Origin of the sequence: Sphingobacterium alkalisoli (genome assembly GCF_005049105.1) — a bacterium.
GTDB lineage: Bacteria > Bacteroidota > Bacteroidia > Sphingobacteriales > Sphingobacteriaceae > Sphingobacterium > Sphingobacterium alkalisoli.
This window is the reverse complement of record NZ_SUKA01000001.1, coordinates 288,357-346,027: the sequence shown is the minus strand read 5'-3', so window position 1 is coordinate 346,027 and position 57,671 is coordinate 288,357. Positions and strand designations below refer to the sequence as shown.

At 44.6% G+C, this 57,671-nt stretch carries 34 protein-coding genes and 1 pseudogene (2 of these 35 cut by a window edge); 8 read left to right on the top strand and 27 right to left on the bottom strand.

Features of this window, described 5'->3' with window-relative positions; genetic code table 11:
- The 15 genes from FAZ19_RS01320 to FAZ19_RS01250 form a co-directional block, all read right to left on the bottom strand.
- On the bottom strand, positions 1–746 hold the 5' portion of the coding sequence (locus FAZ19_RS01320; protein WP_136818799.1) for an iron-containing alcohol dehydrogenase. The gene continues 406 nt to the left of window position 1, outside the view; 746 of the gene's 1,152 nt are visible here — the first part of the coding sequence; it begins with the start codon at positions 744–746; its stop codon lies beyond the left edge, outside the window.
- A 23-nt stretch (positions 747–769) separates the two neighbouring features.
- Positions 770–1,915, bottom strand: a complete 1,146-nt coding sequence (locus FAZ19_RS01315; protein ID WP_136818798.1) for a sialidase family protein — start codon at positions 1,913–1,915, stop codon at positions 770–772.
- Positions 1,916–1,974: 59 nt separating this feature from the next.
- Entirely contained in the window at positions 1,975–4,707 is a 2,733-nt protein-coding gene (locus FAZ19_RS01310) for an alpha-L-rhamnosidase (protein ID WP_136818797.1), read from the bottom strand.
- Positions 4,708–4,717: 10 nt separating this feature from the next.
- Entirely contained in the window at positions 4,718–7,498 is a 2,781-nt protein-coding gene (locus FAZ19_RS01305; RefSeq protein WP_136818796.1) for a glycoside hydrolase family 2 protein, read from the bottom strand.
- A 120-nt stretch (positions 7,499–7,618) separates the two neighbouring features.
- Positions 7,619–9,448, bottom strand: coding sequence for an exo-alpha-sialidase (locus FAZ19_RS01300; protein ID WP_136818795.1), 1,830 nt, complete (start codon positions 9,446–9,448; stop codon positions 7,619–7,621).
- A gap of 71 nt (positions 9,449–9,519) precedes the next feature.
- Positions 9,520–10,431: a glycoside hydrolase family 43 protein gene (locus tag FAZ19_RS01295; RefSeq protein WP_136818794.1), complete on the bottom strand. Its 912-nt coding sequence runs from the start codon at positions 10,429–10,431 to the stop codon at positions 9,520–9,522.
- Entirely contained in the window at positions 10,432–11,841 is a 1,410-nt protein-coding gene (locus FAZ19_RS01290; RefSeq protein WP_136818793.1) for a glycoside hydrolase family 140 protein, read from the bottom strand.
- Between the two features lie 10 nt (positions 11,842–11,851).
- Entirely contained in the window at positions 11,852–14,977 is a 3,126-nt protein-coding gene (locus tag FAZ19_RS01285) for a DUF6298 domain-containing protein (protein WP_136818792.1), read from the bottom strand.
- Positions 14,978–15,269: 292 nt separating this feature from the next.
- Positions 15,270–16,907, bottom strand: coding sequence for a pectate lyase family protein (locus FAZ19_RS01280; RefSeq protein ID WP_229707321.1), 1,638 nt, complete (start codon positions 16,905–16,907; stop codon positions 15,270–15,272).
- A 146-nt stretch (positions 16,908–17,053) separates the two neighbouring features.
- Positions 17,054–19,573 (bottom strand): glycosyltransferase family protein, encoded by a 2,520-nt coding sequence (locus FAZ19_RS01275; RefSeq protein ID WP_136818791.1) that lies wholly within the window; start codon positions 19,571–19,573, stop codon positions 17,054–17,056.
- Positions 19,574–19,886: 313 nt separating this feature from the next.
- On the bottom strand, positions 19,887–20,846 hold the full coding sequence (locus tag FAZ19_RS01270) for a hypothetical protein (RefSeq protein WP_136818790.1): 960 nt from the start codon (positions 20,844–20,846) through the stop codon (positions 19,887–19,889).
- Positions 20,847–20,877: 31 nt separating this feature from the next.
- Complete coding sequence (locus tag FAZ19_RS01265) at positions 20,878–22,743, bottom strand: RagB/SusD family nutrient uptake outer membrane protein (protein WP_136818789.1); 1,866 nt, start codon at positions 22,741–22,743, stop codon at positions 20,878–20,880.
- Positions 22,744–22,754: 11 nt separating this feature from the next.
- Positions 22,755–25,967 carry a SusC/RagA family TonB-linked outer membrane protein gene (locus FAZ19_RS01260; protein WP_169305532.1) on the bottom strand — a complete coding sequence of 1,071 codons (3,213 nt, stop codon included), beginning with the start codon at positions 25,965–25,967 and terminating at the stop codon, positions 22,755–22,757.
- Positions 25,968–26,021: 54 nt separating this feature from the next.
- On the bottom strand, positions 26,022–27,656 hold the full coding sequence (locus FAZ19_RS01255) for a DUF4957 domain-containing protein (protein ID WP_136818787.1): 1,635 nt from the start codon (positions 27,654–27,656) through the stop codon (positions 26,022–26,024).
- 214 nt (positions 27,657–27,870) lie between these two features.
- On the bottom strand, positions 27,871–28,530 hold the full coding sequence (locus FAZ19_RS01250; protein ID WP_136818786.1) for a DUF3826 domain-containing protein: 660 nt from the start codon (positions 28,528–28,530) through the stop codon (positions 27,871–27,873).
- A gap of 935 nt (positions 28,531–29,465) precedes the next feature.
- Here FAZ19_RS01250 and FAZ19_RS01245 point away from each other — a divergent pair.
- The gene (locus FAZ19_RS01245; protein ID WP_136818785.1) at positions 29,466–29,651 is read left to right on the top strand and encodes a hypothetical protein; all 186 of its coding nucleotides are present in this window, start codon (positions 29,466–29,468) and stop codon (positions 29,649–29,651) included.
- 103 nt (positions 29,652–29,754) lie between these two features.
- Positions 29,755–29,988, top strand: a complete 234-nt coding sequence (locus FAZ19_RS01240; protein ID WP_136818784.1) for a hypothetical protein — start codon at positions 29,755–29,757, stop codon at positions 29,986–29,988.
- A 51-nt stretch (positions 29,989–30,039) separates the two neighbouring features.
- Here the strand turns inward: FAZ19_RS01240 and FAZ19_RS01235 are convergent, their stop codons facing one another.
- Genes FAZ19_RS01235 through FAZ19_RS01225 form a run of 3 tightly spaced genes read right to left on the bottom strand, consistent with a single transcriptional unit; the run spans position 30,040 to position 36,084 of the window.
- The gene (locus FAZ19_RS01235) at positions 30,040–31,317 is read right to left on the bottom strand and encodes a TlpA family protein disulfide reductase (protein WP_136818783.1); all 1,278 of its coding nucleotides are present in this window, start codon (positions 31,315–31,317) and stop codon (positions 30,040–30,042) included.
- Between the two features lie 5 nt (positions 31,318–31,322).
- Positions 31,323–32,681 carry a RagB/SusD family nutrient uptake outer membrane protein gene (locus tag FAZ19_RS01230; RefSeq protein ID WP_169305531.1) on the bottom strand — a complete coding sequence of 453 codons (1,359 nt, stop codon included), beginning with the start codon at positions 32,679–32,681 and terminating at the stop codon, positions 31,323–31,325.
- A gap of 10 nt (positions 32,682–32,691) precedes the next feature.
- Positions 32,692–36,084, bottom strand: coding sequence for a SusC/RagA family TonB-linked outer membrane protein (locus FAZ19_RS01225; RefSeq protein WP_136818781.1), 3,393 nt, complete (start codon positions 36,082–36,084; stop codon positions 32,692–32,694).
- A gap of 907 nt (positions 36,085–36,991) precedes the next feature.
- Here FAZ19_RS01225 and FAZ19_RS01220 point away from each other — a divergent pair.
- The 3 genes and pseudogenes from FAZ19_RS01220 to FAZ19_RS23755 all read left to right on the top strand — a co-directional run bounded on the left by FAZ19_RS01220 (position 36,992) and on the right by FAZ19_RS23755 (position 38,170).
- Complete coding sequence (locus tag FAZ19_RS01220) at positions 36,992–37,480, top strand: hypothetical protein (protein ID WP_136818780.1); 489 nt, start codon at positions 36,992–36,994, stop codon at positions 37,478–37,480.
- Between the two features lie 139 nt (positions 37,481–37,619).
- A pseudogene (locus tag FAZ19_RS24430) lies at positions 37,620–37,871 on the top strand (AlbA family DNA-binding domain-containing protein); the annotation flags it as partial.
- Positions 37,872–37,993: 122 nt separating this feature from the next.
- Positions 37,994–38,170 carry a hypothetical protein gene (locus tag FAZ19_RS23755; protein WP_169305530.1) on the top strand — a complete coding sequence of 59 codons (177 nt, stop codon included), beginning with the start codon at positions 37,994–37,996 and terminating at the stop codon, positions 38,168–38,170.
- 60 nt (positions 38,171–38,230) lie between these two features.
- On the opposite strand, the gene FAZ19_RS01210 is transcribed toward FAZ19_RS23755, so the two are convergent.
- From FAZ19_RS01210 to FAZ19_RS01170, 9 genes are all read right to left on the bottom strand, one after another.
- On the bottom strand, positions 38,231–38,668 hold the full coding sequence (locus FAZ19_RS01210) for a hypothetical protein (RefSeq protein WP_136818779.1): 438 nt from the start codon (positions 38,666–38,668) through the stop codon (positions 38,231–38,233).
- A 1-nt stretch (position 38,669) separates the two neighbouring features.
- Complete coding sequence (locus FAZ19_RS24185; protein WP_229707357.1) at positions 38,670–39,395, bottom strand: M23 family metallopeptidase; 726 nt, start codon at positions 39,393–39,395, stop codon at positions 38,670–38,672.
- Positions 39,396–39,448: 53 nt separating this feature from the next.
- A complete protein-coding gene (locus FAZ19_RS01200) occupies positions 39,449–39,913 on the bottom strand; it encodes a hypothetical protein (protein WP_136818778.1) in 465 nt (154 codons plus the stop codon).
- Positions 39,914–39,918: 5 nt separating this feature from the next.
- Positions 39,919–44,562: a DUF6443 domain-containing protein gene (locus FAZ19_RS01195; protein WP_136818777.1), complete on the bottom strand. Its 4,644-nt coding sequence runs from the start codon at positions 44,560–44,562 to the stop codon at positions 39,919–39,921.
- Positions 44,563–44,612: 50 nt separating this feature from the next.
- On the bottom strand, positions 44,613–45,323 hold the full coding sequence (locus FAZ19_RS01190; RefSeq protein ID WP_136818776.1) for a hypothetical protein: 711 nt from the start codon (positions 45,321–45,323) through the stop codon (positions 44,613–44,615).
- A 4-nt stretch (positions 45,324–45,327) separates the two neighbouring features.
- The gene (locus FAZ19_RS01185) at positions 45,328–48,264 is read right to left on the bottom strand and encodes a hypothetical protein (RefSeq protein WP_136818775.1); all 2,937 of its coding nucleotides are present in this window, start codon (positions 48,262–48,264) and stop codon (positions 45,328–45,330) included.
- Between the two features lie 523 nt (positions 48,265–48,787).
- Positions 48,788–49,150, bottom strand: coding sequence for a hypothetical protein (locus FAZ19_RS01180; RefSeq protein ID WP_136818774.1), 363 nt, complete (start codon positions 49,148–49,150; stop codon positions 48,788–48,790).
- Positions 49,147–49,734, bottom strand: coding sequence for a hypothetical protein (locus tag FAZ19_RS01175; RefSeq protein ID WP_136818773.1), 588 nt, complete (start codon positions 49,732–49,734; stop codon positions 49,147–49,149). The genes FAZ19_RS01180 and FAZ19_RS01175 overlap by 4 nt, the downstream gene beginning before the upstream one ends.
- A 4-nt stretch (positions 49,735–49,738) precedes the next feature.
- A complete protein-coding gene (locus FAZ19_RS01170; RefSeq protein WP_136818772.1) occupies positions 49,739–52,624 on the bottom strand; it encodes a hypothetical protein in 2,886 nt (961 codons plus the stop codon).
- 548 nt (positions 52,625–53,172) lie between these two features.
- On the opposite strand from FAZ19_RS01170, the gene FAZ19_RS01165 reads away from it, so the two are divergent.
- The 3 genes from FAZ19_RS01165 to FAZ19_RS01150 all read left to right on the top strand — a co-directional run.
- Positions 53,173–53,445: an HIRAN domain-containing protein gene (locus FAZ19_RS01165; RefSeq protein ID WP_169305529.1), complete on the top strand. Its 273-nt coding sequence runs from the start codon at positions 53,173–53,175 to the stop codon at positions 53,443–53,445.
- Between the two features lie 1,618 nt (positions 53,446–55,063).
- Positions 55,064–56,620: a pectate lyase family protein gene (locus tag FAZ19_RS01155; RefSeq protein ID WP_136818769.1), complete on the top strand. Its 1,557-nt coding sequence runs from the start codon at positions 55,064–55,066 to the stop codon at positions 56,618–56,620.
- A gap of 571 nt (positions 56,621–57,191) precedes the next feature.
- Positions 57,192–57,671, top strand: partial view of an AraC family transcriptional regulator gene (locus FAZ19_RS01150; protein ID WP_136818768.1) — the 5' portion only. The gene runs 390 nt beyond the window's last position; 480 of the gene's 870 nt are visible here — the first part of the coding sequence; its start codon is at positions 57,192–57,194; the stop codon falls past the right edge of the window.

The window sequence follows — 57,671 nt, the reverse complement described above, 5'->3', positions numbered from 1 at the left end:
AAAATACTCCCTAATGCAACTGCACTCCTCGCCTCCTGGTTCTGCCCATTTTTTACCGCTTCTTCAAGGTTTCCAGCAATTAATCGCATGCCTTCAAACGCATACATATCGATAAATGGCTGGGAAAACCTATTTGTAAATGCCTCCAAACAGTGAGTCAATGCATCTAATCCCGTTGCCGCAGTAATAGCAGCAGGCAGGCTTAACGTCAATAATGGATCTGCGTATACCATATCGGGAACTAAAAACGGGCTTATGATGCCTTTTTTCTGATGCGCATCATCCACCAAAATCGCGTTTGGAGAAACCTCACTCCCTGTTCCTGATGTAGCCGGCACACATATTAGCCGTTTATTTCTGCCTTTCAACAACCCATTACCTACAACATCCACTAAGGATTGTGGGCTGTCTAGTAATGCTGCAATTAGCTTCGCGACATCCAACACGCTACCACCGCCAATACCAATCACCGTATCAGCAGCACTATCTTTAACCTGATTTAGGATCCGCTGAAAATCAGAAAAGGAAGGCTCTTGCTCGATACTTGTGTCGATCAGTATCTTAATATTATGCTGTTCCAGTTGTTCGATAAAATGAGTCAACTGCTGTTGCAGCGGCTTGATCGTCATCAGCACGATTTCCTTACAATTCAGCTGGATGATATCATCCGCTAATTGCTGCAACACCCCATTTCCAAAAATAAGTTTACCGGGGAAGTTAACTGTTAATACGTTATTCGTTGACATATGTTTTATATGGTCTTTTGCTTCTATTCTTCTTCCGCTTTATATGTTTCCATTGTGGGTGTTTCGTACCCCTTTACCTTTGGCCATATGCCATTCTTAATTTTTCTCAATTTCAATTTAGTTGGATCTACCACCACATGTTTCATTTTCTCACGTCTCCAGGTATATGCAAAGTGCAGGAGGCCATCTTTTGTCTGTATAACCGCTGGATACGAGTACTGGCTAATAGGGGAGTCTTCCAGGATCAATGCGGCGTTCCAGTTTTTACCATCTTTGGAGATTGAAACATTCAAGGGTGTCCTTGCTCCTTTCGGACTCTCCGGTGGAGGCAGCACATGGTTATAAACCAGTACGTGCGTACCATTTTTCATCGTTACCGCATCCGTACCTGAATTATTGTTGGGCAAGCTTGTCTTCTGTAATGGAGTCCACGTTTCCCCATTGTCATTTGACCAAGATTCTACAATCGCCCAATTACGTGTCCTTGCCAAAATCTGTAATTTTCCATTCCCATGATCCAAAACACTCGGTTGGATGGCATTTACATCATCTACACCTCGGTCCAGCGGTCCTACTTTGCGCCAATTTTTACCAAAGTCAGCACTGATTTCGAAATGAATGTTCCAACCATTCCCTTCCGTACTGGTCGGGCTGATCAGATTGCCATTACTTAGCAAAACAGGTTTATTTTTAATAGGCCCTAGAAATCCATCCGGCAATTTTTCGGCGTCCGACCAGGTTTTACCAGCATCTTTTGATCGCTTGAGCATACCCCACCATTCGGAAGGTTTCGGTCCGACTTTATAAAAAAGCAACAATTCTCCATCAGGAATCTGGTACAGTACAGGATTCCATGTCGGTAAGCGGGAGCCATCCTGTTGCACGCCATCGGCAGCAGATTGCGGTGCCGTCCACTTTTCGTTTTCATAACGACAAACATAGATCTCCACATCCGGGTTACGCTCATGTGTACCCCCAAAAAAAGCATAGACCAAGCCCTGTGGCGTTTCGGCCATTGTCGCCGAATGACAGGATGGAAAAGGTGCAGCATCATAAACAAATTCGTCTTTCACGATCCCTTTTCTCCATTTGTATAGTGCGTTTTCCTGCGCAAACGACACCGACAGTCCTAAGCAAAAAACTATTGCTGCTATCACTTTATTTCTCATTCCTTTGTGTTTTTTATTCCTGTTACCAGCCTTTATTAATCCCTCACCTTTCATAATGATTACAATTTAGTTTTAAATTCATAGCTACCTGATCCGATTTCTACTGCGAAGCTCCCGTTCTCAGATCCCAAAACGTTGAATGTGCTATTGCCCTGAATCGTCTGACCACCTTCCCTAATAGATGGCAGATCTTTCGCGGGTATATGTAATATCGCTTTTGCATTCGGAGGAATACAAACCTTCCATTCAAAGCTTGATGTTGATTTGATCCAATGGGATTTAATTAACCCCCTCACACTTTCGTACGACGCGTTCACAAATGTCAAGTCTCCAACCAATTCTGGTTTCATCACAATGGTTTGAAAAGCGTTGTCTGCAGACTTGATGCCAGCAAGGTGTTCGAAGTACCATACCAATAAATCGCCCAGCATCATTACATGGTTTTGCGAATTCATTTTAGGATGTGCGGTATTTCCATTCCACAGCTCCCAGATTGTCGTCGCCCCGTTTTCAACCATATATCCCCAGGAGGGATAGGTCGTCTTGGTTGCCAATTTATAAGCAAGATCTGCACGTCCCATATTTGTCAACGAACGCATTAACCATTGCGTTCCGATAACGCCTGTACTTAAGTGACCGTTGTTTTCCTTTTCGATGATAGTTACTATCCGTTGGGCCAGGTCGGCTCGACTCTCAGGCTGTACCAATCCAAAATAGTACGCAAGCAGGTTGTCCGTTAATGTGTTATTACCATAAAATTCTTCTTGATGATAGAATGTTGCGTTAAACGATTTTTTCATTTTCAATGCTGCATCATCAAAATGAGCACGATCTTGGTTATTGCCAGTCAACACGCTAAAACGTGACATCATCGTTAGAAGGTGATAATAATACGCTGTCGAGATCAATGCACTGGGGTATTTCTTATCGGCAATAACGCCTCGCCCTTCTTCTATAGTTGCAGGAGGGAAGCACCAGTCACCATAGCTGTCTTTGGTAATGATTCCAGCCTCATTCATGTACCTCGCCTGCATATAGTGCATCCATTTCTTCATGGCGGGGTAATGCTGGTCCAAGATTCTGATATCCCCCGTTTGCTGGTAAAGCATATCTGCGATAAACAAATACGTGCCAGGCCAACTGATATTGTCACTATAATACCGCCAAAATGCCGGAGCCACGTCAGGGATAGCGCCATCGGCTTTTTGTGCTAAGCGGATATCTTCCAACCATTTGATATAAAAGTTGGCATTGTCAAACAGGAAATTTTCTCCGTAAGCGCTAATAGGACGGTCGCCCAACCAAGGTTGACGTTCATTTCGTTGCGGGCAGTCGACCGGCATCCCTTTGTAATTAGAAGCAATACCCCACCATGCATTTTTATAGATCTGATTAAGCAGTGTATTGGAGCTTTCGAACGTACCCACTGTTTCCAAATCGTCGTATACAAACCGTCCTATAAAATTATCCTTAGCTGCCTCCCCTGTGTAATCACTGACTTCAACATAGCGAAATCCATGATAGGTAAAGCGGGGCTCCCATTCTTCAACTCCTTCCCCACGAAGAATATACGTATCCGTCGCCTTCGCATCGCGTAGGTTGGTTACAAAAAGTTCTCCATTCTCATCGAGCGATTCCGCAAAACGAAGGGTGATTTTCTGACCGCTACGACCTTTCACCTTCATTTTTACCCAGCCTGAAAAATTCTGTCCGAAATCGAGAATATAACGTCCGTTTCCCTTCTTAGCAATATTTACTGGTAAAATATCTTGCATCACTTTCATCTGCCCGTTCAACTGGGCTTCAAACGTACCACCTGGCTCCTGCACATATTCCGCCTGCAGCCATGCACTATCGTCGAATCCAACATCAGCCCATCCGTGGAATTCTTTTCGCGCATCATAGTCCTCACCGTCGTATTCGTTATTTGCCAGAATAGGTCCATTTGCCGTTCCCTTCCAGCTATCATCTGTTTTAATAGTTTCGGATGTACCATCTTCATAGGTAATCATAAGTTGCAGCTGCATTTTAGGAAACCCAAAGGTTTTTACTTTATACGGTTTGGCCTGACGCATGGCATAAAAGCGTCCATTTCCAAGTATAACCCCTAAAGCGTGCTTACCCTGCTTAACGACGTCGGTTACATCAAATACATTATACTTCACATTCTGTGTATAATCCGTCGGAGAGGGTGCCAATACTTGATCACCGATCTTTTCACCATCTATATACAATTCGTATAGACCTAGCCCCATCACGTAAGCTGTGGCCTTTTTCACCCTTTTTGTTAAAGCAAGCTCTTTCCTAAAATAACGTGCCGAAAGACGTCCCTCAACCTGATTATCTGTTGGAAAATATTGGTCAAACCCGATCCAACGACCTGTCCAATCTTTGTATGACAAGAGACCCATGGTCCATCCTGCAACGTCTGACCATTCCGATTCTCCTTTATTCGTGTATACCTTAACCTTCCAGAAGCATTCATTTCTAGACTTCAACGGTTTTCCCGCATAGATCGCCTGAATAGAATTCGCAGACGGAACCTTGTCCGAGTCCCATAGGTCACCTATATCCTGCGCAAGTTTATCCTTGGACGATGCCACCAAGATATGGTAAGCAAGCTGTACTGTATTTCTCACCTTCGTATCGATCTTCCAACTAAGTCGGGGCTGTGCCACATCGATTCCGATGGGATTATGCAGCAATTCACATCGCAGTGCCACCACTCTTGTTTGTGCAAAAGCGAAAGAGCTCAAACTCAATAGTAAAATCAAACCTATTGTCTTTACCATACCTTTCATTTTACTGTTGAACCGAAAAATCAAAATACAACACCATATGTAGCGCCCTAATCGGTTCTTTCTCGAAATCATAATACACATGCTTCATTCCCATCGGACCGGTCGTTTCTGGCTTTTGGGTTTTCGTTCCAATAGCGGATATTCCATTCATAAACGAAACATCTCCGTTCGGGAATGTAGGCTCCATATTTTTCCAATCGGTGTCTTTCTGTTCCTTCGGTGTGTATAAGCGTAAGAAAACATCTTCCCTATCCGTAAAAACCTTAAATGTTTGCTCTTTGGTGAAAAAGGTTGTCCAGTACATCTTCGCATGATATCCTTTAAATTCCGGATACTGAAACGGCAGTTCCCCTGTAGCCACATCGTTATAATCCTTTTTCCATACGCCGAATTGATTCCCTTTCATTCGATTCTTCCATACCCGATAAGGCCCCATACCCATGTATTCCACGCCCTTTATTTGATCTTCTGGCAAGTCAAAATTAAGCCCTACAAACCGTGTGAAGTACGCTTCTGGAAAATACTGTACATGCATCTTTAATTGGCCGGACGGGTATATTTCCCATTTCAACGTATTGTAATGCTCTTTTTTATCGAAAGCAGAAGCAATTACAACGGTATCTCCCCGTTTCGTTAATGCAAACTGTCCATAATTATTTACCGCTTCCTGTAATACAGGACCATTCGAGAATGGAATTATACCTTTACTATTTTTCACCTGTTCCAAGAGTCCGGTTGTTCGGTTGATCTGGTAGGTAATACCATTGGCTGTTACCACGAAGGCCGTTGCGGTTTCATCGACTTCCAATGCAGCACCATCCTGCTTTGCAAATCGCTCCGCGATCTTTTCTGGTCTGCTTATTGGAAAGCTCCACGTAAAAATTTCTAGGCCATGCGCATCTTTGGCGGTAATGTACAATGCATCGTAATCGAACCAATCGGTTGGAAAATCAATCTTCAAGATGCCCTTATCATGTGGTTTGATATGTGGAGCTACGATGATTCCGGTTTTGTGCTCTTTCTGTTCGCCATAATGACCAAGCTTTTTGAGCGTGTAAGCGAAGCTGCATTGGTCCATATTGGTAAACGAATATCTGTTTTCGATGTTAAAAGCCCCATTAAAATCCATCGTCATCTCTCTTTTTTCGAAGAATATTGGGCTCCAAACCTCTTTTATGGTAAAGAAGCTACCCTCCTTCTCATAATACGGTCCGACAATGCCATCCGCCCCATGGTTGCCATCGGTATCTATACTATCTTGCTTATCCCTACGAACCAGTCCCTGGTCCTGAAAATCCCATAGAAAACCTCCTGCCGACAACGGATTTTGCCACATCGCGTGCCAATAATCTTCAATACCGGCGCCATGTCCACCATCAAACATCCCATGAAGAAACTCGGTAGGCATGAGGATGTTGTGTCCATGATCATAGGTACCAATACCATAGTTGTATTCGCGATAATGGGTCGTTTCGAAGCCACCGTATACTGCCCAGGGATAAATCAACGGACGCTTTTGGATATCTTCTTCGAAAAAAATAGCATCTAATTCAGAATTGTGTCCTCCCTCGTTTCCATTCGCCCAAAAAATAACCGAAGGATTGTTCTCAGACACCACCATCATTTCTTTCAGCAACTTTGACCCTACCTGCGTATCATAATGTCCGTGCCATCCTGCCAATTCGTTCATGACATAAAGACCTAAAGAATCACAGGCTTCCAAAAAATGATTATCTGGCGGATAGTGGGCCATACGAACGGCATTCATATTCATCTCTTTCATCAGCTTCACATCGTGAATACTGAGGTCTTTGCTTGTTGTTCTTCCGGATTCCGGATGAAAGGAGTGTCGGTTTACCCCTTTAAACTTTATTTTTACGCCGTTGATGTACACACCATCCCGTTCTTTAACCTCTACGGTACGAAACCCAAACTTTTGGTTGATCTGATGAAGGATTTTGCCCTTTTTAAGTAGTGCAATCTCAGCCCGATATACGTTTGGAAATTCAGCCGACCATAAACCGGGATGCTCGAAATTTGCATTAAGCCAAGTTTGGGAGGCTCCCACACGCTCGACAATAGGCGCACCAAAGGTATTGCCTTTACTATCGTAGAGTTGCACACGTATTTCATCCGCGCTCCCGTTATTTGCTACCTTGGCACGAAAGCTACCATCTGCTTTGGCGTCCACGGATACCCGCGCAATATGGTCTACAGGAAGCGCTTCTAGATACACCGGTCTAAAAATGCCTCCAAAAATCCAATAATCTGCCTCCCGTTCTGCAGCATTTACCGATTTATTTGCAGAGTGCTTGGAAACCTTTACCTCTAATGTATTCGATTTTCCATAATTCACTAACTCGGAAATATCATACTTAAAGACATAAAAAGAGCCTTGATGAACTTCGCCAGCCAACTTCCCGTTTACTTTCACTTCCGTATCGGTCATCGATCCCTCGAACACGATATTTATTTTTTTACCCTTCCACGATTTATCCAAGCTGAAAGTATGCTTGTATAGTCCCTCTTCCTTGCCCTTATTTTCTTCCTTATTAAATCCGTAGTTGTACTTCCCAAAACCATGCTGTTCCCAATTGGAGGGCACAGGTATCTTGGTCCACGCGCCGGATTGACTCCCTTCGGTGACATAAAAATCCCATAAAATCGCACTATCTTTCCCTTTCCCCGACAAATACTGGGTTTCGGTTTGCTGCGCAACGACATCTAGCCCTATGCAAGCAGACAAGAATACAGATAACACTATTTTTAAGTTTAACTTCATGCTATTTAAACTATTTTATTTAGTACATCACAAAAAACGCAGATCGCCACGTCGTGCCGCCTCGCGATGACGCGTTTTTTATTATTTTTATATCTAAACGGTTGCTCACACCAACCTCATTTACTTTAATCTTTCTGCTTTAAAAGACGGAATCCGATATATTGCTTCAACTGTTGCTTTGCCCGGATCAGTTACGTCATAATCCTGATCTGTCGGCGTATCGGCATCGGGAAACCGTCTAACATCCCCTGTTCGGAAAGAAACCTTACTGATCTCATCAACCGGTTGAAAAAATAGCCGCGTACCCTTATCCATTCCATTGATAGCAACTGTATAAGAGCGTGTGGCTACATCCAGTGTAAGCACAAAGTGGTAAGACTTACCCAATTCATAGGTTTGAATAGTAGAATTTCGATAGCCTGCCTTATTTTTTATGGTGCCATCTGCATCAAAGATAATCCGGGTTGCGGCCATGCCCTTTGCATCCGTAAACTCAATGTGGAGCACCCCGTTATCAGATTGCTCCGGAACGACGGTAAATTCTACTTTCGCTTTCTTCGCAGATGCGATAATCCGATCTGCTTTGGCATAATCATACGCATCCCTATCTCTTAATACCAGCGCATTCTTTTCAGTACTTACGCTAGCCCAAAGAGGACTGTATATGTTCCAGCTATGCAGTACTTCTGTCGGATTTTTTCCAAAATCATCGTCTACAGGACCTGCTATTTCAGATTTGATCGGTACGGAAACTTTAGCCACCCACATGTCTTCCTTATTCATGCTATAGGTAAGCCACATATTGCCATCTGGTGCACGACCATTTCCTTCTAAGATTCCACGAACGTACTGCGGTCCATAGGATTTATAGTTACCTCCGTAACGCATTGGAGGTATTTCACCATTTATTAAAAGCAAATCACGATAGGTTAACCCATCATCGCTTGTGGAAAGGGCCAACGGCCATCTAAATTCCGAGGGATTGTAGACCGTCGCAAACCGCCCATCCGACATACGCTGTCCCCATATCTTGGCATTGCTGTTTACGAATCCAGGCGCCCTAAGTGGTGTGTATGCCCAGTTTTTCCCGCCATCGCTGCTTACCGAAGTCAGGGCATGCTTCCATAAGCCTACAACCCGGCCATCGTTTAAGTGATAATAGTTGAACGCTTTAATTGGTCTAGGATACGGTACCAATGGGTCATTACGATCCGCCTCTTCCACCCACTGTTGCATCATTAATGGACTTGCCATTAGCTCATTACATGCTTCGACAAAAGCCTTGTCCTTACTCTTTGTATAAAATGGATACGTTGCCTGTTTCTGGTTAAAAGAGGAGTTAAAACGGATGAAATATATGGCTCCAAAGCTACCATCCTTTTTAATTTCCCGTACCACTCGTCCTATTCCATTCCCATCGTTGGGGTCATCCTTTGCATCCAGTGCAACACCATAATACCCGATGGTCAACAGTTTACCATTCTTGGCACTGTAAAAACCCATACGCTGGTGCATAATGGCATACAGGTCTTTCCCGGCCTTGTCGGTACGATCCGGTTTTGTAAAACCTTCGGGTACGAGATACGGCGGGAAAAGTTCAACCGGGTCCGACCAGTGGTAACCATCCTTCGAAGTTTGCAATAGCGACTTCCCTTCAGCGATATGCTCGCCGATCGGATTACTTAAATACTGTACATAGTAGGTGTCATTCCAGTACGCCAAAAATGGCTGATGGTTATACGTGAACCCGTGTCCACCAGCTAATTGCGGAAACTCCCGATTAGCCCTGAAAATCTGAATATTGTGCGTACCCACCGCCGGTGTCAGTTGACCATGGTGATAATCCACATTCGAAAGCGTCGATCCGATATATTTTACGGTATCCTGCGCAGATGCTTGCTGCACGAGTCCCAAAACAGCTATGCCTAATATCGTTGATTTTATCTTCATTCTTTTATTGCTTATTCGCAGATATGCAAATCTGCGAATCCGCGTATTTGCTAATCAGCTTATCTTTGTCTTTATCTATTTAATAACCTTTTCAAATCCCTTTTTGACGCTTTAAAGATAGTACCATGCTTGTGACCTTCGGGAACAGAAATCCGTGCGTTCGCCTTCTCAAAAGTCTTAAAATCTTTGGTGGCGACGGCTTCGTAGCGCTTACTTCCATACGAGTCAAAATAAATCAGCCATTCATCCTTGATCTTTACCACCGTTGGTCCTTCTGTCAAATAATCCGAAAAGGGATCAGACACATTGGTAAACGGTCCTAAGGGATTATCGGCAAAGGCAACTTTCAAATTTCGGTTGGGCCGGGTATTATCTTTCAACACCAACACATAATCTTCTTTATCCTTCTTGACAATCACCGCATCAATAATACTAAAACCCGGATCAGCAAAGAGCTTGGTTTCGGTGAATGTTTTAAAGTCTTTGGTACTTGTATAATACATTCGTTGGTTGTTGTCTTCGGGTTCTATACCTCGAGGAAAGCGACCTGGAATAGTCGACGCCCAAATGATGATAAAGCGATCTTCATCCTCCTCATAAAACAGTTCGGGAGCCCATACATTAACCGTTGTGGGTTCATGTTCCATAACAGGAATAATTTGTTTATTCTCCCAGTGCATGAGATCCTTCGAACTGGCGTAGCCAATCCCCCTGTCTCCCTTCCATGCAATTGTCCAGACCAAATGGTAGACTCCTTGTTTATCCCGTACCATAGAGGGATCGCGCATAATTTTCTGCGAACCGAGTTCAGGCTTCAAATAGATCCCATCGATCGCATTCCAATTATACCCGTCTTTGCTGTAAAGGTACCGCAGTCCTTCATTAGCAGGCTCATGGAAAGACGTAAACATATATACGTCCTTTTGACAAGACGTCAGCCAGGCCATGATGAAAAACAAAAGTATAGTACGGATTAATCCCATTTAATTTTTACTTTCTAAAATCAGCACCCAGTCGTTACCCTCTTTCTGTCCGCCTTCTGGCTGGAAGGTCCCTACACCTGTATTTGCAAACTCCCCTAAAGATGTCGTTTCGCCACTTCTCGGATTAAACCAAGAGGCTGTCACCTTATCCCCCTTTATCCTACCCATGTTGATCTTCATTTCTCTACCATTATAGTTATAGATGTAGGCATAATTATCTGTCCGGGTACCGACTAAGCGGTTATACTGCTCACCATTTTCGGCAATAAGCGATTGATCGGGTACACGCTCGAAATAATTTTCACGTGAAAGCATCAGCTTTTTCAAATAGTGCATCTGTTGGGCTCCGGGTGCGTCAATCGCCTCAGTCCACAATTCTGTTGAGCCATAAGCCGTTGTTGTATCCACCTTCGAATGCATCTGCATCACCGAATTCTGTCCATAGGTATACCCAAACGCCCCTGCAAATACCGACCAGTAACCATATCGACGTACATCGGCATCGTTCCAACGTGGCTCGTTAATATCGTGAAGTCCTTGCGGTATTCCCTCATAGGAAGGCTCTCCATCTATAGATGGTTTTACAGGCGATAGATTCCAGTCGACCGCCATGAATTTCCAATTGTCTTCTCCATAATGCTTTACTTCATTGCTGGAAGTATCCTGATCATATCTTCTATGTCCAGATTGCACCATGTTAAAATCTAACCAAGATTCGTTATGAAACCAATCCGAAGAAGCTGTTCTTCCCCTAGGATGGTAAGTCATCAGATGACGCTTGTCAATGGATTTAATGGTTTTTCCGATTTCCTGCCAAACTTCAACGGAATCTGAACCTTTGATATCCCCGCCATTCAACCAGATAATATTGGCTCTATCTTTCCATCGTTCCGCTAGAAAAGCAGCATACTTTCCAGCTTGTGCTGTAGACACTTTTCCATCCTTGACAGGAGATCCCCAAACTGGCACCAGTGCCATATAGATGCCTTTCTCAGCCGCTTTGTCGATAATAAAATCGATGTGATCCCAATAGTCGTATTCCAGTTCATTTTCGGGATCGTCACCTTCTGTCACCAAAGGTTGCGCAATATCTCCGTGAACCATGGAAGAGTCTCCATACACGTTTACAGAAGGGACGGTATGCAGCACCATCGCCTGAATCACATTAAACCCTTTTTGTTGCCTATCTTCCAAATAGTGCTCCGCTTCGGAGCGGTTAAGCTTATTGAACAGTAACCATCCGGTATCGCCCAACCAGAAAAATGGCTTTCCATCTTCCGTCGTGAGGTAGCGTCCGTTTTCAGAAACTTTCAAAAGTTGCACAGATTCAGCTTTTTGCTGTGATGTACAGGAAAACAATGCTCCTGCCAAAAGAAAAGGTAGTAATAATGTATTTCGAATAGCTTTCATAGGCATGATCTTATTTTTTACTTATCCAAAGGATATATCCGCTGGCGTTATATTTTTTCGAAAGAGCTTTCTTATCTATATTCAGACGTTCCTCTCCCACAATCTTTCCACTTTTTGGATCCACAAAACGTACGGTATACGTTCCACGAAAATCGGGTAGATAGGTTTTCAGTTGATCAACTTCAGGCTGATAAACGATCGCATCATCCTTCCCTTTCAGTATCCACGTATCTTGCACAGATTCTGCCTTCATCGTGGCCGCTGCGCGGTAAAATGCCCCATCACCTACTGCAGGCAAATTTGCCATCGAACCACCGGCCATAAACACAGCCCAGGCCATTTCGGGGTAATTATTGCCATGATACGTCACAGCTTTTTCCGGGTATTTGTTGCGGTATTCCGAAACGGCACGATAAACCTGTTGGGCAGAAGTTTTCTTACCAAAGCCATGCTGTCTTGGCGCTAGGTTTTTACCCCCTTCGGGCGCATGAGGCGAACCGTCGCCCTGATAGTGCCAATAGCGGATGTCAATAACCTGAACGACAGCTGCACGTTTCGGATCCGCCAAAATTGCATCTTGTACATCCTTTGTCGTGCTCAACGCAACAATCGGATTCTTACCCGTTTCCACCTTCCACTCGTTGATAACATCAATCCAAAACTGTGTAAAGTGAAGCGGCCCCGTATATTCTGCACTGATCAGCTGGATAACGCTGCTGTTGTCTTTAAAATTATCTAAACACTGGCGGATGTAAGCGCGATGCAATGCCCGACGTGTAGGATGGCTTATATCATAAAACTGCTCAGCCATAAAGAGCCGTTTGTCGCCCGCATAAGGCACGGGTTCAGGAAAGCCTACCTCATTGATATTATTGGCAGTTCGCCATGGGAAGTCGGTATAATGTGCGCCTGCTTCCAGAATATTGTGTTGGAAATAATTTTGGTGAAGTAATATCAAACCATGCTGATCGGCTAGATCGGCAAACTCTTTTAAGCGGTTCCAGTAGAATTTGTTATACTGGGTTAAATCGTATTTAGAGAGGCCATCGTACGCTAAGCCTTTACCTGTACGGGCAAAAGGAAGTTCATAAAACGGGGGCCATACCTCGCCATCCATACGGCGAACACGCTCGTGATCATCCCGGCGGCGATCGTACCAAAGACCATAATTGTGATCTATGCTTAATACCTGATCGGCTTTCATCGTTTCCGCCACTTCTTCTAAGTCGTCAGTTAAACCGAGACCTATTTCTCCGGGCACAAAACGAGTGATATGCGGTTTTGCCTTTTCTACACTATGCGGCTTTGCCGTGCTGCTCCACCACTGGATATCTGTCTTTTTTCCGACAAGCACCTGGCGGTTACGTTGCAACCAACCATTTTCTACTGTCATGAATCCAGGCGCGGCTTTCGTCATCGGTTCATTGTACCCGATCTGGTCTATCGTGCGCACGCCCCTAGACGCCGTTTGCAACGGCTTACGCGTATTGGCCTCCCGGATAAGATCGATCAATTGTGGATTAAGTTGGTAAGCTTGTTTTGTGAGTTCCATAGCCACACTGATAGACGGTCTACTAGAAGCTTCTGTCAATATTGGCAAAAGGATAGTTCTCTCTACAGCAGTTTGACCAATTCTATCTTTGAGCTGTGCATAATACAAACTTCTAGGTTTAACATGTTCGTTGGACTGTTCCCAGTGGCCATCGCCCTGAAATTGCGCCCATACGCCGAATGCCCAATTTTGCGCAGTTGGCGGCTGATAACATTCTACCAGAGCAGCAGAGATCTGCCAGAAAACCGAATTAGCGGCAGCCCATCCGGCACCTTGACCATCTTGTCCTCTGTTCTTATAGCTCAATGCCTGTGCATCGATATCCATTCCATCAAATAAAATCCCGGATGCCCAGCTATCGATCGCACCACTGAAACTATAGGGCGTTACGGCCTGACATTGCACGAAGGCATTTGGGCCTGCTGCTAAGAAGCCAACGGCAAAATCGTGGTATCCCTTTTCCGAATAAAGTCTTTGAAACAACGTCTGTTGCCCTTTTGTATAAAACGTATATCTTCGTTGGCCACCTATTTCCGAGATAGGATCCAGCGAAATACAATCTTCTACGGTAACCTGCTTTGCCGACGCCAGCACGTAGACTGCTGAACCGGCAAAATGCTTAAACTGCATGCGTCGTACCCAAGCATTGGCGGCATTTTCTATCGTGATGGCCATCCAACGGTGGTCTTCATCCTTTACATTTGCTGTATTATAGGTCGATTGCAGCAGCATATTCTCTATGCCAACATGTTCGATCCGTCCAGCCCAGCTATATTTTTCTACTGTAGCACCGCCATATTGCTGATCCAAAGCGGTCGTGATCGGTACATCGAATTCAACGGTGTTACCCTGTACCGATACCACATTTCTATCCCAGGTAATATCCAGTCTGCCCGGCTTCCAGCCCAAGGAGGTAATTCCACCACCGAAATGATCTGTACCTAAAGCCTTAATCCACTCCTCCGTCGATGGTCTCGTGATGCGTACTTTATCTCCGGCTTTAAAAAGCGCCGCTTGATCTACCGTCATTTTACGGGCATTTACGGGCACATAAGAGGATGTCACATTTGCTTTGGCTTCAATCTTTTGATCGTCATTTCCTACGATACGGATTAAGGTTGCTCTACTTTCGCCAGTTCCTAGTAATATCGTACCCGTTTTATCGAAACCGGAGCCTCGTACTACTACGCCCGAAGCATATAATTTGAGCGAGCCCGCAACTCGGTATTCACCGGGTTCTAACAGAACTGCCCCCCGCAATCCGTTCTCCTCAAGCGGTAAAGCAGACACATAATCAATAGCCGCCTGGATACGACGGGTTGCATCACCAGATTGTACTGGGACGACAATTTTAACCTCCGCCTCAGGAATACCCGTATTTCCACTTTGATACCCCGCATAGGAAAAATCAGGAATCTGATTGCCTAAGGAATCCGCAAGGTAAGTAAGCCTATTATCGGCCGACAGGGTAAGTGGGCTTGTTGACTGTTGGCTATATCCTACAAAAGAATAGCCTACCACAAAAGCAAGCGACAACACTAATCTCCTACAGAGAACCGGACTATATTTAAAAACAATATCCAAAATAATATACGTTTACAACAAGGCTTATAAATCTATAAATAAAGGCATTACAATTAGCATTATGTTACTCTTCTATAAACAGAAAAACTAATCTCTGTGCCACTTCCTCTATTACAAACATAACGAAATACGCGCTTATTAGTTTATAGCATTTTCTCCAGCTATTATACCATTTTATCTTTTGGATTGAGGTATAGCTATACATGACACAGGCCCTCACATAGTATGGAGAGCCTGTTTTCACTATTAACCAAACAACAAGTACGAGAGATGTCCCTCTTCCTATTTATTCTTATTTAGGGGTCAATCCATTCAGATAGATCTCAATATTGGCATAACCCGAATTCGTAATTTTAGCTGAATCTGAAGGATCATTTGGATTTAATCCCATTTTCTGTTCCACCTCATCCGGAATACCATCCTTATCCGAATCTTTATACGGCTTGCCTTTATAAGCTGGATAGCCTCCCACTTGGGATATATCTGTTATAATACCGATCTTATAAGAGTCTTTAGCCAATCTTCTGTGTTCAAAATCCTTCTCAGGTAAGGTAACATTTTTTAACGGTGTCGGTTTACCATCGCGTACTTCCTTCACGATCCGCGTATCTACAGGGTCACGCTTTGGTAACGTAGCACCCGCGTTTTCCAACACATAACCATAAGCGTCTTGAGCACTCATCACATTAAATTCTGCATGAGGGAAAGGCTTATTGACTTTCATCGCGGCAAAGTATGGCGTAGCTTCTTCAAAGCTCATTTCATTGCCCGCTTTGTTTTCAATTTGAACCCCACCGTTCCAGTTGTCTGCCGTTACTTTTTCGTTTCCGTCGATTATATTGCCGCTTACATAAGCACGGCCAAATACAACATACGGTAATTTACTTCTTCCCGATTCAGGCTTCAGGATACGATAGCTGATTGGCTTTCCTTCCGGTGTTGCTGGTCCGGGTTTAAAGTAGTTATTGAAAATATTGTAATTTGCCGTATAATCTCCGCCATCTATAGCTCGGTGCACCCAGTTATAGATTACATTGTTTGAAAAATTAAAAATACCATTCCAACCAATAGAGGGATTTCTAGCGGCATTATTTGCCCATAGATTCCGCATGAATGTACAGTTCTCGCCACCTAATGTACTTCCAAAGGCGTGGTTCCAGGTGTCTAGCGCTTCCGAGAATATCGAGTTTTGTATCGTGATATTGACCGTACCTAACTTCACTTCTTGCTTCCCTGTACTATCATTATACATGTGGCGGTACATTGACATGTTTTCGTCCAAACCCCAACTTGCAGACACATGGTCGATCATGATATTTCCGACAGGATTTCCACCTATGGCATCATCTCTTCTCCCGACAAACGTTTCACCTCTTCTGAATCGCATGTGACGAATAAGCACATCATGGGTGTCGATCCAAACGGATTCGCCGGCTACGCAAACACCATCTCCAGGAGCAGATTGTCCTGCAATGGTAATGTAAGGTGCACGTATGATAAGGGGTGTTTTCAGACGAATAATTCCCGCCACATTGAAAACAATAATTCGTGGACCACCTTGTTCACAAGCATCACGTAATGTACCCGGGCCATTATCGTCTAGACTAGTGACGACATATACCTTTCCTCCGCGGCCTCCAAACGTAAATTTACCTCCCCCTTCTGCGCCAGGAAAAGCAGCTATTTCCGCCTGGGGAAGATCTGTTGGTCGCCCAGCCCAGGGAATATAGGGTTTGCCCTGTTTTGCATATTCTTCAATAATGGGTAAAGCTTTTGCCCAAGCTTCGTCCGACTGTTGTCTTGCCCTCGTCATCATCTCTTCAGATGCTTTTTTTACATCTTCAGGAATTTTGGGATATTGCGCATGCGCTTCATGCTGTGCGCATATTCCACAGATCATGAGCATTAATGGAAATATTGTCCTTCTCATCTTTTTATCACTTAATCTAAATCAAAATTATTACTTGCGCTTTTCTTGCGCTATCCTCACTTTATAATTGCGATTCAAATTAACGTACTTTTAGCACGTTAATCGTAGCTATTGTTATCATTTTATTCTATGATATTAGCAGTCATCTACTCATTCGCGAGAATATGCACTTGTCTACTCATACGGTGACCATCACTGTCGGACACGGTAAATTCAAAAGAACACAGACCTTCCTTGTTAGGCGTGAACGTAACGATGCTGTCCTTCACGGTAGCTGTACCATTTACGCTTTTAGCGACTGTATAAACCGGTTTCGACTCAAAACCACTCGAAAGTTCTTCCACATCAATTATTACATGCTTGCCGTTTACCGCGTTATAGTGCGGCTGCGCCATCCATTGCAGGTAATGATCTAGATTGGTAAAACCGTCTCTGTCGAAGTCGGCATTGGCATCGGAAAAATCACCCGATGGCGAATGGATGTTGAGACCATGAATCTTTTCCCACCAATCCGGGAGCCCATCGCGATCGCTATCCCATTTTTCGTCCCGCTCTGTCGTAGGGTAATCTTCGTACCCCCCAGCATCCTTCTCGTGATCCGGAAAGCCTGGTTTCCCGGTCACGCTTCCTTTCACCGAAAATGTACCGGCCAATGTTTCGTCGATCATGCGCTGATCATGGGTATCAAAGTAAGGTTGTGTCGCTCCGACATCGGATAAGACCATTTTGTAGGCGTGCTTAGCAGATTGTGTGGTAACGGGCGCATCAAAGAATGGTGTATCCACAAACGTTTCGTATGTTTTGGTGGCGCCATTGCTGTAGGTTGCCTTCCTGCCCTTTTCTTGCGACTTCTCGTCGAATACGCCCGGGACTACATTTCCCGCAAAATAAACCCTTTGGGTACCTAGCCCGATGTTTTCGTGTTGTTGGTTGTATATTTCAGGCAAGCGTTTGGTACCTGCGCCGGGCTTATAGTAGTTATTGATAAAATTTACTTCATGCGCGCCTCCATCTGTTGCTCTACTACCCCAGTTGTATACCACATTATTACGGATATCCAATAAGCCCGTCATATAGTTATTGCCGTCGAGCCCACCCCCTAAACTCCAGTTACGCCCGTAACAATGTGCCAGCAGGTTGTGATGAAAGCTTCCTTTACTACCGCTGATAGTAGCCGCATAACCATGCTCTTTGCCAGCTGGATAGTTTTTATGTCCGGCAGCATTCAGTGCTTCGGATATCAATGTACGCTGTAAGGTTATGTTTTTTGCACCGCGTGAGCTAAATGATTCATCTATTGTCCAGCTAATCGAGCAGTGGTCCATGATGGAATAGTTTCCATTCATCCCCATACCGTCGGCCGTAGGGCCAGCACCTAAGCGCAATCGTATAAACCTCACTACCGCATCGCTCGCCCCGATACCAAATGGAGCCGAACGGATAAGGATGCCTTTACCCGGAGCCGTCTGCCCGGCAACCGTCACATAGCGGTCGCTCAGCACTAACCTTGACTTCAGCTCGATCACCCCACCGACGTTAAATACAATGGTACGCGGACCGATGTCGTTGGTAACCGCCTCTCGCAAACTTCCGGGACCACTATCATTGAGGTTGTCGACGTAGACGACCTGGCCTCCACGGCCGCCACGGGCCCAGCGGCCAAAACCTTCTGCTCCTTCAAAAGCCAACTGTGCCGTTCTAAATCGCCACACCTCGCCTTTATGCATCTCACCTTCGTTAACCACCTCATCTATCCGCCAGTAGTAGGTATCCATACTGTAGAGATTGTTGATTGCATAGGTTGTATCGGCCTTAGGCTGGTTTCCTTTAAACAAGGGCGAATTCCGGTCAGCCGATGCTACAGCCAGGGAATCCTTACCAAAATAAATATCATGCGATTGCGCGCCTTTGGCGGATTCCCATCTCAGCGTATGTCCGCCGCCAACAGGTACATCCACATGTTCGTTTCCATTTACCGGTTCGATGGCTCTGGCTAAATCGGCGACATCCGCTGCATTCAGATAGAAGCCGTTAATGATCACATTTTTTATCGGTTGTGCGCCAGATTCTACTGCCCGAAAGGATATTACCACATCTTCATTCTTCTTTACATCCAATACCAGTCTTGCAGAAGCAATGTCCTCGATCCGTTCCAAGCGAACCGTTGGAAGTAGCCCGGATACTTTTTGAACATTATTCACATAGATATCAATGGGACAGGCCTCTTCTGCTTCTAGGTTATCGGTCATATTATGAAAAGTCTGCAAGCTGTGCTGTCCTTTTGGCAATCCCTTAATAATAAGATCTATTACCGCACCTTCGGCGAAATTGCCTCCACCTACCATAACGCCATCGTTTGTAAATCTCGCATCAAACAGTCCTTTCTGTACAGAGGCTTTATAATAGGTTGGACTAAGCTGCTCTCCTCGCTTTCCCTTTTTCACGCTAAAGTTCAGTCCGTTTACGGTAACTTCATCAGCGAGCGGTTTGCTGACCGTCCAATGGATATGGCTTGAATTACCATGGTCGTATTCGACCTCTTGAGGCGAGCGGCCATTCATATTAAAATCTATCCTTACAGAAGGGGCTTTACCTTGCCCTCGCGCAGTTTCCATCAGGCAGGCTTGTATCAGAATTGCAACGGCTACATAAAAAATCTTCTTCATTTTCATCTCTATACTAATTCAAAATAACGGAACTCACTCCTAAATCTTCGACAATATGTAAATTGGATAGACCCTCGATACGTATTGCTTAAAATTTTCCACATCAACAGTAAACGAAAGTTGAGTATGCTAAAAGTCGTGAGCAATCCAGATTTATAACTGGGGTAAGTTAGCAAGAATCAGTATACCAATACTAGCTTCAATTAGCATATTGTTGTAGGATATTAAATGCCTTAGAAATCGCCTATATAAAAAAGCATCCCGCTAGCGAACTAGCAGGATGCAATACAAACTATGATAAACCCAGATTATTTTAATTTTGAATTTTTGTCGTAATACTTAGATATTCGTTACCAGCTGCATCCTGCGTATTCTGCTTAATAAACAACACGCCGTATTTACCTTCAGGTGTTAAGAAATAGAACATACAATCAGCTTTTATGGCCTGATCATATTGCTTAAAGCTTGTTTGCCTTTTATCTATCGAATATTTTTTAGCCTCTTCCTCTATTCTACTAGCCGAAATTAACGTATTATTAAAAGCTGCAGAAGTACCGCTTACTAACATATCGCTAAATAAGGTTTGGCGCTTTTCCCAACCGGAGATATCAAACTCCGGATGAGGATTTGGTTCTGTACTTATAGAATAAATATTATATACCGTTCGTCCGAAATTACCTGTAGTAGAATCGATTTCGGTACGAATTCCAAAATCAATATCTGCAGAATTTGCTAATCCTTCGGCATAGGTATATGCCTTTCCCTGTCGAATAGAATAGAAAGTAGGTAATTCCAGTTTATCTAAATCGGGACTATATACCTTTCTATCCGGTAGTATGGTATAACTAGGTGCACCTTCCACTGTTACTGACTTGTAGCCATCTCCCATATATACATTCAGTTCATCCAGTGCATAGATTCGGAAGGTAGCTTTACCGTCTCTATTTATCTTGTAGCGAATTCTGCCGCTGTAGGACCTTCTCTCACTGTCTTTCAGATCAAATGTTCGCAGTCCTTTTGCTCCTGTACCAAGTGTGCTATCTACCACCAATTTCATCATATCCTTGTTGGCCGAAGTAATGGTAAAACTGATATGTACACTATCGCCATCATTGTACCGCTTATAATCGGTAACCGCATACGGACTATCGTCGTGAAAAGTGATATTTACATCCTCAAACATGTTAAAAATATTTTCCGACTTCTTACTACAGGATCCCAACGTGGCAATCGTGAGTACAATAAGCAAAGTCAATAATTTTCGTGTTATCATCTCTATTGATTTAATTTTCTTGACCATCGTATTAATTATCTAAAGGATCAAATGTTCCGCCGGCCCAACCAATAGTCGGGTAAATATCTACCCCTCTCCACACATAGTCATTATGAAAAGTATAGAAATTATGGTACTCCGGAATATTCATTGCACCAAATCCAGTTTTCTGTTGTTGAATCGACATTCTAAAATACTTTTCATAATCTTCTTTATCCTCCACATTAATTTCATCCCGATCGCCGCCATTCAAATCATCAGCTTTCACACCATCCTTCAATTCAATCCGTATGGTCTCCAAAGATTCGCCAGACAGCAGGTGCCATCTGCGCGTCCGACGTAGATCGGAATTACGTTTATTTTCAAATGCAAACTCTATCATACGCTCATTTAAAATAAGATCACGCATTTCTGCTATACTAGCTACTGAACCTAAACCATAGTCATTGGCTCCGGCTTCTATACCGGCACGCTGTCTAATGGTGCGCACCATGTTTTTCGCCGTTCCCATATCGCCAGTCTCGTTCGCACAGTCCGCATAGTTTAACATGACCTCCGCCAAACGCATCTCAATCCAATCCATACCGCTCCCTCCCACGTCATTAGTTACAGCCACATTTCCTGCAGGCAAGCTAGGTGTAGTAAACTTTTTGGTATACACCCCCCAATTAGCGTCCTCGGCTATTCCATCGACTGTAGCGCCGACATAGGTCCATTGTATCCTACTTTCACCTTTACCGCTTAGCGGGTAAGAACTCCCGTTGTAAGCAAAAGTAGCCGTAAAGCGCGGGTCGCGATTTTGCCAGAACATAACCGCATCGTAATCATAATTGCCCGCTTGATTGATACGATTGCCATCCTTCATCGGATAGGCCTGCAGTAACTTCCACGTAGCTCTATAAGCCCGATTTGGCGATCCACGTTCTGACACCGGACGGTTACTACGTTCCTCGTTATGTCCTCTCTTTGGTAATGAAGAAGAATAAGACCTCGAAATAATGGTCTCGCTATTAGCTCGACCTTTTGTTTGCCAGATTTTTCCATATTCAGGCATCAAACTACGTCCTTTTGCAATACACAGATCATATGCAGCCTTATTTGCTTCTAGCGCTTCATCCCATCTTGATGCGTCATACGGATGCTTTGGATCATTAACGGGGTTAAACTGTGGACTTGCCCAGTATAACAATGCTTTTGCTTTCAATGATGCAGCAGCCTCTTGGGTGATCCGTCCCCAGTCATCGCCTGAGTAGGTCACGCCTTCGAGATAGTCGACTGCTTTAGTCAAATCATCGATGATCACCTCGAAACACGCCCGTGCACTAGCCCGTCCTTTTGCTTCTAAATTTTGTGGATCCTGCGGTTCCAAAACCAAAGTTGTTCCACCATATACTTTAACTAACTCCAGGTAGACCATAGCACGCATTGCGTGGTATTGACCTAAAAATCGACGTTTTGCCTCATCGCTAATCGTACTTTCCGGAATAAATTTAATCGCATTGTTACAACGTGCAATATCAAAGTAACGATTGCTACCATAATTCAATGTGTATAAATTTCCGACATAAAATACATCGTGATTGTGCAGCGCTTCCCCGTTGATTCCCAATGCCCTAGCAGCGTGTCCTTCCTCGGACGCAAAATAGTTTTCGTCACTCGCTAGATGTATATCCCAGCGATTGGGAATAACTTGATGCGGCCATTTCGGAATGATCAATTCATATGTTTTATTCAAATGAAAGTCTATTGAACCTTCTGAACCCCAGACCACTTCGGAGCCTAACCCATTACGGTCCTCCAGTAGGAAAAATTTATCGTCGTTACAGGCCGTGAGCATACCTGAAAATAACAAGATGCCGAACCCTCTTTTTAATATTGCCTTTATATTCGCTTTCATCACTATTTCATTTATAAATTAGCACTTAAACCTACGGATATCGTCCGAACCGTTGGATAATTATATGCGTTATTCGTATACGGATCTTTGTATGTAAATGGATTTACCAAGGTCCATAGGTTGTTACCCGTCAATAGTATACTTGTATTTGATAAACCTACCCGCTTTGAAACTGCTGCCGGAAGGGCATACTTCAGGGTCATGTTATTGATCCGTATCGTTGTTGCATTCAATGCCCAAAAATCGGAGTTTGTACCTATAAGAGGATCATCCGAGCGCGGAAAAGTTCCTTCCATTGGATTTTCCGGTGTCCAACGGTCTTTCCAAAAAGCCATCACATTGCGTGTCGTTGTCGGAGCAGATCTAGAATTACCATCAATAAATACCTTACCTCCAAATCTACCGTAAATATTGGTACTCAAACTCAAGGCTTTGTAGCCCAAGTTAAGTGTAATACCGGTAGAAAAAAACGAATTCGTCCGATCAAACAAGTATGTCTGATCCAATGTGTTGACCACACCGTCGCCATTGGTATCCTCATACATCAACCATCCCGGCTGAGGTATTTCTCCACCGATACGGTAGTTTGGATTTTCAGCCAGAAAAGCATCTACCTGATCTTGGGTACGGAACATCCCCAACACCTTATAGCCCACATTGCCGCTGTTGTAGGTACGTGGATCTGTACCGAATTGATTCCCTAACCATTTGCTGTCCGAAAGGTCGGTTTCCAGAAAATTAGCTGTCGGATAAATCATCTGTGTCACAATAGAATTTCCCCAGCCAAAGTTCATACTTGCACCAATTTTAAAATCAGTACCGATCCGGGTATTGTAACCTATAGAAAACTCCGAGCCCCAATTGTACGCCTCTCTATAATTGACAGGAGGCGCAATTATGCCTGAGTACAATGGGTTGGCATTGTTTGTTCCCTGATCAAATCCGTCAAAAATTTTATTCTGGAAAAACTCTGCGCTAACGTTTAGTTTATTATTTAACATCGTAGACTCAATACCAACGTTTATGGTACGCTTCTTTTCCCAGGTTATGGATGGGTTTGGATATGCTGTTGGATTAAGTCCAACACCATATTTGTCACCATCAAAAAGATAGCCATTGTCACTATCGATTTGGTATCGATCTTGCCATAACCTCTCATCTACACGATCATCTCCCGCGATACCAACATTTGCTTTTAGCTTCAAAAAATTAATAAAAGGTACGTTATCCTTAAAGAAGTCTTCCTGACTCACAACCCAACCCAAACCTATACTTGGAGACAGTCCCCATCGCTCGCCTGTCGCAAAATTGGAAGAAGCATCCAAACGAGAAACAATTTGTAACAAATACTTTTTATCAAAATCATATCCAAACCGACCGAAAAAAGACCGCTTTGTAGTTTCCGTAATTGTCCGAACCGTACGTTGGGTATTGATATCAAACGCCCAATGCTCATCAGATCCAGCTATAAGCTGATTGATATAGCGAGATGACAATGCTTCACCATATGCCATGGTTTGTTCTCCACCTACGACTGCATCAACACTATGTTTCCCAAAGGTATTAGCGTAAGACAAGGTCAGAAAACCCTGAGAACTGTTCAACCGGGATATTGACGTCAGTAAGCTAGCGCTTTCTGCTGGCACCACGTCATCAGAGGGATTCGAGGCGACTAATTGTGTAGCATAAAACTGTTTATTATTGCCCATGGATACAAAATTATAAAGCATATAGGGTGCTGTATATTGTGTATTGTTATTACTATTTCCTCCTGTCGACACTTGCAGTTTGGCTGTAAATCCCTTCAGAAATTTAGGCTCATAAGATAAACTCGCATTCACACGGTATCCCTGTAAATTTCGCTCGTCGTAATAGCCCGAGTTTATCAAACCTAACGGATTACGTGTTCCTGTACGTACGAAGTTGACCGGTAAACCATTAATCTCCATAGGTATCCAATCCGGTGTGGAAAGCAGGGTTTCAAAAAAAGTCTGATCGGTATCGTTACCTAATCCATTTTTACTATTCCGTATGCGGTTATCGATATTGAAATTAACATCCGCCTTTAAACCGTCGATGATCGTCGCCTGTAAGCCGCTACGCAGGGTATACTTATCCTGTTTAGTACCCGCATAGTTGCCATTTTCATTTTGGTAACCCCCGCCTACAAAAAACGTCACTTTTTCTGATCCTCCAGAGATGCTTAAATTATGTCTCTGTGTCAAGGAAGCCTGCCACAATTGATCGTACCAACTGTCAACATTCAATCCTTTGAGGTAATCCAAGTCTTGATTACTAAAATACTTTTCTGCAGGTTCATTATTCATCCTGTACCCTTCATTCAACATTACACCCAGCTCATAGGCTGACAGCATATCAGGTTTCCTAGCAGCATCCGTAATCCCTGCATAGCCGTTGTACGAAATACTCGGCTTCCCAGCCTTACCACGTTTAGTAGTGACCAAAATAACGCCTTTTGCACCAGCGGCACCATATATGGCCGCGGACGCATCTTTTAACACGGTGATATTTTCTACCATGGAAGCATCCAAGTTGTCAAAGACCTCACTCTCTACAGTTATACCATCGATTATATAAAGTGGTTCGCTTGTAGAACCAATGGACTGACCTGCTGCACTAGTCGTCGAATTACGCACATTTAACGTAACTCTTGCACCCGGACGGCCTGAAGCTTCCGATACACCAAGACCAGCGATGCGGTTACGTAATGCTGCCGCAATATTTGGAGCCGGGATATCCATCAACTCTTCACCTTTAATGGTAGCAACAGAACCAACAATTTCTGAGCGTCGTTGTGTACCATAACCGGTAACCACAATTTCATCCATTGCGTTGTCGGATTCTTCCAATGTAATCGTGACATTCTGCTGTCCGGCCATGTCTACTTCTTTGACATTATAGCCTACATAGCTTACGACGACAATAGAGTTTCCCTGAGGTAAATTAATTCGAAAAACTCCATCCTGGTCGGTTTTTACACCAGTTTTCGTTCCTTTTACAAGTACCGTCGCGCCAACGACAGGTTGGCCCTTTTCATCGACCACCTTACCCGTCACATTAACTAATTTCTCCATGTTTATCGGCGCCGGGACTCGGCCTTCTACGGCACTCACCTCTACCAATGGAGCGGCGAGTAGACAGGCCAGCAGCACATTTCGTGTTCCCCGTAAGAAAGCCAGGGGCATATCAGCACGACTCTTCATATCTCTTATTTTAAGTTTATTCATTCTAAAAATAGGTTTCATTTTCCTCTCGGTTTAGGGTCTCCAACGCGGATCACCCACGGTAAATAAAGTTTCCTCGATAATTGTCAGATTACTATTTGTGAAATTGGTCTTGTCTGGTGCTGCAAAAACTTGTTCCGAAGACAACGAAGAACGTATAATACCTGCTGCTGGCAACCCCTGAGTCGCCGACGTGCCCCAAGTTGCATCAGAAGTAGCGAAGCTACTCGTTCCGGAAACCGAAGCCGGAGTCCGACTATTAAACGAACGCCCACCTCCCGTATAGCCAAATAATGTATTGTTGGCGGTAAAGCTGCCAATCGTACTTCCTGTTCGTGCCATATCGAGAACATATCTATTATCGTTTGGTGCCTGAAAGAAGGTCGAACTCTCTATCGTCATAGCATTCAAATGATTAACTACAGAACTATTGTATCTAACAATCCACTGCGCATTAATAAATGTAGAGTTTGTCAACTCGACATTGTCAACACGGGCATCCACATGGTCGACCGCTAACACACCATACCCCCCGATATTCTGCACAATACTATTATTAACGACATATTTACTTATAGTTTTTACGCCAGGATCTTTCATGCGCAATACACCTCGCTGATCGGAGATAATGCAAGCCTCAAATTCAATTCGGTTTATCGAGGAAGCAGCAGAAAGGTTAAAGACATAGGAACCTCCAATATTTCCAGTAATTTTCACATCCTCAAATTTGATAAGTTCCACCGGACTTGGCGCATCCACATCAAACGAGGAAGACATGATAATTTGTGCTTGTTCTCCAAATCCTGGCTCAGACGTTATAGTTACACCCCGGTTCAGTTTGAATGTTTCCGTAATTGTATACGCCATTCCGCGCTTCAGTGCAATGGTACTACCGTCAGGCACTGTATTCAAGGTGTTTTGCAGAATTTGCGGATCGGAGCTCCCTCTTAGGTCAATATATCCCGCCTCCTCTACGGTTGGCTTGGTAGTGAACGTCAGTTCTCCCAAGGAGCGATCATCATGGCGGAAAAGCCGGGCGACATAACCTGTGTTCGAGGTAAGCCCATCCAATTGCATGGTAATCAATTCGTCATTGGACACGTTGAATTCTCGGGAATCGGTTCCGTCTTCTTTTTCCACCACCATTTTTGTCAGTTCGCCATGTCTTCCAAAGTTCAGCACTACCGCTTCATGCGATAATTTCCAAACCTTAATTGGCGTAAACAGGTCGATAGGTTTCAGTTGAAAACTTGGTGTGCGTCTCCACTCCGAAAAGCCTGTACCTGTGTTGGAGACAGTCCTTACGCGAGCAAAATACTTCTGCAATGGTGTGATCTCCTCATCACCAAGGAATAAAGAAGTAGAATCAGTTTCAAAATCGAAAACATTCTGACTTACATCACTAAAGGTAGAATCCGTGGAGACTTGAACCGCATACGACACCATTGCTTGACGACTATTACCTTCCCAAGCTGCTACACCATGATCCCATGTTAGCGTCAGCGACGTATCCGCATGCGCGATGGCAATACCGCTTGTCATCTGCGTCAAACTTACTGGCGGATATACCGTTTCCTTGTTACAAGCGTTAATGGCAGCGATAACGAAAACGAATAACAACGTTCGATAAAATAGCCTCAATGGATTAATCTTTTGAAATTTCATCATGATTAGGTTATTTAATTAATTTACTACTTATAGATTTTTATTTATTATCGTCTAGTCATAGGGCATACGAATATGCCTTTAAAAAAGACAAGCTCTTATTTTGAACGTGATAATAAATAGGTTTATAAACATGTTCTATTTACGCCCGATAGGTTAGCCTTAGAGCGTAAGATTACTAAAATTGATGCTTAATTTAATAAGCGAGATTCTTTGTCTAGAGTGTACTCTCTTTATTGCGAATCCTTTCCTGCCATTTCTTTCCTTCCTCGTTCAAATCGTACCCCTCCTTAGATAGGTAATTATTAATTCTTCCCTTGTATTTACCAAACACGGCATGCTTCTCTTTGGATCCCGGCTCGGCCATCGCCAAATCGCGTGCCTCAGTCAAGTTCGTTAGTACAAATTTCTTTTGTTCAACCGTTAAACTCGGAATCATCTCCTGAAAAGCCACATAGGTCTTCGGCAATACACCGTAGGTCATTCCATCTTTGATCGCCTCCACTTGCTCGTCTGTCAATAGCTTAGACAAGCTCGACACATACTTCGCATTCAATTTTTGAAGTTTCTTGGCTTCAGTCTTCTCGATCCGCGCAATTTTATTTTTTTGCGTCTCCTTATCAGCCTTAAATTTCTCTTTCAGCGCCTGTGTTTTCTTTTGCTCTGCTTCGTGATGGGTATTGATCATATCGTATTGATTTACCACAAGGGTGCGTACCTTATAGTACTGCACACTATCTTGGATACCCAATGTCGCCACGATCTTATCCGCACGTTCCGTAATTACTTTTAGATACTCCTGCCGGTTATCCTGAGCCGATGCCGTATTAAAAGCTATGACAAAAAAAAGAAAATAAAATGTCTGTAATCCCCTCATCTTTCTATTAATTAACTTTCTTCCTAAACTTGATCTTAGTAAAACTGTTTATCTGATTTATAACCATAGCACAACTTATCGCAGTGCTTACTTATAATTGATTAATTCAAAGTAACGTATTCTTTACGTTAGAATACTATGCTTGATTATCCATTTACTATACAATCTTATCACATCAAATAAAACCCTATATTTCGGTACAGCCTACCTAACAACGATTTAGCTAATCCGAAAACTTTTCCTTTTTAAAATATTGCATTGATTCGGTATTTTTATTGCATTTATTTTCACAAAATAAGGGCATAAATAGTAAGATTGTATGGATCGCATCTATATCCTGCTGCGATTATTTCGCGAGCACTGAACGCATTTTCTCCTAAGGTGACGAAGAGAGGCCTTCTGTAATATTTGGAAGATAGTATAATTTATAAACAATCATTTCCCCGTACAGGTCGTTGGTTTCCCCGTACAGAATGTTCAGAAAGACAATGGACTTTTTCATTATTCTGTACTGAATGTACAGCAACCTGTACAGCTTGTTAAACATTCTGTACAGATCTATGAACATTCTGTACAAAACAGGCCCGTCGTCGAACAGGTCGTTAACGGCCCGAGAGTAGTTTTCGCACCTTCTGTAAAGATTTTTAAATGTTCTGTACAACTTTTTTAAAGTTCCGTACATCTTTATCAAAATTCCGTACAGAATAGTCAACTTTTTGTACGGCTGATCGCTAGATCTGTACCGGGAAATGACAGATCTGTACGGGGAAATGGCAAATTTACATGAAAAAATACAATACCTATAAAAATGTGTATCAATGATACAAGCCTCTCTAAATCACACCTTCTAAATTTGCTGTATAAATAAAGTGTTTGAAAAATGAACGCAAAAACTACAACTTCAAAATTACTACCGCAGCAGCTACCAACACCAGATGATAGTTCCAACATCGGCCTCTTGCCGATGGGCTACTTCCCTATGGGGGACAAGGCGAGCGCTAGGGGATAGCGGTTTTGAGGAGTTCGCTTTTTGCACAGGCCCTGCCCTATGGCGCTGGCGTAAGTTTGCGCTCTTCCCCCCGGTACGGGGAGGGAGAAACAATCAAGACCGCTTGCTGTAAAATACAATGCCCCCGGAAGCCGGAGGCACAGCGGCCAACATGCGAGTAACATGTTGTAACCTTATAAATCTAAGTAAAGATAGTTAAAAAATCGGAAATAGAAATGGCCTGGTTTCAATTGAATCCTAGCGGTGATCCGACAAATCCTTCAGACTATACAATACAAGGTAGCCAACCATCATGCCCCGGCACAGAAGAAGTCTGTGCCATACAGGCAAACAATGATGGCAGTGACCATCCGGTCATCAATGAAGCACTGCTTACAGAGATGACTCAAGCGTTGCAAAATGAGGCTCCTACTACGAATGTAAAGCTGAAAGATCGGCCCGCTAGATAGATAGTTTACATAAAATTTCGGAAAGGGTATGGCGAAAACCATACCCTTATGTTATTGGCAGCCATCCTCTTCCACAACAAACACCTCGAATTCAGCCTCTCCTTGTATCACTTCGATCCCGTACGCCTGTAGCTGTATGTTAAGCTCTTCTATACCTGAAAACGACCCCACCAAAATATCCTCTGGGATCTTGGCCTGATCCATAACAAGGGGGAATCTGCCTGTTATTCCAATAAAACGTGCAAGCGCATTACTTCCTTCAAACTTCATGGTGTTTTCGAGTGCTTTTGCCTCCCCAGATTTGGGCGTACAGGGCCTAAAAATCCAGCAGTCCATAACTTTGTTCTTCCAATATGATTTTAGTCCCAGAAAACGGTGTAAGTCGCTCAGTACGACCTTAGCCTGTGAGACGTTGTCACGGTTCACAAAATCAGTACGTTGATAACAGATAGCAAATTTACTATCCCATCCTTCTCCATTTTGCTCGAAATCCTTGTAAACTGAACTATCTTTTACCTTCCATTCTACCCGTTGGTTCGTCACAAAATATTCCCGTGGTTCAATTTGTGCCCATGTATTCACTAAGGAACGGTAGATGGAGCGGTTAGTTATTGTGCTCTTCAGCAACCCGTTCACAGTGTCGCGCTCAAACGTCAAAGATCGGGTAGGGACGCCATTTTGATAGCCCGTTATCCACGCACCGGCTTTGATATTACCTATCGCATTCCCAGCAGAGGACGAAAGTGCAAGCGCTTCACCAAAATCATTTTTTGATGGAAGATCAATCGTTCCCGCATGGTATAACGCGAGTACGTTTTCTTCCGTGAGCAGACGGTTGAATGTCACCGCCTGCACCCTGCCCTTATAGATCATGACAATATGTGGGGCGGCACGATATGGAAAAAGCGATTTTAGGGCAGCATCGGAATATAGAACTGGGAGATTTACCTTGTGCTCTTTTATAAAAGCGTTGGTAGCAAAAAATTTCGCTAAAGTTTTTTTATCCTGCCATGTCACATTAAAAATCTGCAGCTTGTCCGAGTGCTTGTCCTGTAGCTCCTGCAAATGCGGCATCGATGCGATGCAGGTCCCGCAGTAGGTATCGAAAAAATCAAGAATGATGACTTTATTTTCCAGCAATTCCCAATCGATCGCTTCCATTTCCCCGCGCATTACCTGCGTACCAGCCGGAGGCACAAAAGTATCTCCGATTTTTAGCGCCCGGCTAAGATCAGGAGTCCCCTGCGACTGTGCCATGGCCATATGGAACAATAAAACATGGGCAACCATGCCCCAGACGAGATGTTTAATTTTGATTATCCTTTTCATGTGGTTTAACGTTTATTCTGTTGTAGGTTGCCGATTCGAACAACCGATTCGGGTAGCCGAACGGCATATTTAGGGCTGTTCGGCTCCAATGTATATTGCTGATCTCCTATCTTCCGCACCAGCGTCTTTTGAAAAGCCCCTTCGGTATTTAATCGCTTGAGGTCAGCCCAACGACGGCCACGAAATAAAAGCTCCTTCCGCCGCTCCTGCAATATTATTGCTAGCAGGCGGCCCGCATCGGCTTCCTCTATATCGACAAAGGAATTTAGTTCCCAACGTTTCTTCAGTAGCGTGTTAAGTGCTAAAAGTGCTTCCGCCGACTTCCCGACACGCACCGCAGCTTCTGCTTTGATGAGGTATATTTCACTGGTGGTCAGTCCCACAAAAAGTTGGGCCGACGTTCTGTCGTAATTGCCGCGATACAGGTAACTGCCTGTTGGCGCCGCGTTGGATCTAAAAAAGATTGTCCTGCGTAGGTCACTCTCGGCATAACTTGCATACAATGTTGAATCTACCAGTGCAATAGTGAAGCCCATTGGCCCCGCGTTGGTGCTCATCGCCGGGAAGAGGACTTCGCCATTGAACCGCGGCACCGGAAAATTATCTGTTTCCTTCAGCTTATTATAATCCATCAGTTCGGGGCTTAGCTGTATCGCCGAATCTGCATGTAGATAAGCTTCCGCGAACATCCCCATATACAGATAGGCCCTTGCCAGGCCGGCATGTGCAGCTGCTTTATGCGGTTGTCCTTTTCGGCCTTCATTGCCCGGTAAATTGGAAATAGCGATTCTATAGTCACTGAGTACCTGTCCGTAGCTGTCGCTTAGGTTTGCTCTTCCAACAGACCCGTCGATATCGGGACTTAGCCGCAGGGGGATCCCCAATTCTACGCCGGCAGTCGAGGAGTCGTAGGCTGGCGCATACACCTCTAGTAACTGATGAAAAGCGAAAGCGCGAAAGAAGTGGGCAGCACCGTACACCCGCTGATAGGTTGGCGGATCACCCGTTTTCGGTAAGCCCGACAATATCTCCAGTACCTGATTGGCGATGTAAACCGTTTTATAGGGGCGTTGCCATTGCACCGCATCTTCGTAGGGCTCGTCTTTCCAGATGTACGCATTACGCTGGTCCTGGTTTGCGATCGCCTCCCAGCTCTGTTTGGTTAGGTAGTAGTCATCCGTCGCCCACTCGCCCAGGAGTGGGTACCCCATATTCATGGCCGCGTAATCGTTTAGGAGCAGCTCGACATCGGTAAGTGATTTTGGTACGACCATTTTTATATCCGGCTTTTCGTCCAGAAATTCTGAACAGGAAAAGTTGAGGGAGCTCGATACGAGGCCTATAATTGCATATATATTTTTCATGGAGCACATATTAAAAGTTAAAACTTAAGCCCAGCGATGCCATAAATGCATCGGGAGCCGAACTGCCGTATTCCGGATCGATACCCAGATCGTTGGCAAACCAGACTGTACCCAGATTTTGTAGGTAAGCATAGAGGCGACAATTTTTGATCCTTAACCGTTCGGCAGCGGGAACCTGTACCGAAAGTTGCACATCGCGTAACTTGATATGCCCCGCGTTCTCGACCAGCGCCGATGATCGTTCATATACCCGGCTTGCATTGGCGCTGGCCGGGTAAGCGAAGGCGGGCACATCGGTTATATTTTCATCGCCCGGCTTCTGCCAGCGTATGGCGTAGTCGCTGTGTCCTACCCCGCCGTTCACAAAGCGGTCGTTGCTGAAGGAGCGTCGAAGAAATACGTGTCCTAACTGGTACGCGATGTTACATGACAACTCTACCGACCTGTACCGTAAGCTGTTTCGGAATGCGCCGTAATAAAGCGGCACCAGCGAACCGTGATTTTCAAGGTCTTCGACCCTACTGCTTACGATAGCGGCATAATCTTTCGAGATCTCACCGTCCAGGTAAGCGCGCGGTTCACCGGTCTGCGGGTCCAGGCCCGCCCATCGATAGGTCAGCTGGCTAAACAGATCCATACCTTCAATGGGTGTCATCAATCTGGAGTGCGCCGCGCCGATATACTGCGGACTCGTTGCACCCGGGCTTATATATGCTTTCTTCACCTTTGTCCGTGCATAGGAGAAGATAACATGGGTTGTCCATCGCATATTTGTGCTACGTAGCGGAACACCGTTCAGCGCAATGTCCCAACCCTTGGTGTCCAGGTTGGCGGAATTAACCATCAGCGTAGTAAAGCCGGTAGAAGGGTCAACGGGCGCATTTGCAATCAAGTCTTTGGGCTGCTTACGGTAATATTCGATACTTCCCGACAGCCTGTTATCCAGCAGCGCAACGTCAAGGCCCAGATTGAGGTTGGATACTTTTTCCCAGCGAAGACGGGGGTTTGGCGGCAGACTGATCATCGCGTAGTTTTCTCCCGTGATGTAGTGCGCCTCACTCTGTACTGCCATGATGGGAAATGCAGCTACAGCATTATTCACGTTGCCGTTGTATCCGTACGTCGCCCGCAATTTAAGTAGGTTGACATCATCCCTAAAGAACCTTTCGTGCGAAAGCAGCCATGCTGCTCCCACAGACCAGAACGGTTGTCCCCGATCATTACTCTTTACCCCGAAGAGATTGGATGCATCCTTACGAAAACTGGCGCTCACGATATATCGGTCGGCATAGGTATAAGCACCATTGGCATAATAGGAAATGAACCTATTGCGAAATTCTTCATAACGGTTACGGTCTATTATATTATTAACTCCACCCTTTCCGTTCAGGACAGGCACCTCTGCGCCGTACCATACCGACTTATGGCTTCCGGTCTCGGGATCGAAACCGTAATATTGTGCAACGTTGAGTGTTCTTCCCAGTTCGCGCACATCAGCACCCGCCAAAAGTGTAAGATCATGCCTGTTTTTCCAGCGTCTTCTGAATTCCACGTTCAGGCGACCGTGATGTGTATGGCTGTTCCAGTTGTTCTGTAGCACATAATCACCTAAGGGTAAACTCCAGGTAACCCGTTCGGGATTCCAGCTCGCGTAGTAGTTGAGGAGGTCGCGGTGGTAGTAAGACTCCATGCCCCTCCAACTTTTTATGGGATTGGAATTTCTGAGGTAGGAGTAGATTCCATGCAGTTTCATCCCAAAGTCGAACGTATAGTTTGCTGAAAAATTCAACAGCGTCTCCCGTAAAACCTGTGTTTCGCGCGAAGCCTGTAGCTCTTTGAGTGGTGTATAAGACCAATTGAGAAGCCGCCCACCCGCGACCGTATCGCGGTATGCGGGATTACGTGAACTGAGATCTATTGCCAGTGGCATGCCGCTGGCATCTGCCAACCGGAGATAGGGAAAATTAGCTTCGCCGGAAGCCATCTGATTATAAGCCACCGGATCCAGACTTTCCTGAGCGTCGGACTCCGTATACGTAATGCCGAGATCCAGCAACAAATTCCTGATCGGTTTCATCTGCGTTACGGATTTCAGAACGGTTCTTTTGTAGGAAGAGGTGACCAGTTCATTTAAATTCTTGTCATAGCCAAGTGAAAACAGTGAATTGACCTTTTCGCCTCCCACCTGCAACTGCATATTGTATTGCTGGTTGACCGCTTTTCGATATACGTATTTTAAAAAATCATCCCGCATATCTAGCCCGCGAAGGCCATCCATCTCCGTATCCAGCTGTTCTCGGGATATCACCCCGTCCCTCTGCGCTTTCATACGCCATAGGATAGGTTGCACATTTGCATTCCACCGGCTAAACGACGCATCATACCGTCCTTTATCAAAAAGCGTATGAACCGCATCGATGTAGTCGGATGTATTCATCTGCGGCATGTAGTAGAGATCGGGTTTGTCCCGTACACTTATATTCGCGTTCACGGATAATTGGGCCTGTTCCTTAAACTTACCCCTTTTTGTGGTGATCACGATCACACCATTTCCCGACTGTGCCCCCCAGATGGAAGCCGCCGCAGCATCCTTCAGTACCGTTACATTTTCGATATCGTTCGGATTGATGTTGTTAAAATTACCGAGACCATAATCGGCCAGCTTACCTTCATAGGGGATACCGTCGATAACAATCAGGGGCCAGCGGTCTGCCGAGAGTGTACTCACACCACGTATATTCGTATTGAGCAGATTGCCCCTATTCGACGCGCTTGTCTTATTGGTGGATATCCCGGGCACTACGTCCTCTAGCCTACTTACAAAGTCTGTAGAAACTTTCCGGTTGAACAATGCGGAGTCAACAAACTCAAAAGATCCCGTGGCTCTTTCTTTTGGGATACGCTGGTAACCCGTGCTGACCACTTCAACTTCTTCGATCCGGTTTTCGGCGGGCTGCAGCGTGATGTCTACGGATGTTGTCTTTTCATCGTAGGCGACAGTCTGTGCCGCATAGCTAATGTGGTAGATCTTTAGTGTTCCTTTGGGTTGGGTTACAGTCATACTGAACCTCCCCTCTTTGTCCGTTAAGGTGTATTTAGTACCCGCCTGTACGGATACCCCTTCGATAGTCTGCCCGTCGGCAGCCGAGCGTACTTCCCCTCCGAGAATACGACCCGACTGCGCCTGGGCATCACTAAACAACACACATATATAAAAAATTAATAACGTCACCAACTTTGTGTGGTATACTATCGGCGGTATGCACCGCTTACTTTGCACTACTCCTGTTGTATCTCCGTCATCGCGATGAGCGCAGCGAAGTGGCGATCTTCTAGTTCTAAATGGGGCAATATCTATCGCTCGCCATAGTGCATAGCTTTCCCCTTTGCGTAATTTTCGCATTCTTTTAATGATTAGTGTAAAGGCTTCGCCTTCACTATTTTAATAAATTAATTCATAAAAAAGATCCTATTGGGCGCTGCTCACGGGGGTCATCAAGTGGTCAATAATACGGTATCCAGGCGCAGGATCGGGCGGGACTGTCCCTACTCGGGGGACTTAATAATGTTTTTGAATAACTGTTTTTTCATTGCTTCTAATTGCTTGTGTATATAATTTGTTTCAAAAACCGACCTTCCTATACCGCTAAGCGATCCTCTGATTTGCAAAACCGCGAAAAAGACGCTACATTTATTGTTGCAAAAGAATAAATAGTAACGTGCCTATCCGCTCATTTATGCCAAGGATAACCTTAGGTGTCATAGGAAGGATCGGTACTGGATGAAAACGAATGACCAAGGCTTATCCATTTGTTGGAGAACGGCTTTGGTATACCCCGCCCTATTTTAATATAAGGCGATCTCATTCACATCCGAGTATCGTAAGCTATTTATTCGCGTAGATTGATAACGGTGATGTTAAGTTGTAGGCAATAGCACAGTTGCACTTCGCAGAAGTGTCGTTTTGTTTGAGGGGTTAGTACGGGTTTCCTTTTCATCGCATCATTTATGGTTAGTAAAAAAATATAATGAGTCTTTGGAAAAGAGAGCGCAATAAAAAAGGATAGGCTCCTGCTTTCCACCGCCAGAAAGGTACTAGCAAAGACCTGACACGGTTTCCAGCAGGAGCCTATCCCGCATTCTGCAAATATAGGCAAAATAGGGATAAAACTCCTAGTGGTCTCGCGTCTTACAAAATTGCTAGTTTCTTCCGACGAGACTCAATCAGATAAACTGATTATAAAACAAATATAACAATTAAACTATAAATAACGAGCATATACTCGATTTAGATAATAAATAATACACAAATGATTGATTATCAAAAATATAATTTAGATTCATTCAAACTGTTTGTTGAGAATATTTTATCAAAAAAATTTAAGGGAAAATTTAATTACTCCGATATAAAGGGTAGAGTTGAAACAATTCTACTAGGGGAGACTTCTCGACTCACTGCAAAATCTTTTCGCAATGTAATTTCGACACTTGATGAGGACTTTGACAAATTTTGTAAACTATTTTTTAAAAACCATCCCGCATCCAAGCTAAAATCTTTAGAAAATAATACCAACAAATTGGAGATTCTTTTTAACCCTTTATTAAACTCAAAAGCACAATTAAGCAAAGCATCATGTATCAAAGAGACTCGATTAGGAGAGCTGTTTAAGAATAGGTTTAATGAGCTATATGCGTATGAAGCTTACGGCTTAGCAATTGCAGTTGGCCTCAAACCCAGCCAGCTTTTCAATTATTTCTACGGCGATGGAGAACGGCCGCTGGTGGGAATAGAAGTTTAAGAAAGTGAATAAGATCAACCAAATATAATAAACCAAAATAAACGGTCAATTATTCGTAAAAAACCTTAGAAAACATTATGCCTGAACAACAAAATATAGAATACAAAAGTGCGAGGCACGATGATTACTTAAAAGGGTATGCGGTTTCGCTAATGCTCAAGATGGGGTAATTTTTATCGGCAAAGATGATAATGGAAACGTATTGGGAATCGATGACTATAAAAGACTGATGGATGATATTCCCAATAAAATCCGTAATGCAATGGGAATTACCTCTGAGGTAAATCTACGAACCCCACCACATTCCACCGTCTTATCTCCGCATCATAGAACCTCGCCCCGTAATCTAATTGGCTACCACGATTTTTCCGTAGTCTGCCCGATTCTGTGACAGCTCCAAATCGCCTATCTCAAAGAACTTTATCTACCCAAAGATAGCAGTTTGTTTGGTTTGTGCAAGCGGCATTTTAAAGTTGGTCTGTTCATCTGTTACAGCAAATGTAGCCTCCGAAGTTGAGGCCCGTAAAGGATTACCTCGCCGGAACGACCGACAAAGTAAGCATGGACAAGCAGACATTGAAGCTCATAGACGATATCGAGGAGCTCGAAGCCTCGATAAAGGACAAGCTCCTCTTTCTGGCAAATGCCATTATCAGGGATGCAATGACCGGAAAAGCCTATGCGCAATAAATCACAAACACCCGATCCGTAGTTTGTCAGGTGCTTGTGATTTATTAAGAGCGATCCAATCTAATTACTATTATCTACTATTTCAACAAGGAACCATTTCCCGTCTAATTCATGAAAAACATAAATAACTTCTAAAGCAATCTCTGGATCAAAGTAACGAACATTCCTAACTAACTCAACAGGAGCGGAAATTTCACGTTGAACCCCTTCAACATTATCAAAGTTCATATGCTCCCACGTATAAGATTCCACCTTTGACTCCTCTTCCCCATCTTCAGTTAGCTTTTTTTTAACAATAGGGAATTTGATTCTTGAAAACTGATAAACAGTATCATCACTGATTTTTTTTAGAAAAGAACCAAACTCATCATCACTGAGATCGAACTTTGGGTACTGCAAAGCAGACGAATCAACTTTTGAGTGAAAAGACTGTGATGTATTATTGGGTTGACACCCCATTGCCAATCCAATAATGCATAGACACAAATGGACGCTCATATTAATCTCTTTTATTAAAATAACTTTCTAACAACTTCTTAAAATGAAATATAATCACCTCAGATCTAGACACATCCTTCGGACTTTCATTTCCTACACCATTCCTGTCGGAAGATCCTTCATTCTCATTCGCTTGTTGGCCACCCGAAATCCAAGACTGTGGATCAACGATGTTATCAGCATTATTCCCTTTTCCCTGAGTCGGATTATAAGGATCATATTCTCCCGTCCCTTCATTAAAGACCTGGATTTCGTAATGAAGATGTGATGACCATCCCAATTCCTTTCCTTTTCCACTTCCTCCCATAGTACCAATTTCTACAGATTCCGAAATTTTTTGTCCTTCTTCTACATTAATATCTTGCAAGTGCATGTACCTCGTTCTGAATTTACCATCTGGCGAAGTTACAGTAATCATTCGTCCACCAGTTCCAGAAGTACTTGTCTTAACAGATGCCACTCCATCGTGTGTACTTAAAATAGGAGCCCCTAAGTCAGTATTACCCCCTCCTTTATAATTAAAATCTAAACCTTTATGATAAGTACTAGCGCCTTTTAATCCGGTATTTCTTGGGCCAAACCAAGAATCCACTCTCCAACTAAACTTCTTAAACGTATTATATAAAGGAATAGGTCTACGTCCATCCGGATCGATAAAACGTATAGGATTATTAAATGCATATTTATACGGAGAATATCTCCTCATCTGCTCCGCCAGCGGATCCACCACGTTCCACCCACCTATCTCCGCATAGAACCTCGCTCCGTAATCGTATTGACCTACTTCAAAGTTCTCAACAAAGAATCAGCTTCTGTCTTAGAAATTATTATACTTTCATCTCCTATTTGCAAATTATAGATAACATTCTTCAATTGTGCACTCTCATCATACAAAGTCTCAACTTCTATTATTTTAGAATATTTTCCGGCAATCGAATCATAACCAAAAGAGAAAAGATCAAGTTCGTTTAGAATATCACACTCTTTAAAAGCTATATTTTTCCATCTATGTCCAAGTTTTCCAACTGGGTTTTTCCATATTATACAGGAATCAAGTTGTTCGATTGACCAATCAGAGGGTATGGGATATAAACCTAACGCCGTTCTCCGTTCATTAAAGCCAAAACCGTACTTTTCGATTATACATTTCTTGTTATAAACCTCCTTAGCGAAAGGGTAAAAAAGCAGAAATATTCCAACAAAAAACGATAGTAGATAAAAATAGGCAATAATCCTCTTATTCATTTTTCTTACTTTAAGTATCTAAAACGTTCAACATTATTGTGTTTGATCAGCATAATTTTTTCGTTACCTATACCAAAGGTACTAATGTACCTACTGACACCATAGTTGCTTGTAGATATTCCCAGACTAGGTAATACAGCCGATAATCCTGAAGCCGAAACTGTTCCTTTCCCTAAAATGCTATTAATCAACTGCCCTATTAAAGAGGCAGTTCCAAATGGAGCAGCGGCTCCCGCTCCCGCAATACTTGTAGCATTTGTACCATACCTATTGATATTTGAGACAAATTGTTCCCCATTGATGTTTCTGAAATTTTCAAGGCTATTTGTGACCTGCCTCAGAGGATCAGTATCAACTTTAGTTTGGTCTCTAGACTCTCGAGAACCACTTTTATCCAATATTTTTCCTTTACCGGATTTGTCCATATGACTTGTCACTCTTGTGGTAATTACATCCCCCCTTTCAGTATCCTTATCAGGATCACTGGAAACTCTATCTGTAGCACTAGAAACTATTTTTGTAGTAGTAGTGCCCCTATCATTTTTATCGACTATGGTTGTAGTGGTTGTTTGGGTTACTGATAATATATTATTCTTCCCCATCACAGCACTAACTGAAGTATTGATAGTCGTATCTGCCGCCATACCAGTAGGATCAACCATCAGAATAGGATTGTTCATTCCATAGTTATAGGGCGAAACATTATAGAAAACTTCCGCCAGCGGATCAGGTACATTCCACCTCCCTATCTCCGCGTCATAGAACCTCGCCCCGTAATCGTACTGTCCTCCAAGCTCGCCCTGGATTTCCTTGCCGTTATAAAGATACTTATTATTCCCTGCCGCTACAACACGCTGTTTGCCGAACGGATAGTAATCATCCTTCTGCAGTACCTCGATAGCATTTGTGGTCGGGTTACGGTACACCGTTGAACGTACATTTCCAAGATGGTCTGTTAGGTTGTAACGGTACGTGTATGTATTGTTAGATGTATTCCGGTATGCCACCCCCTCGCCCATATGGATCAGCTCGATGTTGTTCCCGTTATATTCTACACCCCCTACATAATCCCTGTTTCCGCCCTGGTTGGAATATTTGCGCAGCTTGGTGCCCATAGCATCGTAAAGGTAACCGACCCGGACCGAAGCATTGTAAACCGAATCCGGCAGGTTCAGGTGGTTGTAGCGGATCGTCATACCTGTACGGTCTTTCGTCGCATTACCGTTCGCATCGTAGAGATAGGTGTTCGTATTGCCCGATAGGCTCGCCAGTCTATTACTTTTGTTGCCGTTATTGTACGTATAGGTCGTCGATGTGGTAGCTGTCGTATTCCCGGTATTGCGGGCAAGGGTCTTGATATTGCCCATATCATCGTAGGTCAGCGCCTCGATCATCACCGTAGTCCCCGTACTTGTTCCGTTGGTCAACCGGTTAAGTTTGTCATAGCTGTATGCGAATGTGCTGTTGGTTGTGGGACCATGTCCCCAGAGCTGTTGGGCAATATTGCCGTTGTACTGCGCATTGCTAAGGATAGTACCTGTACTGTTCCTGTCGTAGTTCAGCTGATAGGTGAACTGCGGGGAGGACGCTCCCGTCGTCCAGCCGCGCTCATTGTAGGCATAGTCCACCGTCGTATGATAGTTCGCCCCGTTCTTATCTCCACCAACCGATCTCTTCTTCAGCTGGCCGATCTCGTTGTATTCGTTCTTTGCCCGTGTTACTTCTTTCAGTGGGTCGTTGATGTAATGTTTGCTTGCCAGTAGTCTTCCCACATGGTCGTAGCTGTTCGTGGTCACCATGGTCGTCGTAACACCCTTTGCAATGTGCACATGGGTGCTCTTGGTCAGTTCGCCCACAAAGGTATATTCATTGGTGATACGGTCAGTGCCGCCCAGGTGGTTCTGCGATACGGATTGGATAAGCTGAGCGCGGTCATCGTAATAGTTCACCGTAAGCAGCGGTGCGGTGCCATCATCCCTGCTCACTTTCATCCCCGTGAGAAGCGTCTGGGTTTTATCACTCTTAGTAATACCCGAGGGCTGTAGGGTACTGGTCGATGCGCCGGCAAAGGAGTAGTCGTCATAATAACTGACCGTGAGTTCCTGCAGCTGCGATGGCGTGTTGGGAAATGTCGTATTCGTATAGTTTGTAGTACCAAGGCGATTTTCCCATTGCGGGGCCACTGCATTCGCCAGTGTCTGTACCTGCGCACGGGTACTCTGGTTTGTTGTCGTATTGGTGTAGATACCCGTAGATGTTGTTCTTCCGAAGGCGTCGTACTTGCTATAGCTCCACTTCTTGACCGCACGCTGGTTGGCATCCTGGCTCAGGATCACCTGATCAACCTTATTGTATATCAGATACTCCCAGCCCTTACCCGGGATCTTCTTTTCTATCAGGCGTTTTCTGGTGTCGTAACGATAAGCGTAAACCATTTCATTGAAATCTACATTGTTATCGGTAACCGTGGATGTTGTATAGCCCGGTGGAATGACATACCGCAGGCTACCTAATATGTCGTACACGTAATACGTGTTAAGCGCTTCGGTACTTTTCCATATCCGCTTCAGCACCACACGATCCTGAAAATCCCTGAACTCTTCAACCGTACCTGCCTTTCCATTCGCCGATACCCAGTTCTCATCTTTTATAACAGTCTTGTAAAGTTTACCGGCCTCATAATGCTCCGAACCATTGGCTCCGTTACCTGCCGGGTTTATTCGCCATAGACGTACCTCGTCAGCTACATTCGTACCATATTCCATGGCCACCGTATGGCCCGAACCCGCAACTGATGGAGAGCTGGGCTGCCAGGAAGCTCCCGCAGCACCCTGTTGCAAAGGACGGTTTGTCATCGGATTGAGCTCATATGCGGTGTGGGCATACGGATAAGCCGTTTTGTGAACGTCGGCATCCCAGCCCATGCTACTATAGAAGGTCTGCTGGCTGGCTTTGGCCGTACCTCGGTAAGCCCCGTTGCTGCCGCTATATTCCGCATACGGCAGGTACTTGATAACCTCCCGGCCGTAACGGTCGTACTCTATATGCTGCACGATATCCTTCTTATTCGGACTCCCCTGCCAATGCACCGTCTGGATCGGACGGCCCAGACCGTCATAGTAGACGATGCTGCGATCGGCCTGCCCCACATCAAGATGGCTAACTAGTACTGTAAGCCCCGGCACCTTGATCGTTGTCTCCTCGATAAAATTCTGACTGAGGGTAGCTGCTATCTGGTCAGGAGGACCTGTGTGTAGCCCAGGGGCACCGCCTAGTGGAAGCTCCACCGCAAAGCTCGCCGTATAATCGTGGCTGCCCCAGGCATTGTGTGCCGTGATCGTATAGTTTGTCTGCGGGCTGGTCAGAAGGGCACGGCCGGAGATATTCCCCCGAGCATCAAACTTCAGTCCGGCCGGTAGCGCCGGATCTATGCTAAAGGCTTTCGTCTCGTGCCGGTAGAGGGTACTGCGGCCGGCCGAACCCAGGTCTTCTATCACCAGACTGCCGTCCTCCAGACAGAGCAGGCCCTCTGCCCAGCTGTAACCCACCTCCAGCGGAGCTCCTTCCTGCACCTGCATCGACCCGCCGCCTACAACGGTGGTCGCCATGCCGGTTCCGGCATTGATCTGTGTGACTATGCCGTCGATGGAACTGACTACATAGAGGTCACCGGTTGTCCGGTTGATAGCAAGGCTTGCCGGGTCTTCCAGCCGGATGGTAAGCGCTGGACCGCTCCGCGGAGCACCGCTTGCTCCCTGCCGAAGGCCGGCATAAGTGGACACGGTGCCGTCAGGCGTTATTTTACGGATAAGTCCCTTATAGGTTTCCGACACGTAGACATTACCATTCGCATCGACCGCGATACCGTTCGCTCGGACCAAAGAAGAAAGGTCCAGACTCGCCGTCGCGGCCGGTCCATCGATGCTCGAAAAGGAACCGTTGCCCGCCAGTGTCGACACCATGCCCGAAGGCGTGATCTTACGGACACGCGCGTTTTCGGAATCCCGGACATAGAGATTGCCTGCCCCGTCAACGGCAATCCCGGCCGGTCTCTCGAACCGTGCCGAGGAACCCTGTCCATCAGCATAGCCCGACTGCCCTACGCTGCCCGCTATCGTACTGACCACACCCGATGGCGTTATCTTGCGAATAACATGATAATCATACTCGCAGAAATAGATGTTTCCCAGACCATCGGTAGCCATCCCCACCACAACTCCAAAAGATGCGGATGCCCCCGTACCGTTCTGTACCCTGTCGACACCATCCCCTGCAAAGAAGCTTATCTGGCCGCTTTCCGAAATGTGGTACATACGGTACATGGACCAATCGAACAGATATAGACCGCCCTGACCGTCGGATGTCATGGCGCTTACCTCTCCGATACCGGCACCTGTCGCCGGGCCGGTCATACTGGTTCCCTGGGGAACACTTGTATTACCGGCAATCCTACCGACGTAGCCATCCCGGTGGATCGCCCCCCCGGTATTATCGGGAGAATAGTTAACGTATGTGCCTACGGTTAAGGCAGGTGGGATACTATAGCTGATATTCGGCGGAGTATGGCTCTGACCATACACGGCATTGGCCAGCAGAAATGGCAGCAGCCACAGTAGCTTTATGATATAGGTAAAGAGGTTCTCTTTCATCTTTTTCTTTTGTTCGTTCCCGTAAAATTATGTTACATGCTCTTTGCCTGCTATTGGATCCTGCCATCTGTCGGGAAGGTCTTTCTGTTACGCTCCAGCAGCTCCCTGGTCCGGCTCTGCGTGGAATCTGGAGCAACCTCGGGACGCAGCCAGTACGTCGCCTGCCGCTCGTTGAGCTTCTTGATTTCCTGTAAATGGAGGCTATCTAATGCAATAAGCTCTTTATCTCGTTCTCGTTCAAGATCAGCAATTTTCTTATGACGGGTTGAAGCATCCAGATTACTGTCTTTATTCACCGCAGAAAGCCCTTCACTGTAACGCAATATCACTTTCTCCATACCAACGGAGCCGCCATTCTTCTGTTCATTCACTTCAAAGTTCTTTCTTTTATTCACAAGTGATCCATTAAATTTAGACTGCTGCTCCTTTGTCAATACTGCGCCAATCACCAATTCACGCTTACTCCGATATTCCGCTATCGCTATAGCACGATCTTCTACAGTCAGATTACGATTCTCAAGTGTAGACTGAATCCCCTCTTGTTCAGCTTGATCTGCAAGCACAAGCTTCATTGCTGTAATGGAATCCAATCCCAAGCGACGCTGATATCCTACACGTTGCATACGTTGGTATATCTCTATCTCCGAAAGCTGCTTGCCGGTAGGAATTGCGGCAGGTCTGACGGCTTGGTCCAGCAACTGTCCATGGACAAATAGCACCGACAGACCGAACAACAATAACATTAATAAGTTCTTTTTCATATATTTATCGTAAGTGGTACTGATAACCTTTAAGGATATTGTATTCAAAATCACGTATCTCCTTTAGTCGCTGGAAACTGTCGTACTCATAATACACCGTGACACCCCGCGCATCGGTCGCACTGCTCATACCGACGCCTGGCGAATAGGTGTACACTTCGACCTTTCCCTGCGCCGGCAAATGGTTCCGCAGCGCAGTGATAAAGCTCTGCAGACGTAAACGCACCGTACTTTGGGACAGCCAGCGGACAGCGGCCAGAAAGGCATCCGCATTCACGTCCCAGCCAGAGGTATAGCCAAGGTCGGCAAGTGCCAAAGCACTGGCCGTGCGCAGCTCCGACGCAGTCATGTTGATGCCCTTGATCACAGGATGGACACGGCCGTAGCCCCAGAGATAACTCTCCCGTGCTCCGTGCTCCAGTGAGACGCTTTCCGGATTGCCGTTCACGTCGTACCCATGGTAGCGCACGGCTGGTTCCCAGGGATTGCTCAGCAGACCACTTTTATATTTTGTCAACTCTGGTGCAATAACGCCTGACCCCCAGTCCCGCCAATCTTTACGATGCGCACCGATGAATGCATTACTCGGATGCCGGTAGCTCGTCTCCTCGATCACATCCATACGGTTCTGCGCAAGCAGGGTCGGATACGGAGCCGCCGGCTCATCGAAACTGTACTTCATGTCCGTCCAGATCTCATCGCCCTCACTTGTACGGATACGGCTGCGAGTTGGTTGATGTATATGGTCCGGGTTCGTATAGTCGTAGTAGGTGACCGAACTTACTCCATCTCTAATTACCCCCTTACTCTTTAATCGCTTTCCCCCGCTCAGATGGATACGGTTGTCGTAGTTGAAAAAGTCTATGCCATAGATATTGGCAAGGTGGGTTTCGCTTGCTGTGATCACCCCGGGCACCACGCTCCTGTCACGGTCGATCAAAAAATCACGGGTCTCACCCGTCTCGAAGGTCTCATAATCATAGTATTCCGCGGTTTCCCGAACACCGTTCCTGAATATGGTCTTACCCGTCAGGTATCCGTAGTTCCAGGGGCGGTAACAGTCCGCAAATATGCGGTCGTAATAGGTAGGACCGATGGGGTAGCGCAATTCCTTATACCGATAAGCTTGGCCTACGGCATAATTATACTGCGTGCGTCTGTCACCTTCTATCTCGGTCACTTGGCCATATACCATCGAAGATCCCATAGGTGAGGTGTTGATCTTCGGATCTTCGTTGATATATAGCCGCATCGCATCCACTAGTCCTCCGCACCACTTTAAGAAGTGGTCTCTCCGGTACAGATCACGGGTAGGATATACCTCCTGATATGGTCCATCGTAGATATAGTCTTTCCCACCAACCCAGACATTGGATGCAGAATAATTATCAATTTTTTTGATCCGAATACCTCCGGTTACTGCGCCCCAAACATGTCGATGCCCCTCGTAGGTGAACCTCGTGTACCCGCCGGTGGGATAGGTGATCTCCTGCAGCGAAAACAGACTACCTACATACTCGCTCGCTTCTTTATTGGCATATCCACCAAGAGGTTTTGGAAAGGGTGGGTGACAATTAAATTGTATATGCCCCGAATTATTAAGGGTATAGGACGGAACAGACTCGCTCCAAGGGATAAGCCCTCCGACCGGATCGGCGTTTGCGAAACCCCAGTAGTCTGTTCCCTTTACGGTATATCCCGCACCATTATAACTAAAGCTATACCGCTCGACTTCATCTCCGTTGACGTCCCTAAATACAATCGCCTCCAGTTTGGAACGGGGGCGGGCATAAGTACTACTTCCAGTCTTTTCATAGATATCGAACGTCCCATACTCAAAGGTTACTCGCTTGAGAAGTTGCCCCTCTCTACCAAGAATATCAATATGATCCAGGAGCAGGTCGCTGGAGAGATAGAAGCGCAACATGCCAGAGGAGTACGTAATACGGTCCGGAAATTTGGTGGTATAATTCGATCGGGGATGGTTCGCTAAAACATGGATATTAGGGGTAATCTGGTAGGGATCACTACCTGAGTAAAGCAGATCTCTGGGATCACACCCATAACAATCCCAATAGTAATCCCATGTGGCCTGCAACGGGTCATTCCGTGTACTTCCTCCATTTGGAAATACCTTTCCCGGCTGGTACTGGTAACTGACGCCACGACCAGGATATCGCGTCGATAGAATCGAACTTAAATGCGTCGTTGTAGAGGTCTGGTAATAGGTTGGTTCCGCATCCTGCAACTTTCGGTATTCAAACCACTGACTCTCTACACCGCCACCACCGCCAAAAGAATAAGAAATACCACGCTCATCTAGAATTTTAGTCCGGTCAGCACTAAACTTAAGACCGTTATCTTCTATAATGAAATATTCACTATTATTTGAATCATACAGATACTTAAGTGATTTGCCTAAAAAATTAACACTGTATATATCAAACTCTGTATCAACGGGAACCGGACCATTATGCCCCATAAAACTACCCTTGGTATGAAGATACTTTAAGCGTTCATAATCTGGCTTACCGGGATAACCCGGCAAAAAAATCCCTGGCCCCGCGTCAGGAACATCCATAATGGACAGCTCATCCGGAAAACCACGTATTTCTTTCGAAAAAAAGCCTCCCGTATGTAAGGTCCAGCCCATGCCCGTATGACCATCCGCTTCATGGGCACGAAATCCCGAAGCGTGATATTTCATTGTAATGGGAACAGTAATATCCCCCTCCTGGATCGTAAAGATCGGGATCGTGATATCAGGAACTCCCGTGAAATGGCTGACTGGATGCTCCCCGTAACGCAAGAACTCTACAGTGGTGGGTGACGGTGGAATAACTATGGGCAACTGCTCCTGTGCCAGCGCGATCGAAGAAAACGTAAACGCTCCCAGAAAAATAGCGCGAATGAATAAATTCAGACGATTCCTTATTTTCATATAGATATTAATGGTTTTTATTCTGTTACGTAGCTCACATAGTGACCAGTCAAAAAGATCAGATTCTAGGACACAGTCCCTACATCAAATCAGTTCAGATCTCTCGGACAATAAAATGCAAATTACTTTCAGTTTATACTAGCTTCGATGATGGAACGACTCACTCTTCGTTTCGATGGCAATCGTATTGGTTCTACACAATCCCTAACAGATAGGACCGCCTTTTTATATTTATTCCGTTCACGGATAGCAATACTAATATCTAATTATTATCCCATTAATTAATATAAGATCTTAGCATAAGAATATACTATTTTGTCAAAAATAATGCTATACGAAGTTTGTTTTTTTATTAATGAGCATATTGACATTGGTTATCTTGCGGATGACATGATAATCATACTAGCAGAAATAGATGTTTCCGAAACCATCGGTAGCCATGCCCACCACAACTCCAAAAGATACGGATGCCCCCGTGCCGTTCTGTACCCTGTTAACTCCGTCGTCGGCAAAAAAAGCTTATCTAGCCGCTTTCCGAGATGTGGTACATGCGGTACGCAGACCAGTCGAACAGATAGATCCCGCCCTGACCGTCGGATGTCATTGCCGTTACCTCCCCGATGCCGGCACCCGTCGCCGGACCGGTCATATTGGTTCCCTGCGGAACACTTATATTATCAGCTATCCGGCCCACATATCCATCCTGATGGATCGATCCTCCTGTATTGTTGGCCGGATAGTTCACATAGGAACCGACCGTAATCTCGGAAGGGATATTGTAGTTTAAATTGGGAGCTATGTTGCCCTGCTGCCCATATACCGTGAATGACAGCAAGCATGTCAGTACGGCTAGCCAAAGCTGCGTAAAGGTTATCGGTCTCTTCATTTTCCTCGGTCTTGGTTGTTCGGTGGCACCGGCCGCTCAGGGGCAACGGGCTTTGTAGCCCTACGTTCAAAAATCCTGTTCTGACGCTCCTGAAGTTCACGGATATGCTGCAGGTGGATCCTTTCCGATTCCTCTGTACTTGTTTTCGTCAGATCTAAAGGAGGACTGGCGTTGCCTTTCCTTTCTCCTCCGTACGCCAATGGTCGGTAACTGGCGTTTCCCTTGGCAGCCCCATAAACTTTTGCCAGCTGTTCTTTCGTCAGCACCTCCCTGAACATCTGCTCCCGTTCATCTTTGGCTCTTTTTATCTCCTGCGCCTTACTGTTAACGGTCATTTCCCTGTTTTGCAGAGCACCCTGTATACGCTGCTGCACGATTTTGTCGGCCAGCACCAGTACCATCGCCTTGGCAGAATCTATCTTAAGCTCACGTTCGTATCCCACCCGTTGGATACGTTGGTATATCTCGGAAGCGGTCAGTTCTTTCTTTGTACCTTCCTTTGCCCTGCCCCCCAGCTCCTGTCCATAGCCAACAGCATAAAGCATGCACATGGTGGCCGCTACTATTGCACATCTTCTCTTCATCGGTTTATCTGATATGGTATTGATAGGTATTGAGGATGTTTCCCTCATCATCTCTTACCGCCTTCAATCGGTAAAAGCTGTCATATTCGTAATATATCGTGTTTCCTTTCGCGTCGGTCGAGCTGCTCATGCCCACCAACGGGATGTAAGTGTGCACCGAAACCTGTCCGCCCTCCGGCAGATAGCTCCGTAGGGATGCTGTAAAAGACCGTAGCAGGCCCTTGGAGGCAGTACCCTGCAGATTGCCCAGGAGACTCAGGAAGTATTCCCCTCTATTCTCCCACCCACCGTTATGCCCTAGGTCAGCTAAAGCAGAATCACACGCCGTTCTCAGTTGCTCCTGCGTTACGTTCATTCCTTTTAAGATGGGATATGTCTCCCTGTAAGCCCAGAGATAAGAATCCTGTGGACCGTGCGCCAGGGATACGGCCGCTATGTTACCGGATCCGTCATAGCCATGGTAACGAATTTCGTCCTGATAGGCACTGGCCATATTACCGGTTTTAAACTGGGTGAACTCCGGTGCGATCACATCCCCTCCCCAGTCCTTCATCTCCGTTCTGCTCGCATCCATAAAGATACCGGCACTACCATGGCTTCGCTCTTCCCCGACTACTTCCTGTCGGTTATCGGAGGCCATCGTGGTATAGGGAGCCGATGCATAATCGAATGGATATTTCATCTCGCTGAAAACCGTATCCCGGCCGCTCGTGACCGTCCTGGTTTTTGTCACGGCGAAAGGATAATCCGGATTTTCATAATAGTTGTTTACCGACTTCAGTACTCCGTCCTTTAGGACAGATCTCCCGACTAGTCGCTTTCCCCCGATAGGGTGATAACGGTTGGAATAGTTGAAAAATTCCGTTCCGTATACATTATAGTGACTATATTCTGACGAATAGCCCGGATGCATAGAAGCGGCACGCTCGATCACGAGGTCATGGATATGTCCGGTCTCAAATTCATCGTAACCGTTAGCCTCCCAGTATATCTGTATCCCGTCCATAAGGATAGTTTTGGAGATGAGATGGCCATAATTCCATGGTCTGTGGTTGTGGGCGAATACACGGTCATAGTCCGTATTGCCCGCAGGGTTCCTCAGCCACTTATAGTCATAGGCAGGACCAACTGCGTACTGGTAGCTCGTTTTATGATCACCCTCGATCTCTGTAACCAGACCGTATACAACGGAAGCCCCATGCGGAGAAGGGTTGATAGGCAGATGTTGGTTAAGGTAAAGGCGTCGGTATGTTTGTATACCATGGCCATAAACGTCTTCGTCTTTCCGGTAAAGATCATATGACGGTACCACTTCCTGATAACCTCCTTGATAAACATATTCCTTCTGGGAGGACAGTAAACCGGATGAAGCATAGCTTTTTATCATTTTTATCCGCAGTCCGCCGGCTGCCTGGTTTACAACATCCTGATGAAGCTCATATTCAAATTCCGTGAATCCTCCCGTGGGATAGGTTATCTTGGACAAAGTATAGGTTCTGGTCGCACCGAAGTCTGGTATTTTATGCGCCCTTCCTCCAACTGAGAGATTAAAATGTGTAGTCGCCGCAACCCAACGAGTGAGGCCGTCTGCCGAATCCTGCCAGTATGTACGCACAACATCCTCTGTAAACGGCACGATATCATCATAGGTGTCGGCGTTATAAAACCCCCAGTGATCACTGCCTTTTCTTGTAATAGCAGAATACTCATTATAATATTCGAAAGAATACCGCTCGATCTCTTGATTAGTCGCATCGCGGTAAACAATGGCCTTCAACTTTGAAGCATTTCTACCCGATATTTCCAATGTTCCGTATTCGAAGGTAATCCGCTTGATCAGTAGACCTTGGTAATTCCTGACATCGATCCGTTCCAACAGCTTTTGGGCCGAAAACTGGAACGTTACAGCCCCCGAAGAAAAACTGATCTGCGACGGAAATTTGGTAGTGTATGTTGAAAATGGAAGATACATTGACGAAACACGTTGATTATTGAGGGTTAAAGGAGGATATAACAACTCTTCAGGGGCATAAAGATGAGCGGTTGGATTAATACCATAATCCCACATGTACTGCCAGTTTTCTGAGTTTGTCGTATTAAATATGGAGAAAATCTTGCCTTCCTGATATTGATAGCTTACTCCCCGACCTGGATATCTGGAGGACAGTATAGAAGACATATGGAACGTTGTGGAAGTCTGATAATGTGCATTGTTCACGTCAACCCATTGCGTCTCTACACCTGTGGGACCGCCGAAGTAATAGGTAATTCCGTTCGGGTCCTGAAACCCTTCTATATCGTCAAGCTTAAGGTCCGTCAGCTGTAGAAATGTCAATCTATTGGAATTATTTGGATCCCTGATATATTGACCGGATCGGCCCAGAAAATTATAGCTGTATATATCAATCTCATGATCGACATCTGCGGCACTGTAAAGGCTTTTTTTATAAAGATCATTTAGATAGGGATAATCCGAAATACCAGGATGATCGGGGGACATAATCCCGTATGACGCATCGGGGGTATGCACTGGAGCCATATCGTCCGGCAATCCGCGGATTTCTCTTGTAACCATTCCCCCGGTGTTCAACATCCAGCCCATGCCTACATGGCCATCGGGTTCATGGCGACGGAATCCCGAAGCGTGGTAACTCATCGTAATGGGTACCGTGATATCCCCCTCCTGGATCGTAAAGATAGGGATCGTAATCTCGGGTACTCCGGTGAAATGACCCACAGAATGTTCGCCATACCGCTGGAACTGTACCGATGTCGGTGAAGGAGGGATAACTACAGGTAGCTGTTCCTGTGCCAGCGCAATCGAAGAAAACGTAAACGTTACAAGAACAATAGCACGAATAAATGAATTCAGACAATTCCTTATTTTCATATAGATATTGATGGTTTTTATTCTGTTACGTAGCTAACATAGTGACCGGCCAAAAAGATTAGACTCTACCACACAGACCCTACCACAAATCCCTTCAGATCTCTCGGACAATAAAAATGCAAATTACTTTCAGTTAAACTAGCTTCGATGATGGAACGACTCACTCTTCGTTTCGATGGCAATCGTATTGGTTCTACACAATCCTTCAAGACAGGACTGCCTATTCATATTAGTTCTTTCATAGATAGCACCACTAAATTCTTATTATTACTTTAATAATTACTACAACATGTTATCATGTAAGTATACTATATTATCATGACTGATGCTAGATGAAATTATTCTCTTTTAAAGATCATAGATTAAGTGGTCGGTAGGAGGATAGAATTGATAAATATAAATAGCCAACTATAGGTAGCCAACCATAGGCCCAAAAACCTAACTTGATAAAATCGGAACGTCCTGATGCGGGCACTTTCTAACAGTTTTGGGAAGTAGACCCAGCAAAAACACATGACAAGTTTTATTTATTGGGTCAAACACAAGGGTTGACAGCAACAGATAACTTTGAGTTTCTCGCAGAATATCAATATCATAATGATTTACAGTTCCTAACTGATCTGTCTGGCCTGTCACACGTTAACTTGCCACGAGATTTTGTAAAACAAGGGGACGAACTCCAGTATACATTTGAAGAAAACAACGCCTATGATAAAGAAGCCGTCAGCGTTTCTTTCAACGGTAAGCCTGTAGGCTATGTTAAAAAATACATTGTAGCGTTTTTCATCAGGCTAAGAATGACCCGCTCTCTTTACGCGTAAAAGCCATTGAACAAAATGGCGTAACCCGAAAGATATGCTAAGGTTTCGACCTAGCTGACATTATAGAAGCTTAATTCAAAGAAACATTGGATTTAGGATTGGTGGAATTACTTCTACAGCGGAGAACGGCCAATTGCAGGGATTAATTTCTTTTAAAAATTTTAAAAAAAACAAGCCTATAAGTTGATTTTTAAAAACAGAACCCTCATTACAGATTAGGCAATTCATATAAAAGATATACGTCAGTTATTTTGTCTTTTGACACACCTTTCATCTTGAGTTTACTCTTTTACGACAGAATTAAAAATCATTTGACTTATTGCAAAAAAATCTATCTGAATAAGTGTAATTGAAAGAAAACTCGCCGATCCAAAAAATACCATTGCAAAACTGATGAAATTTATAGGTAAAGTGATAACCGCTAAAAACAAATGCAGCAATTGGAGCATTTCTGATAGAAAACCTCCCTCAGATGCGAAATATTGTCCGTATAAGCTGACAATTAAAGTAAGATATGCTGTAAGGTGATAATAATAAAAATATTTTAATTTAGTTGGTCTATTCATTATTAATGTTTAGGGGGAATTAAAGCTGATTTAAAAGGAATAATGAAAGATTTATATAGATATTCTTTTGACTTTTTGAAGTAGCCTACCCCTCCAACTAAAGTACCTGCTAGGAATGCTCTAACGCGCGAGCAATAGCTACCGAAGATTTCAGGATATCACTTGGTTTGGTCGACAGCATGGCACGGATCATTCGATTCAGCTTTTCGAACTCCTTACCCATGGCCAGCTGGGAACCGATTCCTCTTGCGCTGTCCCGGAACTCATTGAGTCGCCGCTCACCTTTAACGCGTACAATCTGATCGAGCTTTTCTTCTATCTGGGAATTGTCCACGTTTTGGATTCACCACCTATTAACAAACTTTTACAACTAAGCTAATATACAAATTTTTTAGATTATAATAAAAATTTAACTTTCTATTCTGCAAAAATTTCCTACTAAGTCTGGGTAACACCATCGGTTTTACAAATTTTTAAAACTAATCACCTATTTTCTTTCAAAATTTTCAGACTAGCCGCCTAGTGCCGTTATACTGATACTAGATTCCCCGTCCCTATTGCCTTGTCGAGCCAGTCTTCTCACCAATTGCTACACACCGCTTGCGGTATTTTTTTATCATAAACGCCTATCCAACCTACTGTAAAATTCATTGCCCCACTGAACTTCTGGTTGCTCTTTGGCAATTTTTGATTCGATCTCAGTTAGTAAATACTCCGTATTTTCAGGAGGAACCTAGATATAACAAAGTTACATCAATATCTCATCGTATGTTTAATTGATGTACAGTTATGCTAGGACTAGCATACTCTGTTTCTTCAAAACATATTATATAATATTTTCTTTTTATTATATAATATTAACATAAAAAAACATTTGTTCTTTCTGGAAATCACCCATTAATATCGGTATTAGAAATGCTAAAAAATTATATCAATTTCCGTATTTGCAGCACAATACTTTGTTAAACAGAATTGTTACATTCATTTGAACAAGCTTAATGTATATTTAATTACAATTTATAAACAAATGATAATATCCTATCACGAATAACATGAAAATGAAAACATTCTATCAAATTGCGATAGCAGGCCTGCTTGCATTATCGTCTTTTTATTCCGTGGACGTATACGCGCAAAATAGACAACCCGAAGTCGGACAAATACCTCCACATCCACCAAGATTGCCCGAAGGTGCTATTCCGGCATTTCCCGGAGCATGGGGCGGCGGTATGTTTACTACTGGAGGCCGCGGAGGCCAAGTGATTGCTGTTACAAATCTTAACGATAGTGGCCCCGGCAGTTTCCGCGCCGCATTAGAAGCAAAAGGCCCTCGTATTGTCGTATTTCGTGTAGCTGGTACATTAAAAGTAAATGGCGACCTTAACATCGATCAGCCAGATATCACCATTGCAGGACAATCTGCACCTGGAGACGGGATCTGTATTGCCGGCACGCTCAATATCAACACACACAATGTCATTATCCGACACTTACGCGTACGCCGGGGTGTTCCCGTGGGTGGTCAAGGTGACGACAACATAGGTGGCAATCCGGACCATCATATCATCATCGATCATTGTTCAACTAGTTGGGGCATGGACGAAAACATCTCGCTTTACCGCCACATGAGGCCATCGCTCGACGGTACCACACAGATAAAAGACCCCGCAGAGCATATAACAGTGCAATGGACCATTTCCAGTGAAGCGCTCGATGCCAAGGGACATGCTTTTGGTGGCACCTGGGGAGGAGATCCATCTACGTTCCACCACAACTTATTTGCGAGCAACACAGCTCGGAATCCCTCAATAGGAATGTCCGGTCCGTTTGATTTCCGATATAATGTGGTGTTCAACTGGCGCCACCGTACAATGGATGGCGGAGATGAAACATCTATGATCAATGTCATCAACAACTATTACAAGCCAGGGCCTGCAACGAATGATAACATGCGAGCAGTCTTTGCCCGCGTTGAACAACGGAGCATGTACTCTCCCGGTAGTGCGTGGCGAGAAGGCGAATGGTATCCAAAAGAATCAAACCGTCCTGGAAAATGGTATGTGGCTGGCAACGTTATGCACGGCAACGAAGAGGTGACCAACAACAACTGGGCCGGTATACGCGTCAAAGACACGAAAGAATCGGTCATTCCCAATGAGAGCGAAGGCGAAAAATTTGCCCGGGTGAATACCCCATTTGTAGGATGGCCTGTGGCACCACACCAGACAGCGGAAGCCGCTTTCGAATCGGTACTTGCAAAGGCTGGAGCAACTTTACCCAAACGTGATGCGGTAGACACTCGTGTTACAGAAATGGTACGAAGTGGAAAACCAACCACGGAAACGGGTATCATTAAAGATGTTGCTGAAGTAGGTGGTTACCCCAACTTAACATTCGATGCTGCCCAGGTACCAGTTGATAGCGACGGAGATGGCATGCCTGACGCATGGGAAATCAAACATGGCCTTGATCCTAAAAATCCAAAAGATGGGGCCATGGATGCTGACGGTGATGGTTATACCAACATAGAAGAATATCTAAATGGAACAAATCCGCAGGAAAAAATCGATTACCGTAATCTAGGTAATAACGTCGACACGATAAGTTAGCTATTTATCCATAAAAAGGAGGTGTCCAAAAAGCACAACATCGTCGTCATTGCGAACCGGAGGAACGATGGTGAAGCAATCTGACGATGTTAAAAACGCAGATTGCTTCGTCATTCTTCCTCGCAATGACGCGTTTTCTTGTAGGTGACGACCTTTTTAGACACCTTCTTTTGAAAATCGACTTTATTTAGGGTTGTAACCTTAAATAGTAACTGCCGTATGAGGTCTTGCAAATCGCCCTCACGCCCCCGGTCTTAAAATTATTATTTCCAAATAAGTCAAAGTCATCAGCTATTTTCTTGCTCTCCCTGCCCTGTTATTGTAACATCTTGCCATCCTTACTCAATTTCCTAAATATGTAGTTTCTTTGCACAAATAAAACAGCCTAAAAAGAAACAATATATTGATTATTAGAACACTAACTAAACAGATCACAGCAAGTATATACACATTCGTCAAGAAAATATTACACAAATTGGGGTACCTAACACTGCGCTTTCATGTTTTCATAGAAAAAATGTGCTAATTTTGAAATTGTTAACAGCTATAAACTAAGGAAATCAGTCAATTTATGAAACCACTGTTTAGAAAAGTTCCGGTTCAGTACGAAAGTTCCTTCTCGGCCAGACACGATGTCATGCCTAATTTTGGCAATGTGTGGCATTACCACGACGAATTAGAACTTCACTTTACAATCCGAGGGGAAGGCATTCGTTTTATCGGCGACAACATCAACAGTTTTTCGCCTGGTGAAATTATCTTGGTCGGTGAAAAATTACCCCACGCTTGGCGTTGTAACCAAGAGTACTACCAAAACAATCCGGATCTTTCCATAGAGGCCATCGTACTCCAGTTCTTGCCCGATTGCTTTGGCAAACAGCTCGTTGGGCTGCCCGAAATGTATTTACTTCCAAAACTATACGAAAAGGCAAAAAGCGGCTTACTGCTAAAAGGTGAAACGAAAGACACCGTAGCGAAATTAATGCATGAATGCGTGCAGGAGGAGGGAATGGGAAGAATTATTACGCTGATGAAGATCCTTCAGGTCCTG

Excerpts from the sequence above, each read along its gene's own strand:
- FAZ19_RS01230 (WP_169305531.1), bottom strand. The coding sequence starts at position 32,681 with ATGAAAAATATATATGCAATTATAGGCCTCGTATCGAGCTCCCTCAAC.
- FAZ19_RS01170 (WP_136818772.1), bottom strand. The coding sequence starts at position 52,624 with ATGAAAATAAGGAATTGTCTGAATTCATTTATTCGTGCTATTGTTCTT.
- FAZ19_RS01290 (WP_136818793.1), bottom strand. The coding sequence starts at position 11,841 with ATGAAAGCTATTCGAAATACATTATTACTACCTTTTCTTTTGGCAGGA.
- FAZ19_RS01180 (WP_136818774.1), bottom strand. The coding sequence starts at position 49,150 with ATGAAGAGACCGATAACCTTTACGCAGCTTTGGCTAGCCGTACTGACA.
- FAZ19_RS01280 (WP_229707321.1), bottom strand. The coding sequence starts at position 16,907 with ATGAGAAGGACAATATTTCCATTAATGCTCATGATCTGTGGAATATGC.
- FAZ19_RS01300 (WP_136818795.1), bottom strand. The coding sequence starts at position 9,448 with ATGAAGATAAAATCAACGATATTAGGCATAGCTGTTTTGGGACTCGTG.
- FAZ19_RS01265 (WP_136818789.1), bottom strand. The coding sequence starts at position 22,743 with ATGAAAGCGAATATAAAGGCAATATTAAAAAGAGGGTTCGGCATCTTG.
- FAZ19_RS01190 (WP_136818776.1), bottom strand. The coding sequence starts at position 45,323 with ATGAAAAAGAACTTATTAATGTTATTGTTGTTCGGTCTGTCGGTGCTA.
- FAZ19_RS01195 (WP_136818777.1), bottom strand. The coding sequence starts at position 44,562 with ATGAAAGAGAACCTCTTTACCTATATCATAAAGCTACTGTGGCTGCTG.
- FAZ19_RS01295 (WP_136818794.1), bottom strand. The coding sequence starts at position 10,431 with ATGGGATTAATCCGTACTATACTTTTGTTTTTCATCATGGCCTGGCTG.
- FAZ19_RS01270 (WP_136818790.1), bottom strand. The coding sequence starts at position 20,846 with ATGATAACACGAAAATTATTGACTTTGCTTATTGTACTCACGATTGCC.
- FAZ19_RS01175 (WP_136818773.1), bottom strand. The coding sequence starts at position 49,734 with ATGAAGAGAAGATGTGCAATAGTAGCGGCCACCATGTGCATGCTTTAT.
- FAZ19_RS01275 (WP_136818791.1), bottom strand. The coding sequence starts at position 19,573 with ATGAAGAAGATTTTTTATGTAGCCGTTGCAATTCTGATACAAGCCTGC.
- FAZ19_RS01200 (WP_136818778.1), bottom strand. The coding sequence starts at position 39,913 with ATGAATAAGAGGATTATTGCCTATTTTTATCTACTATCGTTTTTTGTT.
- FAZ19_RS01260 (WP_169305532.1), bottom strand. The coding sequence starts at position 25,967 with ATGAAGAGTCGTGCTGATATGCCCCTGGCTTTCTTACGGGGAACACGA.
- FAZ19_RS01250 (WP_136818786.1), bottom strand. The coding sequence starts at position 28,530 with ATGAGGGGATTACAGACATTTTATTTTCTTTTTTTTGTCATAGCTTTT.
- FAZ19_RS01210 (WP_136818779.1), bottom strand. The coding sequence starts at position 38,668 with ATGAGCGTCCATTTGTGTCTATGCATTATTGGATTGGCAATGGGGTGT.
- FAZ19_RS01240 (WP_136818784.1), top strand. The coding sequence starts at position 29,755 with ATGGCCTGGTTTCAATTGAATCCTAGCGGTGATCCGACAAATCCTTCA.
- FAZ19_RS01155 (WP_136818769.1), top strand. The coding sequence starts at position 55,064 with ATGAAAATGAAAACATTCTATCAAATTGCGATAGCAGGCCTGCTTGCA.
- FAZ19_RS01305 (WP_136818796.1), bottom strand. The coding sequence starts at position 7,498 with ATGAAGTTAAACTTAAAAATAGTGTTATCTGTATTCTTGTCTGCTTGC.
- FAZ19_RS01225 (WP_136818781.1), bottom strand. The coding sequence starts at position 36,084 with ATGCGAAAATTACGCAAAGGGGAAAGCTATGCACTATGGCGAGCGATA.
- FAZ19_RS01235 (WP_136818783.1), bottom strand. The coding sequence starts at position 31,317 with ATGAAAAGGATAATCAAAATTAAACATCTCGTCTGGGGCATGGTTGCC.
- FAZ19_RS01255 (WP_136818787.1), bottom strand. The coding sequence starts at position 27,656 with ATGATGAAATTTCAAAAGATTAATCCATTGAGGCTATTTTATCGAACG.
- FAZ19_RS01245 (WP_136818785.1), top strand. The coding sequence starts at position 29,466 with ATGATAGTTCCAACATCGGCCTCTTGCCGATGGGCTACTTCCCTATGG.
- FAZ19_RS01315 (WP_136818798.1), bottom strand. The coding sequence starts at position 1,915 with ATGAGAAATAAAGTGATAGCAGCAATAGTTTTTTGCTTAGGACTGTCG.
- FAZ19_RS01185 (WP_136818775.1), bottom strand. The coding sequence starts at position 48,264 with ATGAAAATAAGGAATCGTCTGAATTTATTCATTCGCGCTATTTTTCTG.
- FAZ19_RS01310 (WP_136818797.1), bottom strand. The coding sequence starts at position 4,707 with ATGGTAAAGACAATAGGTTTGATTTTACTATTGAGTTTGAGCTCTTTC.
- FAZ19_RS01220 (WP_136818780.1), top strand. The coding sequence starts at position 36,992 with ATGATTGATTATCAAAAATATAATTTAGATTCATTCAAACTGTTTGTT.